A 56,811-nucleotide genomic window follows, 5' to 3' on the forward strand; every position below is an offset into this window, starting at 1 on the left:
CCTCGGGGTCGCGGCGGCAGCGGTGCAGGTGGTCGCGCAGTTCGGTCTCGTCGTCGAAGAGCAGCGCCTCGCGGCCCTCGGTGAGCAGCTCGCGGTGCTGGTCGGTGCGCTGCCCGACGAACAGCCCGCCCGCGGCCGGGACCTCGAAGGTGCGGCAGGTGTGGGTGTCGCGGTTGTCGGAGTTCAGCAGCACCAGATTCGCGGTCACCGCGGCGATCGCCCGGGACAGCTCGCCGCCGAACCGGCCGCCGGTGACGGTGGCCGCCGACCGCTGCAGCTCCGGCGCCCGCCGCCAGCCGGGTCCGGCGAGATAGAACTGCTCACCGAACTCGGTGGCGAGATCGTTGATGAGTCGCCGCCGGTCGGGGCGGCGGGCGCCGATGAACCCGGCGAGATAGCGCCGCCCACCGCGCGGGGCCCGCGGATGGTGCCAGGCCGGGTCGTAGGCGCTGTGCACGTAGAGCACATCGCGGGCACCGCGCTCGCGCAGTTCGGCGACGTTGTGCACCTTGGTGGTGACCACGCAGTCCCAGCGGTGCTCCTGGTCGAGGTAGGCCGGGGTGATGTTCTCGGGGTTGGCGACGTCGTCGGGGCTGTAGTGCACCTTGATCGGTACCGGCAGCCCCAGCAGCCGGTCCTGGTCCAGGTGGATGCTCTTGAACGCCAGCAGCAGCTCCGGGCGGAATGCAGTGACGGCCTGCTCCAGCTCGGTGTGCACCCGGTCCACCTGCCAGGGCGCACGGACCCCCCGGACCCGTTTGTAGAGCCACGGCACCGAGAGCCGCGCCGGCGCGCTGACCGGGGTGGAGTCGACCAGCGCGACCTCGTGCCCGGCGCGGGCGAAGCCGTCCGCGAGTGAGGTGACGTTGCTGCCGTACCAGTCGTCCCCGAGGACCAGGACCCTCATCCGCTCGCCTCCTCCTGGTGCCGGCGACGGACCCGCGGCAGGCGTACCAGGTGCCAGACCGCGACCGTCGTCTCGGCGATCAGCACACCCCAGACGATCGTCCAGACCGACCCGGTCCACCAGGTGGTGATCGCCAGGGTGATCAGGATGATCACGGTGCCGATGATCGAGCCCTTGAGGGCGGCGCGGCTGTCGGAGAGCACCGGCAGCACCGCGGTGGTGATGAAGCTGGCGATCGCGGTACCGGGCAGGATGAAGGCCTGCAGGCGCATCAGCGGGATCGACTCGGCGAACCGGTCGCCGAAGATCAGCGGCACCGTCCACTGCGCGGTCGCCGCCAGCACCACCGCTGCGCCGACCGAGAGCACGCTGACCCCGAGCAGCGAGGACTTCACCGCCGACCACATGTCCCGACTGCCCCGCCTGGCCAGCCGCGGCAGCAGGGCGTACCCGATCGCATCGAGGCTGGAGGAGACCGCCTGGATGACCCGGTCGGAGCTGGAGAAGATGCCCAGTGCGTGACTGGGGACCGAATGGGAGAAGACGGTGGCAACCCCCTGTTCGTAACTGTTCTCCAGCATCCGTGCCGAGAGCACCGGCCCGGCGAGCCGGCACAGGCCGCGCAGCTGACCGGGTTCGGCGCGCCGCGGTGGGCCGTAGGAGCCGATCGTGCGCCACCAGCTGAGCCCGACCGGGACCAGGGTGGATGCGATCAGGCAGAGCAGGGCGACGATCGGGTCCGGGAACCGGGGCAGCAGGGCGACCAGCAGGCCGAGGTAGGCGACCCGGCCGATGCCGTTGAACAGGAAGATCAGCCCGAACCGGCCGTGGCCGACCAGCACCCAGTCATCGCCGAGGGAGCTGAGCGCCCCGCCGAACAGGCCGAGGGTGATCATCAGCGTCTGCTGCGGCGCCTGCAGCGCCACGGTGATCAGCACCAGTGCCAGGGCGCCGAGCAGGATCAGCGCGCGGAGTTTCAGGTACGCCCCACGCAACCGGTCGAGACCCGGGTCGTGCACCCGGGCGGCGACGTAGGTGGTGATCCCCAGATCCCCGAGCAGCGAGCCGATGAAGAACGACGACATCCCGACCGCGAGCAGTCCGAGGCCGGAGGGGCCGAGGATCCGGGCGGTCAGCGGCAGGGTGATCAGCGTGACCAGATACTGGCCGTACTTGCCGAAGGCGACCAGGGCGATGTCGCGGATCGTCCGCCGGCGGGTCCCCGATCCGGTGGGGGTCGCGGTGCTCACCGGCGGCCCCCGATGACCTGCTGCAGCAGGGTGCGGGCGATCCGGGCGCTGGCGTCGACGGAGAAGTCCCCGGCCCGGCGGCGGGCCGCGTCGGCCAGCCGGGTCCGCAACGGCCGGTCCTCGATCAACCGGTCGAGGGTACGCCCCAGCTGCGGCGGATCCTCCGGGTCGAGCAGCACCCCGTCCCGCCAGCCGGTGATGATCTCCGAGGGCCCACCGGGCGCGGTCGCGACCGGTACTGCGCCGACCGACATCGCCTCGACGATGACCTGGCCGAAGGGTTCGGCCTGCCGGGAGCAGTGCACGGCGATGTCGCATCCGCTGAGGGCGGTCAGCGGGTCGTCGACGTGCCCGGTGAAGGTGACCCGATCGGCCAGGCCGAGGCGGTCGACCTGGGCCAGCAGCCGGTCGCGGTAGGCGTCCTCGCCGAACAGGGCGGCGCCGAAGAACCGCACCCGGGGCCGGTTCCGCATCCCGGCCAGGGCGTCGAGCAGCACGTCCTGGCCCTTCCATTCGGTGATCCGCCCGGCCATCCCGAGCACCACCGCGTCCGGTTCGGCCTGCTCCCGGTGCGCGGAGCCGGCCTCCACCCCCGGGCTGCAGACCGCGAGCGGTTTGCCGAGCGTCCACAGGGTCTGCGCGGTGCTGCGCGAGTTGGCCAGGAAGCCGTCGGCGACCAGTGCCCCGAACAGGCGTACCGCCACACTGACCGGGAGGCCGAAGTAGTCCGCGCTGACCCGGTCGTGGACCCGCCACACCAGCGGGATCCGGCAGCGGGCGGTGATCAGGGCGCCGAGCAGCAGCGCCTTGGTCGATTCGGCCATCAGCACCTGCGGCCGGGCGTCGGTCTGCTCACCGGCCAGTTCGCCACCGATCCGCCAGCCGGCGGTGATCAGTTGCCGGACCCCGCGGGCCAGCGCCCGCGGGCCGCCCCCGATCCTGGTCGCCCGGGTGTTCACCGGGCGTACCGTGACCGGGATCCCGCGCTGGGTGAGCAGCTCGACGACCGGGCCGTCGGCCAGGGTGAGCGCGCGGGCGTCCACACCGGTACGCCGCAGCGCCGCCAGCAGCCGGATGGCGCTCAGTTCGGCGCCGGAGGGCTGGGCGGTGTGCAGGATGCAGAGCAGGCGGATCGGATCGCTCACCCGATCAGCTCCCGGTAGAGCGCCTCGTGGGCGGCGGCGCTGGCCGCCCAGGTGAACGTCTCGGCGTGCGCGCGGCAGGCGCGGGCATCCGGGCGGCGGCCGCGCAGGGCGGCGACCAGCCGCTCGGCCAGCGCCTCGGGGTGCTCGCGCGGCACCACCAGGGAGGGGTCGAGCCCGATCACCGAATCGGCCAGTCCGCCGGCGTCGGTGACCACCGGCGCCCGGCCGCTGGCCAGCGACTCGAGACAGACCAACCCGAATCCCTCCAGGGACCGCGTCGGTACCACGCTGACGGTGGCCCGCCGGTAGAGCTCGGCGATCTCGTCATCGGTGACCCGCCCGGTGAAGGTGACCCCGCTCAGCCCGGTGGCCTGCGCACGCAGCGCCGCCTCCTCGGTGCCGGTGCCGACCACGATCAACCGCGCCTCGGGCAGGGCCGCGGCGACCGCCGGCCAGGCGGTCAGCAGGGTGTCGATGCCCATCCGGCGCTCCAGCCGGCGGACGCAGAGCACGGTCGGCGGGCCGGCCGGCTCCTGCGGGACGGCGAACCGGTCCAGGTCGACCCCCGGTGGGATCACCCGGATCCGGTCGGCCGGGATCCGGTAGTCGGTGGCCAGCAGCCGGGCGAAGTATCGGCTGAGCACCACGTACGCGTCGCTGCCGCGGTAGCGGACCAGCTCGATCCGCCGCTTGAGGGCGACGGCCGCGGCCCGTTCGCCGGCGGCGGCGCTCTCCCCCGCCCACGGCCCGTGGAAGTGGGTGACCACGGGCCCACGGGGCCGGCGGACGGCCGGTGCGGGCAGCGGGCCGTAGGGCGCGAAGTGCCGGTCCAGCACGGTGCCGCGCGGGACCCGGTGGGTCAGGGCGCTGCTCAGCACCCGCGCCGGGAAGGGTGCGTCCTGGCCGGGCCAGGAGTGCCCGCCCGCGGCGTCCGGTGCGCCGAAGGCCACCGCCTTGACGCTCACCCGGGGCCGCGCCCGCAGCGCCAGCCAGAGGTCGGTGAAATAGCGGTTCAGACCGCCGGCGCGGGTGTCGAACCAGTCCGCGCCGCTCATCTGCACACGGAGCACCGGATCACTCCCCGGCCCGCGCGCCGGCCTGCTGCAGCGCGCCGGTGGGCGTACCGGATCGGCGCAGCACCGCGAGCGCGATCCGTTCCAGGCCGAACCCCACGCAGGCGCTGCTGGCCGGGCTGCCGTCGGCGAGCCGCAGCCCGAAGGTGTCCCCGAAGTGGGTCTGGTGGTTGTTGGCCGAGGCGATCGCGGTGCCCTGGTCGAGGTCGCCGTAGAGCCGCACCACGAACTCGGTCTTGAGCTGCTCGGCGCGCTGGTTGGTGGCCAGCACCCTGCCCGCCCGGCCGAAGAAGGGGTCGTTGGCGGCGACCGCGTCGACCTCGAGCCCGAGGCCGGTGAGCACCTCGAGCATCGCCTCCTGCCACTGGCGCAGATGCTCGGCGGTCTGCTCGGGGCTGCCGACCCGGACGATCTCGTGCATCCGGAAGGTCTGCAGCCGGGCCGGGTCGACCGAGGGCTCGTGCCGGAAGCACCACCCGGTCAGCTCGGCGGTCACCCCGGCGGCCGGCAGTTCGGTGGGCAGGGTGCCGTAGAGCGGGTGGCAGACGGCGGGCACCAGCATCAGGTCGGTCGGGGTGAGGTGACCGTCCCAGTGCTGGCTGTGCTCCCGCTCGGCCAGCAGCGCCCGATGCTCGCGATCCCCACCGGTGAAGGAATTGACGGCACCGGTGAGATTCGGGAAGGAGGCGATGTAGTCGGTGCGCTCGTACGCCGCGCGCGGATAGAGCGGCGGGAAGGTGGGCCGCAGCGCATCCGCCGGGAGCAACCGGTCCAGTGCGTCGGCGATGGCGGACTGCACCTGCTGGACCACCTGCTCGAATCGCTCGCCGAGGCCGTGGACGCCCTCGCTCCCGGTCGGCAGCAGCAGGCCGGCCCGCACCAGCTCATCGCGGAAGGACGCCTGGGCCGAGGCCAGCGCATTCTCGCTCAACGGGTTCCCCTCGTCATCAGTGCGAGATCGGCGTTGTTCTGCCGGATCCGTTCGTTGGAGATCATCAGCTGCGGGCCGAAGGAGTCGCGCAGCAGGCGGTCCATGCTCGCGGCATGGTTGCGCCGGTAGCCGTTGATCCCGACGATCGCCAGGGCCGCCATGACGATGTCGGCGACGTGCACCGCCGCCTCCATCTTGATGTTGTTCATCGCCAGGCTGAACGAGGCGGTCGGTTCGGAGCGGGTCCGCAGCAGCTGCTCGAACTGGCCGAGCCCTTGCTCCAGGATCGCCTCGAAGCGCTGCTGGCGCTGCAGCAGATCGGCGAAGCGGAGCGCGGCCGGTGAGGGCTTGTCCGGGTCGTACGCCGACCGGGCCTTCGCCCGGGCCTTCCCGACGGCAGCGTCGGCGATCCCCAGCCAGACCGCCGACCACAGGGTGTGCGACCCGGGCAGCATGGTGGAGGCGGAGATGGTGGCGTAGTCCACCGGGAACACGTTGCCCGCGGCGGTGTCGATCGCCAGCAGGTAACCGGGGCTGGCGGTGCCCCGCAGCCCGATCGTGTCCCAGGTGCTGGTCCGGGTCATCTCGATGTCGCCGACCGGTGCGGCCACCAGGACCTGGTCACCGGCCGGGCTCTGCGGGCCACGCCGGGTGGTGGTGAAGATGTAATCGGCGATCTCGGCGTAGGAGACCACCGGGGCGTTCTTGGTGACCTGCACCCGATCGCCGTCGGCCTCGACCGCACACACCGACGAGCTGACGTCGCCACCGGTGCCGATCTCGGTGGTGGCGGAGGCGATCAGCGCCTCGGTGTCGGCGGCCCGGCGCCCGATCTCGGCGACCGCGTCCAGTTCGGCGTAGCGGACCAGCCCGAGCGCCTGGCTGTGGTGCATCGCGAAGATCATTCCGGTGGCACTGCAACTCGCCCCCAGCAGACGCGCGATCCGCGCGAGTTCGGTGACCCCGATCCCCTCACCGCCCAGCTCGGCGGGCAGGCAGCAGGAGAGGAGCCGTTCCTCCTTCAGCGCGGCCACCGCCTCGTGCGGCGGTCGGGCCGCGGCGTCCACCTCTGCGGCGTACTCCGCGGCGATCTTGGTGACGCGCTGAATGCGCGCGTCATCAACCAGTGTTGACATGATGATTCTCCCCGAGTCGATCAGGTGGCCGTCCCAAGCTCACCCACAGACCTCGACAGGCTACCCCACCGACCGCATTTCAGCAGACGCGGAAGTGCCCCAATTTTCTGGGGGGAACTCGTCGGAACTTTCCGGGCATGCCACCCGTGGTTACGGGGTAGATTGACCAACGGAATTCACACCGGGGAATGGTGGATTCATGCCCACACGGGGATCGGGCACGTTTTTTGGGGGGATCATGGAAACGACAATTCGAGAAGTACTAGCCGCGCACGGCCGGTTGGCGGCCGACGCGTCCAGCATCGGCACGGCGGCGGATCTCTATCAGGCGGGGTTGACCTCGCACGCCTCGGTCAACGTCATGTTGGCCCTCGAGGACGAGTTCGACGTCGAGTTCCGCGATGAGGACCTGACCAAGTCCACCTTCTCCAGCATCGACTCCATCTCGACGGTGCTGGGGAGCCTGGTCCGCGTCTGATGCCGGCCGCAGCGACCCTGACGGTCGCCGCGGATCCCGCCGATCATCGGCCCAGTCGGCTGCACGAGCCGGACCGGATCTGGACCGAGACCAACTGCTACACCGATCTGTGGATCGAGGTGCTGCACGCGCTCGGTCACGACCCGGTGCCGGCACTGGTGCCGAGTTGGTCGGCGGGTTTCGACGGCGATCAGTGGACCTTCCTCAAGCCCTCCGCCGAGGAGCTCCGCACCCTCTATGGCCTGGAAGTGGCGGAGCTGACCGTCTGGCGGAGTGTGCTCGAGCATGTGCAGATCGCGCTCGATTCCGGCGAGCTGCTCACCATCGAGGTGGACAGTTGGTGGCTGCCCGATACCGCGGCGACCGACTATCGCACCGCCCATGTGAAGACCACCATCGTCCCGGTCGATGTGGACGCCGAGCGGCGGGAGCTCTCCTACCTGCACAACGCGGGGCTGCACCGACTGGACGGGGAGGACTTCGAGGGGATCTTCGGCCCGGACGCATTCGCCCTGCCGCCCTACATGGAGTTCATCCGGCGCCGCGATCCGGTACCGGAGGCGGCGGATCGGCAGCGGGCGCTCGCGGAGCTGGCTGCCCGGCAACTCGCGGTCGCGCAACCCGATGCGGTGGCCGCACTGGGTGCGGGGATCCGCCGCGAGCTGCCCCGGCTGGCCGACCGTGGGATGGACCACTTCCACCGCTGGTCCTTCGTCACCCTGCGCCAGTGCGGCGCGGGGGCCGAGTTGGCGGCGGACGTGGCCGACACCCTGATCGCGAGTGGTCAGCTGGCCCCGGTGCCGGCACCGGAGCTGCTGCGCGAGCTGGCGCAGCAGGCGAAGAGCCTGCAGTTCTCGGTGGCGAGGGCGGCTCGTGGCCGCTCGGTCTCCATCGATGAACCGCTGCTGGCGATGGACCGGCTCTGGCGGACCGCGCTGGCCCAGTTGCGCGACGCCTGGGCCCTCGGGTGACCGCGGTCGGGGCAGGTGGTGAGGGGGCATCGGGTTGGCAGGCGGTGGTCACCGACGAACCGGTGGCCACCCCGGCCGAGGTCGACTGGTCATCGGCCACCGAGGTCGGCTGCCCCGGTTCGCTGCTGCCGCCGGAGGGTGATGCGACCGAGCAGGCGGAGTACTGGTGGCGCACCCGGACCTCGGCCGATTCGCTGACGATCGAGCAGATCTCCTTCCCTGCCGAGGTTTTCGTCGACGGCCGGTCGGTCGCCCGGTCGGTGTCGGATTTCCTCCCGCTGCAGGTGGAGCTCCCCGGAGCCGACTGTGAGGTGGCGATCGTCTGCCGCTCGCTGGCTGGATGGCTCGGCACCCGCCGGCCGCGGGGGCGGTGGCGGTCGGCACTGACCGGTACGCAGGGTCTGCGGTGGGCCCGGGTCAGCCTGGTCGGGCGGGTAGCAGCCTATCCCGCACCGGCACCGGCCGTGGGAGCCCGGGGGATGCGGTTCGGGACACCCGCGGCGCTGGGTGACGTGCGCGTCGGCACGCGGCTCCGTGGTTCGGTCGGGGTGGTGACCGTGCAGGCGACCACACTCCGGCCGGGCGAGCACACCATCACGGTCTCCGGACCCGACGGGACCTGGCAGCAGACGGTGACCGCGGGTGAGCGGCTGGAGGGTTGCATCGAGATCGATCGGCCGCATCTGTGGTGGCCGGCGGGATATGGCGAACCTGCCTGTTACACGCTGACGATCACCCGGGGCGAGGAGGAGCTGGTGCGCCGCAGCATCGGCTTCCGGAGCATCGAGGTCGACCGCTCGGCGGGCGGGTTCTCCCTTTCGGTGAACGGAATCCCGGTGTTCTGCCGCGGTGCGGTGCTCACCGGCCCGGCCCCGGGCGGTGCCGCGGTGATCGACACGCTGGCCGATGCCGGGGCCACCATGGTCCGTTTCGCCGGGGGCACCGTGCCCGCCTCCGCGGAGCTGATGCAGCGATGCGCCGAACGCGGCGTACTGGTCTGGCACGACTGCATGCTGGCGACCTTCGACCTGCCCACCGAACTCGACGCGGTGGTCGTCGAGGAGTTGCGGCACCTGCTCGGCGCGTACGCCGGAAATCCCGCCCTGGCAGTGATCTGCGGCGGCAGTGAGACCGAACAGCAACCCGAGTTGATGGGGTTGCCGCGGGAACGCCGGCAGCAACCGTTGCTCACCGACCGGCTACCGGCCGCACTCGACGAATGGTGCGCACCGGTGGGCGCCCAGTTCTGCCATGTCGCCGCCAGCCCCACCGGCGGGTCGAGCGGATCGGCGCTGCGTCCCGATGACGGGGTGGCGCACTGGTTCGGGGTCGGTGGCTATCGCCAACCGTTGACCGCGGTCGATGCGGCCGGCGTCCGTTTCGCCACCGAATGCCTGGCCTTCGCCAACCCGCCCGAGGAGATCAGCGCCGGGTTGGCGGCGGTCCGCGATCGGGACGAGCCTTGGCTGGCAGGGATTCCGGCCGATCGGGGGGCGGACTGGGACTTCGAGCAGGTGCGCGATCACTACCTGGCCGAGGTCTTCGGCACCGACCCGCAGGTCGAACGGCGCCGCGATCCGGCGCGCTATCTGGACTTGGGCCGGGCGGCGACCGTGGTGGCGATGGAACAGTGTTTCCGCCACTGGCGGCGGGTCGACGATCCGTGTGCCGGGGCCCTGGTGCTCTCGGCGTTCGACCTGCGCGACGGATCCGGTTGGGGGGTGCTGGATCATCACGGCCGGCCCAAGGCGGTGCTCTCCGCCCTGCGGCGGTGCTGGGCGCCGGTGACGATCCTGGCCGGCGATGCCGGCCTGGCCGGGATCCGGGTGGATGCCTACAACGACACCCCGGCCGAATTGACCGCGGTGATCGAACTGCGGGCGAGCGACGCCTTCGGCAATGTCACCGTCAGCGGCACCCTGCCGGTCCGGTTGCCGGCGCACGGTGCGGTGCGTGTCCATGACGACGAGATCAGCGGCCACTTCAGCGATCTGGGCTACGCCTATCGCTTCGGGTCCCCGGTCGCCGACGCGGTCGAGGTGCGGTTGCTCGACGACACCGGCCGCTGCCTGGCCCGGGATGCGCTGGTGATCGCACCGGCCGCCGCGCCGCAACCGGTCGACACCGTGCAGGCGGTGCTGGATCCCGAGGCGGAGACGTTGACCATCACCAGTGCGCGGGCGCTGCGGGCGGTCGCGGTGCGGCTGCCGGGTCACGAGGTCGCCGACGACTGGTTCGAGCTGCCCGGTGGTCTCGCATATCGGGTGCCGGTCCGCCGGGTCGGGTCGACTGACAGGGAGGGTTGGGTGCGCTCGGTGGATCTGGCCGGGCCGGTCCCGATCACCCTCGGTCCCGGAGGTGTCGATGAGTGAGCCAGCGGTGCCCGCGGGTGCGACCCGGGTCGGGATCGATGTGGTCGAGATCGCCGAGGTCACCGAGGCGCTGGCCGCGCACCCGGAGGCGTACCAGCGTCGGATCTACACCGAACGCGAACGCGCCGACAGCCACGGTGACCCGCGCCGGCTGGCCGCCCGGTTCGCCGCCAAGGAAGCCCTGGTGAAGGCGCTCGGCGAGCCCGGTGGCGCCACTCCCCCACGCGATGTCGAGGTGGTGCTGACCGACGGGGTGCCCGGGCTGGCGGTGCACGGCATCCTGGCGATGCGGCTGCACCGGGCCGGGCTGGTGGTGGTCGCGGTCAGCCTCACCCATACCGACTGTCACGCGGCCGCGGTGGTGATGCTCGGGCCCGCGCCCGCGGCGGGTCGGCTCGCGGCCGGGTGAGCCGAAACGAGTTCGCACTCATCCGCATTTGCGGGTAGCATTCTCTACCTCGCCCGGAGACGGGCACATGGTGGGTATAGCTCAGCTGGTAGAGCACCTGGTTGTGGTCCAGGGGGCCGCGGGTTCAAGTCCCGTTACTCACCCCAAGGGATACGAAGCCCCGGCAATGGCTGCCGGGGCTTCGCCGTTCCCGCTGGAGCGACCCGCGCGGACGGCGGGTGGAGCACCCGGAATCCGCCACATTCGGCGGTTGTCGCGGCCGCACGCACCGGGTGAGCATTGCTGCACGGCAACGACGCCCGCAACGATCGGAGATCCCCATGACCACGACGATTCCCCGCCCGCCGTTCGATCCGGAACTGGAGGCGGTGCTCGCGGTGCTCGCCGAACAGCTGCCCGTGCTCACCAGCGTCGAGCAGATCCCCCACCTGCGGACCACCGTCGCCGTCGACGAGAACGAGCAGTTCATCACCGACTCCGGGCTGGCTCGGCGCGATCTGACGATCCCGGGCTACCAGGGTGACGAGATCATGGTCACCGTGCTCTCCCGGCCCGACCATCAGGGCCAGGGGCCGGGGATCTATCACACCCATGGCGGCGGGATGATCGCCGGCAACCGGTTCGTCAGCGCCCCGCAACTGGCCCAGTGGATCTCCGCCCACGATGCCGTGGCGGTCAGCGTCGAATACCGGCTGGCTCCGGAGTTCCCCGATCCCTATCCGGTCGAGGACTGCTATGCCGGGCTGGTCTGGACCGCCGAGCACGCCGCCGAACTGGGCATCGATCCGGACCGGATCATGATCGCCGGGGCGAGCGCCGGCGGTGGTCTGGCCGCCGGGACGGCACTGCTGGCCCGGGACCGGCAGGGACCGAAGCTGATCGGCCAGGCGCTGCTCTGCCCGATGCTGGACGATCGCAATGAATCCCTGTCCACACAGCAGATCGACGGCATCGGCGTCTGGGACCGGAACGCCAACCTGGTCGGCTGGACCGCGCTGCTCGGTGAGCGCCGCGGCACCGACGACGTGTCGATCTATGCCGCCCCGGCCCGGGCCACCGAGCTGTCGAATCTGCCCCCGGCGTTCATCGACGTCGGCTCCGCCGAGGTCTTCCGCGACGAGGACGTGGCCTACGCCAGCGCGCTGTGGGCGGCCGGCAGCCAGGCCGAACTGCACGTCTGGCCCGGTGGCTTCCACGGCTTCGACATGCTCGCTCCCCACGTCGGCGTCTCGCAGGCGGCCATCGAAGCCCGCAACGCCTGGGTGGCCCGGTTGTTGGCCGGCTGAACCCGAGCACCGGGACTGCGGGACTAGACTGCCGGCGTACGCGACGGAGCGCAGATGAGAGATTTCGTTGGCAGGCTGACAGCCCTCGATCCCGGGGCGAGCGAGACCCTCAAGGTGATCACCTACTTCGACGCGCTGGTCGCCAGCGGCGTGGGGCTCGAGGGGTTGCTGCGCGGGGCCGCCGTGCTCGCGGGAGTCCCCGCCGGGGCGGAGCGTCGCGGACGCACCGTGCGCTTCGATCCCAACGGCCGACGGGCCGGCGATGACGGCACCCGGACCAGGCGTCCGGTACGCCCGGTGGGCGGCGGCAGCGTCTGGCTGGAACGCCCGGATTCCCTGCGCGCCAACGACGAGATGATCGTCGAACGGTTGGCCCTGGCCGTCTGAACTGCTCGAGGCCCGGCGGACACCCACCGGGGTCATCGAGCAGATCCTGGACACCGAACTGCCGCCGGCCGAACGGGCCAGCAGGCTGGCCGGCGCCGGGATCGAGCCGGGCACCCGGATCCGGTTGATCGCCACCGACGCGGGCACCCGGCAGCCCGGCCGGCTCACCGGTGAGGTGCCCAGCCGTTACGGGATGCGGCATGCCAGCCTGCAGCTCACCGACCGGCTCCCGGATGCCGGACCGGCCGGTATCGGGATCTGGGTCCGCGCGGATCATGCCCCGCAGTCGTGGGATGCGGCGGTGATCGCGCACCGACTGACGACCCCGGTCACCCCGGTGCTCGATGCGACCGACCTGGGCGCGATGCTGATCCTGGCGCGGGCGTACGCGCCGGAGGACCCGCATCCCGACGTCCAGACCCTGGACGCTCTGGATGACCGAACCGCGGAAATCCTGCGGACATTGGTGGAATCGGACAGCATCCGAGCGGCGGCGGCACAGCTTGCGATGCACCACTCGACCCTGCAGGCCAGGCACGACAGCCTGACCCGGGAGCTCGGTTACGACCCGCGCAGCACCAGCGGCCGGATGCGCTACATCGCGGCGGAGATGTTGTCCCGGTTGGGCACCGACGCCACACCCTGAACGACTCAGCCGCACCCTTCTTCAACCCTGCAACAGATCCATTCAGTCACGCCGTCACCAGACGGAGATCGGAGCACGCCATGAACTGGCCCGCAGAGCACACCGCATTCGTCACCGGAGCCGCCTCCGGCATCGGCCTGGGCATCAGCCGGGCCCTGGTCGAGGCAGGTGCCCGAGTGGCGCTGGCCGACATCGACGGGGACCGGCTCGCCGGCGTCGCCGCCGACCTCACCGAGGCCGGGGGCACCGTCACCACCGTCGAACTCGATGTCAGCGACCCCGACCGGTGGCGGAGCGCCGCGGCCGACGCCGAGCGAACCCTCGGCCCGGTCTCGATCCTGGTCAACAACGCCGGTGTCAGCGGCAGCGGACCCATCGACCAGACACCGCTGGAGCTGTGGCGTTGGGTGCAGCGGATCAACCTCGACGCCCAGTTCATCGGCGTGTCCACCTTCCTGCCCCGGTTCAAGGAGCGGGGCGGCCGGGCGTACATCCTGAACACCGCGTCGATGGCCGGCCTGGTACCGATGGCGAATGTCGGCGCCTACACCGCCTCGAAGTTCGGCAGCGTCGGCTTCTCGATGGTGCTGCGCGAGGAGCTGCGCAGCAGCGAGATCGGTGTCTCGGTGCTCTGCCCGGGTACCGTGGCCACCCGCTTGACGGCCACCGACCAGGAACTGCAGGCCAAGCTGCTCGGCCGCGAGGCCGACGCCGCGACCGCCGAGAACAATGCCGCGATGCTCGCCCACGGCGCGGATCCGGACCGGGTCGGGGAACAGGTCGTCGCGGCGATGCAGCGCGATCAGTTCCTGATCATCACCCACGGCGACTGGGCGCCGATGGTCCGTCGGGTGCAGCAGGAGATCGAGCAGACCTTCACCGACTTCGACGATCCGAACGGCCCGGACCCGGTGCCGCAGGCCCTGCTGAGCGGGAAGTTCTCGATCAGCTGAGCCACGGCCCGCGGGGCCGGTCCGCTCAGTGCGCGGTGTGGGTCACCTGCGTACCCCGCGGGGTCAGGAAGAACACCAGCACCGCCACCGCGATCATCAGCGAACCACCGGCGATCCCGGTCGCCTGCAGCGAATGGTTGAACGCCGTGGCCGCTCCCCGGGCCAGCTCAGGCAGGCCGAGTTCACCGGCCTTCGCGATCGCCCCACCGAGGGATTCCTCTGCCTGGGCGGCGATTGCGGGATCCAGGCCGGCGGCCGCGCCACTGCCGGAGAAGTAGGACCGGTAGACCAGCGCGGAGATCGAACCGAGGACCGCGACCCCGAGGGTGCCGCCCAACTCATAGGACGTCTCCTCCAGGGCCCCGGCATTGCCGGCGCGCTCCTCGGGTGAACCGGACATGATCATCGCCGAGCCGATGGCCAGCGCACCGGCACCCATCCCGACCAGGGTGAGCGCGACCAGCGCGACCGGCAGGGTCAGCTCGACCGCCCGGATCCCCATGAAGACCAGTCCCCCGCCGGCCAGGGCCAGCCCGCCGGCGAGCACCGCCCGGGCACCGATCAGTCGGGCCAGCGGCGGTGCGAGCAGGGAGGCGACGGCGCTCGCCAGCGCCGCGGGAATCAGGCGTACCCCCGCCTGCAACGGGGTCGCACCGTCGACCAGCTGCAGCCACTGGGCGAGCAGCAGGAAGCTGGCCATCATCGCGAACATGGTGCCGAAGGCGGCGATGATCCCCGCCGAGAACGGCCGGCTGCGGAACAGCCGCAGATCCAGCAGCGGGTACGGGCTGCGCAGGCACCGGACGGCGAACCAGCTGAGTGCGGCCGCCGCGACGAGCAGTGCCGCCCAGGCCTCCGGTACGCCGAAGGAGGCGTTCTTGCCGAACTGCTTGATCGCCCAGACCAGGGCGATCATGCCGACCAGCGAGAGCCCGGCCGCCACCGCGTCCCAGGGACCGGGCCTGGCGACGCGGGATTCGGGCAGGATGAAGATGCCGGCGACCACGCCGACCACCATCAGCGGCACGTTGACCAGGAATGCCGAATGCCAGGAGAAGTGCTGCAGCAGGAATCCGCCGATCAGCGGACCGACGGCGCCGCCGATCCCGGAGACGCCCGCCCAGATGCTGAGCGCGGTGGCCCGCTCCCGGGGATCGGTGAACATCACCCGGATCAGCGACAGGGTGGTCGGCATGATCATCGCACCGCCGATGCCGAGGAAGGCGCGGATCGCGATCACCTGCCCGGCGGTGTTCGCCCAGAGCACCAGCACCGAGGCGAGGCCGAAGATCGAATAGCCGAGCAGCAGCATCCGCTTGCGGCCCCAGCGGTCGCCGATGGCCGCCCAGGAGACCAGCAGACCGGCCAGCACGAGCGAATAGACATCGACCATCCAGAGCTGCTGGGTGGAGCTCGGCTGCAGCTGGGCGGCCATCTCCGGCAGCGCCAGGTTGAGGATGGTCATGTCCATCATCACCACCAGCAGGCTGGCACTGAGCACCGCCACGGCGGCCCAGCGCCGCCCGCGGGACAGCTGCGAGGCCGGGCTCGGCGCGGTGAGATCGGTGGGGGCGGACACGTCAGTTCTCCTTGCGGGTTTCGTTGTCGTCGTCGGCGACCGGCATGCTCATCAGGGCGCGGATCACCTGTGCCAGTTCGGTTTCGGAGATCGGGGTCGCGTTGACCGCGGCGTGCATGGTGACGCCGTCGAAGTAGTTGTCGATCGCCACCGCCCGGGTGCGGCCGACGACCGGGGTGAGCAGGGCGACCACCCGGTCGCTCCAGCTGACCGCCAGTTCGCGCAATCGGTCATCGGTGGCGCCGGCGGCGATCAGGGCGACGTTCGCATGCACCCAGCTCCGCTCGTTCAGGAACTCCGCGCCCAGTCTCGCCCATCGCTCGGGCATCGCGGACAGCGGTTCGAGGGTGGCCTGGAGTTCATCGATCGACTCGTCGATCCCGTCCGCCAGCGATCGCAGCGCGGCCGCGCGCAGCTCGTCGATCGACGGGAAGTAGCGGGTCGTCGACCCCAGCGACACCCCGGAGCGGGTGGCGACCGCACGGTGGGTGAGGTTGCCGCTCCCCTGCTCGAGGATCAGTTCGGTGGCGGCCGCCACGATCGCCCGGCGGCGCCCCTCGGGGTCGCGGCGGCCGAGGTTCGCGGTCTGCTGCTGGGCCATGCTCGATCCTTCCGGTACATATGTCTCGTACATTTGTACCGCATGACTCGATCCGACACAAACCGGAGTTCGGCCGCATTCCGTCCGGTAGGGAACAATGGGCCCCATGGCCGTTTCCGACCTGACCCGTCCCGCCGATCCGGCACCTCGTCGCACCCCGGTCCAGCAGGCCCGCCTGTTCGCCGGCATCCTCGCCGGGGAGGCCGCCGCCCTGGCGTCCCGGCTGGCCGGCCGCGGCTCCGGCGCCTCGATCCGCGGGCAGATCCTGACCCGGGTCGACCCGCTGGCGCTGGCCAAGCTCCTGCCCGGCCGGCGGATCGCAATGGTCTCGGGAACCAACGGCAAGACCACCACGACGCATCTGCTGGCGGCGGCGGTACGCCAGGGGCTCGGCCCGCGCGCCGATCGGCTGGTCACCAATGCCGACGGCGCCAACCTGCACTACGGCATCGCCTCCGCGCTGAGCCGCGCCCCGCGCGCCGACCTGGCGGTGCTGGAGACCGATGAGCGGGTGGTCGCCGACGTGATCCGGCTCGGCCACCCCGAGGTGCTGGTGCTGCTCAACTTCAGCCGCGACCAGCTCGACCGGCACCACGAGATCAAGTCACTCGGCACCGCCTGGCTGCGTTCCCTGGAGGCCGCCGGCGCCGACGGCCCGGTGGTGGTCGCCAATGCCACCGAGCCGCTGATCGTCTGGGCGGCCCGCGGCGCCAAGGAGGTCGTCTGGGTGGACACCCAGAACGTCTGGCACGCCGACTCGGTGCTCTGCCCGGTCTGCGGCAGCACGATCGTCACCGAGACCGACCAGAGCGGGGCCGAGCGGTGGCGGTGCACCGGGTGCGAACTGGCGCAGCCGGTGGCGAGCTGGCGGGTCGTCGACGGCCGGATCGTCGACCCCGACGGGGTCAGCCACGATCCCCGACTGCAGGTGCCGGGTGCCTTCAACGTCTCGAACGCCGCCTGCGCACTCGCCGCGGCCGCCGTCATGGGCGTACCGGTCGAGACCGCGCTCGCCGGCATGCGGCAGGTCACCTCCCCCGCCGGCCGGTTCGCGACCACCACCATCTCCGGTACCACCGCCCGACTGCTGCTGGCGAAGAACCCGGCCGGCTGGGCCGAGGCGCTGCCGATCATGGCCACCGACACCGTGGTGCTGGCGATCGACTCGGTGGCCGCCGACGGCAAGGACGTCTCCTGGCTGTGGGACGTCGACTTCGAGCAGCTCGCGGGGAAGACCGTGATCGCCTCCGGACCCCGGGCCTACGACCTCGCCATCCGGTTGAAGTACGCCGAGGTCGAGCACCGCGTCGAACCCGACCTGGGCAAGGCACTGGCCGGGCATCCCGCACCGGTCGATGTGATCGCGACCTATACCCCGTTCCAGAAGCTGCGCAAGATGGGAGGCCTGGCATGACCGAGGGCCCGCTGGAGATCGTCAACGTCTATCAGTCTCTGCTCGGCATCTATGGCGACCAGGGCAATGCGAAGGTGCTGCTGAAGCGCGCCCAGTGGCGCGGTATCGACGCGAAGCTGACCTCGGTCGAGCCCGGTGACCCGCTGCCGGAGACCGGTGACATCTTCCTGCTCGGCGGTGGTGAGGACGGTGCCCAGACCTCCGCGGTCCGGGCCCTGCAGGCCGACGGTGGGCTGCACCGCGCGGTGGATCGCGGCTCGGTGGTCTTCGCGGTCTGCGCCGGTTACCAGATCATGGGCCACAGCTTCGGGGTCGGCGCCGACGACGAGCCGCGCCAGGGCCTCGGGCTGCTCGATGTGACCACCACCCGCGGCGCCAAGCGGGCGGTCGGCGAGGTGCTGCACCGCTGGACCGCACCGGGTGCACCGACCGGTGACGACGCCTGGCTGACCGGTTTCGAGAACCATGGTGGCTACACCCGGCTGGGCCCGGACGCGACCCCGCTGGCCCGCCGCGAGATCGGCATCGGCAACGCCGACGACGGCACCGAGGGCGCGGTCCAGGGCACCGTGATCGGCACCTACCCGCACGGCCCGATCCTGCCGCGCAATCCGGCACTGGCCGACTGGCTGCTGGAACTCGCGGTCGGCCACGAACTCGATCCGCTCACCTCCGCCGAGCATCAGGAGCTGCGCCGGCACCGGCTGGCCGCCGTCCGCGGGTGATCGTCGAGGTCTGGGCGGCGCATCCCGACCCGGGTCTGGCGCGGTTGCTCTCCGCGGCGGAACTGGCGCGGGCGGAGCGGTTCCGGCAGGCCGCGGATCGGGCCCGCAGCATCACCGGCGCAGCACTGCTGCGGGCGTACGCCCGGTCGCTCGGCACGGCTGAGGTCCGGCGGCACTGCCCCGGGTGCGACGGGCAGGATCATGGGCGCCCCGAGATCGACGGCGCCCAGGTGTCGCTGAGCCATTCCGGGGATTGGGTGCTGCTGGCCGCGGCCGGGGTACCGGTCGGGGTCGATGTCGAGGCCGCGCCGGTGGACGCGGCCGTGGCATCGCAGCTGCTCGCCCCCGGTGAGGACACCCCCGACCTGGCCCGCAGCTGGGTCCGCAAGGAGGCGGTCGCCAAGCTCACCGGGACAGGACTGCTGCGGCCGCTGACCGGGATCCGGATCGATACCGGTGCCCGCGGCTGGACCGCCGAACTCGACGGACAGGCGTACGCCGGATGCGATCTGGACCTGCCGGTACCGGCCGCCGTCGCCGCGGCCGCCGCCGGGGTCGAGATCCGGTTGCACTCCCCCGCGCAGACCCGCGCCGAACTGTTCCCCAACGCTGGCTGAGCGAGCGAGGAAGGTGAGGCCCCTTCCCCACGCTCCTCGAGTAGGTCGCGCAGCGACCGTGTCGAGACGCGCGGTACGCCAGCGAGACGAAACCGGGCCGCGGCTCACTCCGACTCCGCGGCACAACTTCCACTTCGCGGCTTGCCTGCGGTCCGCGGAGTGAGAGTTGAACCGCAGAGTGGGGAACAACCGGCCATGAGCGGACGGCGGGGCGCCGGTTTGATTCGCCGATCCAGGACCGTTCATCTCGACACGGCCGCCATTGCTCCGCTTCGCTCCGCATGGCGGCCTACTCGATGAACGTGGAGCGCTTGTTCGACAAGCAGGGACCCGATCCCCCGCGGAATGCGAGAGGATGAGGCCGTGGTCGCAGATCCATTGCTCCGCGCCGACCGCGCGCCCGAACCTCGTACGTTGATCGACATCATCACCCGTACCGCCGACACCCATCCCGACGAGCCCGCCCTCGACAACGGCGCCGAGGTGCTCACCTACTCCGAATTCCTCGAGGCCGCCCGGACCGTGGCCGACGTGCTGCACGCCAACGGTGTCGGGTCCGGTGACCGGGTCGGCATCCGGCTGCCGTCGGGCACCACCGATCTCTACGTCGCGATCCTCGGCGCCATGCTCGCCGGGGCGGCATACGTGCCCGTCGACTTCGACGACCCCGACGAACGCGCCCAGTTGGTCTTCGGCGAGGCCGAGGTGACCGCGATCATCGGCCGCGACCTGACCGTCTCCCCCACCGGAGACTCCCCCGAGCCGGTCACCGGGCCGATCGAGATCGGCATCGAGCTGGATGCCTGGGTGATCTTCACCTCCGGGTCCACCGGCAAGCCCAAAGGCGTCGCGGTCCCGCATCGCTGCGCGGCGGCGTTCGTCGACGCCGAGCGCCGGCTCTTCCTGCAGGACAGGCCGATCGGCCCCGGGGACCGGGTGATGGCCGGGCTCTCGGTCGCCTTCGACGCGTCGTGCGAGGAGATGTGGCTGGCCTGGGCCTACGGTGCCTGCCTGGTCACCGCACCCCGCTCCCTGGTGAAGTCCGGGGTCGATCTGGGGCCGTGGCTGACCAAGAACCGGATCACCATCGTCTCCACCGTGCCCACCCTGGTGCAGATGTGGCCCACCGAAGCTCTGGACCGGGTCCGGCTGCTGATCCTCGGTGGTGAGGCCTGTCCGCCGGAGATCGGTGCCCGGTTGGCGACCGCCGATCGCGAGGTCTGGAACACCTACGGCCCCACCGAGGCGACCGTGGTGGCCTGTGCGGCCCGGCTCACCGGTGAACCGCCGGTCCGGATCGGGTTGCCATTGGACGGTTGGGATCTCGCCGTCGTCGACGGGGAGGGCAATCCGGTTCCCGACGGCGGCGACGGGGAGCTGATCATCGGCGGCGTCGGGTTGGCGCACTATCTGGACCCGGTGAAGGACCGGGAGAAGTACGCCCCGATGGCCAGCCTGGGTTGGGATCGCGCCTATCGCTCCGGTGACCTGGTACGCCGGGATCCGCGGGGTCTGCTGTTCCTGGGCCGCGCCGACGACCAGATCAAACTGAACGGTCGACGGATCGAACTCGGCGAGATCGACTCCGCCCTGTTGACCCTGCCCGGTGTCGAGGGTGCCGCCGCGGCGATCCGGAAGAGCGACACCGGCAACTCACTGCTGGTCGGCTATGTCACGGTCACCGACGGCTTCGACCTGAAGGCCTCCACCGCGGCCCTGCGAGAGGCGATGCCGGCCGCGATGGTGCCCCGACTCGCGGTCGTGGATTCCCTGCCCACCAGGACTTCCGGCAAGATCGATCGCGATGCACTGCCGTGGCCGCTGCCCAGCACCGGCTCCGGCCAGGGGGTCTTCACCGAGACCGAGGCGTGGATCGCCGAACTCTGGCAGTCGATCCTCGGCACCGGCCCGGACAGTGTCAGCGACGACTTCTTCGATCTCGGTGGTGGCTCGCTGACCGCCGCCCAGCTCGTCTCCCGGTTGCGCACCCGGCACCCGGAGGTGACCGTCGCCGACGTCTATGCCACCCCCACCCTCGGTGCCCTGGCGGCCCAGCTCGCCGACAGCGACACCGGGCCCGGGATCCGCAACGAGGACGTCACCCCGATCGGCCGCCGCACCCAGCTCGTGCAGGTGGCGGCGACCATCGCGGTCCGCGCCGTCGCGGGCCTCCGCCTGCTGATCTGGCTCGGCATCGCCGCCCTGGTCGTCGGCCTGGTCACCGGTGGATCCGTTGCCTGGTTGCCGAATCCGCCGTGGTGGGTGCTGCTGATCGGCTGGCTGCTGCTGATCAGCCCCTGGGGCCGGATGGGGCTGGCGGCCCTGGCCGCGCGCGCTCTCACCGCGGGCATCGGACCGGGATCCTATCCGCGCGGTGGGCGTACCCATCTGCGGATCTGGGCCGCCGAACTGGTCGCCGACGAACTCGGCGCCACCAACCTGGCCAATGCCGGCTGGATCCGCACCTACGCCCGCTGGCTGGGTTGCCGGATCGGCGCCCAGGTCGACCTGCACAGCCTGCCCCCGGTCACCGGGCATCTGCGTCTCGGACGCGGCGCCGCGGTGGAGTCCGAGGTCGATCTGCGCGGGCACTGGATCGACGGAAACACCGTGCACGTGGGAAAGATGCGGGTCGGACCGGGCGCCCGGATCGGGGCCCGCAGCACCCTGTTGCCCGGTGCGGATGTCGGACCGGGGGCCGAGGTGGCGCCCGGTTCGGCGATCTTCGGCGTGGTACCCGCCGACGAGGCCTGGTCCGGTGCGCCGGCCACCCGCAGCGGCGCCGCCCGCGGTCCCTGGTCGGAGCGACCGAAGCAGAACAACCTCTGGGCACCGGCCTACAACATCGCCTCGGTCGCCATCGCCCTGCTGCCCGGAATCGCCATCCTGGCAGGGATCGCGGTGGCCGCCCCCGGCCTGGTCCGCGCCGGGAGCATCGGTGCCGCGGCCGGCTGGGCGTACGCCTGGCTGATCCCGGCCAGCATCGTCGGCTATCTGGTGCTGATGCTGCTGATCCTCGGCGTGGTACGCCTGCTCAGCCTCCGCTTGCACCCCGGCCCGCACCCGGTGCTCGGCCGGCAGGCCTGGCAGGCCTGGGGAATCATCCGGTTGCTCGACGAGGCCCGCGGCTGGCTGTTCGGGTTGTACGCCTCCACCTGGACCCCGACCTGGCTGCGCGCCCTCGGCGCCCGGATCGGCAAGGATGTCGAGGCCTCCACCACCTTGATGATCCCCTCGCTGGTGCAGGTCGGCGACGGTTCCTTCCTGGCCGATGACACCCTGATCGGCGGTTACGAGCTCGGCGGTGGTTGGCTGCGGGTGGAGCGGGTGAAGATCGGAAAGCGTGCCTTCGTGGGAAATTCCGGGATGGCGGCTCCGGGCCGGAAGGTGCCCAAGCAGGGGTTGGTCGCGGTGCTGTCGGCGGCTCCCCGGCGGACCAAGGCCAAGAAGGGTTCCTCCTGGCTGGGCAGCCCGCCGCAGAAGCTGCGCCGCGAGACCGGTGCCGCCGACGAATCGCGGACCTATGCCCCGCCGGCCCGGTTGAAGCGGCTGCGGGCGCTGGTGGAACTGTGTCGGATCGTGCCGGCCTGGGTGAACATCGCGCTGCACCTGGCGGTGGTGTTCGCCCTGGCGGCGGCCTGGCAGGTCTCGCCGTGGCTGGCGGTGCTGCTGGGTGCGCCGGTGCTGGTGCTGGCGGGGTTGCTGGCCGGCACGGTGACGGTGTCCGCGAAGTGGCTGCTGGTCGGCCGGATCCGCCCGAGCGAATATCCGTTGTGGAGCTCGATGGTCTGGCGCAACGAGTTGGCCGACACCTTCACCGAGGTGCTGGCGCTGCCGTGGCTGATCCGCGGCACCTCCGGCACCCCGGTGCTGACCGCCTTCCTGCGGGCGATGGGGGCGCGGATCGGGCGTGGCGTGTGGTGCGAGACCTATTGGCTGCCCGAACCGGACCTGATCCGGATCGGTGCCGGCGCGACCATCGACCCCGGATGTGTGGTGCAGACCCATCTGTTCCACGATCGGGTGCTGAGCATGGACACCGTCACCCTCGGCGCCGGTGCGACCCTCGGCCCGAACAGCGTCATCCTGCCGGCCGCCGAGATCGGCGCCCACGCCACGGTCGGACCGGCCTCGCTGGTGATGCGCGGGGAATCGATCCCGGAGCAGACCCGCTGGATCGGCAACCCTGTGGGACCATGGCTGACCGCACAGCCCGGCGTACCGAAGGACCGATCGAGGAAGGAACCATCCCGCTGATGCCGTCCGCACAGCAGCAAGCCGCACCCACCGCGGACCCCTACCTGCCCGATCACGGGGACCCGAGCTACGGGGTCGACCACTACGACCTGGCGTTGACCTACAAACCGGCCTCGAACCACCTCTCCGGGCGGGCCCGGATCACCCTGCGCCCGCTGACCGAGATCCGCCAGCTGACCCTGGACCTGCATGCGCTCAAGGTCACCAAGCTGGCGCTGCGCGGGGCGAGGGTGGAGCGTTGGCGGCAGAGCGCATCGCGGCTGGTGGTACGCCTCGGCGCCCCGGTCGCCGCGGGGACGGTGCTGGAGCTGGACGTGCAGTACCGCGGCGAGCCGCGGACCATGCCCGGCCCCGATGGCCGGGCCGGTTGGGAGGAGCTCGCCGACGGGGTGATCGTCGCCTCCCAACCGCACGGTTCGCCGACCTGGTTCCCCTGCAACGACCGCGCCGATGACAAGGCGCGCTACGACATCGCGATCAGCGCCCCGACCGACTATCACGTGCTCGCCAACGGCACCCTGGTCGGCACCCGACGCGGGGCCGGTCTGGTCAGCTGGCACTACCGGATGAGCGAACCGATGGCGCCCTATCTGGCCACGGTCGCGATCGGGCGCTATGCGGCGTACCCGCTGCCGACCGCTCCCGGTGCCAGCGTGCCGGCGACCCTGGTCTGCCCGCCGCTGCTGCGGCCGCAGGCGGCCGAGGCGTTCGCCGACCAGAGTGCGATGATCGCCTTCTTCGAAAGGCTTTTCGGGCCCTACCCGTTCACCGCCGATTATGCGGTGGTGGTCACCCCCGACGCCCTGGAGATCCCGCTGGAGTCGCAGGGATTGTCCACCTTCGGGTCGAATCTGGCGACCCGGGACTGGCAGTCCCAGCGGCTGATCGCCCACGAGCTGAGCCATCAGTGGTTCGGCAATGCGGTCACCGCCCGCAGTCTGGCCGAGATCTGGCTGCACGAGGGGTTCGCCTGCTACTCGGAATGGCTTTGGTCGCAGGAGTCCGGCGGGCCGAGCGCCGACGAGTGGGCGCGCCGGTACCGGCGCTCGCTGGCCCGGCAACCGCAGGACCTGCTGCTCGGCGCCCCGGGCGCGGACCGGATGTTCGACGACCGCGTCTACAAGCGCGGTGCGCTCACCCTGCACGCGCTGCGTCGGCTGATCGGGGACGGGGCGTTCTTCACCCTGCTGCGCGACTGGTTGCAGCGGTACCGCTACGGGGTCGCCGGCACCGCGGAGTTCATCGCCCTGGCTGAGCAGGTCAGCGGCCGTTCCCTCGCGGGGTTCTTCCATGCCTGGTTGGATTCCGCACCGCTGCCCGCCCTCGACTGACCGTCTCCTCGACCCGTCTCGATCAGGCTCGAATAGGCTCGGCCCATGACAGCCGAGACCCCGACCATCCTGGCGACCTCCGGAGGCGTACGCCCCGGTGAGCACACCGCGCTGGAGTTCTCCCCGCTCACCGAACTGGCCGTGGAGCTCGCCGACGTCACCGGCCGGGCGCCGCGGATCTGCTTCCTGGCAACGGCTCTGGGCGATTCGGAGTCGGTGCTGCTGCGGCTCCACGCAGCAGCGCAGGCCGCCGGGTACCAGCCCTCGCACCTGCAGCTCTTCCCGATGCCGAATGTCGCCTCCCCCGCCGAGCAGCTGCTGGCCGCCGACGTGATCTGGGTGATGGGCGGCAGCGTCGCCGGGCTGCTGGCGATGTGGGAACTGCACGGACTCGCGGCTCCGCTGCGGCAGGCCTGGGAATCCGGGGTCGTGCTCACCGGGGTGTCGGCCGGCTCCATCTGCTGGCATGTCGGCGGTACCACCGATTCCTTCGGCCCCGAACTGCGCCCGGTCGACAACGGGTTGGCCTTCCTGCCGTTCGCCAACGGTGTGCACTACGACAGCGAGGAACGGCGCCGGCCGCTGTTCCAGCGGTTGATCGCCGAGGGCACCCTGCCGGCCGGATACGCGACCGACGACGGCGCCGGGCTGCTCTACCGCGGCACCGGGGGTGCAGCCCCCGAAGCGGTCAGCGAGAAGGACGGGGCGTACGGCTATTTCGTCGAGCGTGGCACCGATGGGGCCGTCGAGACGACCCTGGACACCCGCCGGCTCTGAGGCGTACCCCTCGACTCACCGTGGCTGGTCGGCACCGGTCTCGCGGCGGGCCAGCTTGGAATGCCGCCGGCTGTAGGCGAAGTAGACGATCAGGCCGAGCACGAACCAGCCCAGGAACCGCAGCCAGGTCACCGGTTCCAGGAACGAGACCAGCCAGAGGCTGAAGATCACACCGAGCGCCGGCACGAAGGGCATCAGCGGGGTCTTGAACGGGCGGGGGATGTCCGGGCGGCGGTAGCGCAGCACGATCACCGCGATGCAGACCACCACGAACGCGAGCAGGATGCCGATATTGGTCAGCTCCGCCGCCTCGCTGATCGGCAGCACCCCGGCGATGATCGCCGAGGCGATACCGGCGATCCAGGTCACCCGAGTGGGCACATTGCGCTTCGGGTCGGTCTTGGCGAACCAGCTCGGCAGCAGACCGTCGCGGGCCATCGAGAACCAGACCCGGGTGACACCGAGCATGAAGGTGAGCATCACGGTGATGATGCCGACGATGGCGCCGACCGCGATGATCGAGCCGAGGGAGGCCATTCCGGTGGCCGCGAAGGCCGAGGAGATGCCGGCCTTCGGGTCGATCTCCTTGTAGTTGACCATGCCGGTCAGCACCAGGCAGACGCCGACGTAGAGGACCATCGCGATCGCCAGTGACAGCAGGATCGCCTTGGGCATGTGCCGTTGGGCATCCTTGGATTCCTCGGCGGCGGTGCTGAGCGCGTCGTAGCCGAAGACGGCGAAGAAGACGGTGGCGGCACCGGTCATCGCGCCCCCGAAACCGAGCGGTGCGAACGGGGTGTAGTTGGCCGAGACCACCTAGGAGGCGCCGACGACGATCACCAGCACCACGATGGCGACCTTGATGCCGACGACGACCAGTTCGAACCGGGCAGCGTTGCGAATGCCGCGGGTGAGCACGAAGGCGACCAGCAGACAGAGGATCATCGCGAACAGGTCGACCCGGTGCCCCTCACCGGTACCGGGGGCGCCCATCATCCAGGCCGGCAGCTCGACCCCGAACTGGGTGAGCAGGAACTCGAAGTAGCCGGAGATGCCGATGCCGACCACGGCGACGATCGCGATGTATTCCAGCAGCAGGTCCCAGCCGATGCACCAGCCCACCACCTCACCGAGCACCGCATAGCCGTAGGTGTAGGCCGACCCGGCCCGCGGGATCATCCCGGCGAACTCGGCGTAGGAGAAGGCCGCCGCCGCGCTGGCGATACCGGCGATCAGGAAGGAGAAGACCACTGCCGGGCCGACGCCCTTGCCGCCCTCGGCGCCGCTGGCGACGCTCCCGGCCAGGGAGAAGATGCCGGCGCCGATGATGCCGCCCACGCCGATCGCGGTGAGCTGCCACAGGCCGAGGCTGCGGGTGAGCTGGGTGCCGGAGTCACCCGAGTCGTCATCGATCCGGTCGATCGGCAGCCGCCGAAAAATGGGGAGGGTCATGACAACACAGTGAACTCCTGCTGACCGGAGTTTGTCAGCACCCTGTGCGGTCAATCTTTCGGCGGGTTGAGCTGCACCCCCTGGCGGACCCGGCGCGGTGCGGTGATCCGTACGCCGAGGGGATCCACCCGGGCGATCAGCCCGCGGTCCGCGGTGGCCAGGGTGACCCGGTGCCGGTCCTCGGCCAGCTCGCGGCAGCGGCGGACGATCTCGTCGTCCCCGGAACCTGGGGCGTGCACCGTCTGCACCGCGCCCTGCACGGTTTCCGGTACGCCGCTGCGGGCGCGGCCCTCGAGGACCAGCAGCACCCGGTCGTGGTCGCCGGGGGCGGCGACCAGGGCGTCGTGCAACCGCGCCGCGGCACCGGGGCGGTCCCGCCACCAGCCGTCGGGCACCGAGCCGATGACATTGGCGGCGTCCACCACCAGCACGTCCTCGGTGTCCGGGCCGCCGTCCAGGTCCGCGACCGCTGCGGCGTACGCCTCGGCGAGGGCTGGCAGATCGGCGCGGTAGGTCGCGATCCGACAGCCGCGACCGGAGGGGGCGAGCAGGATGCCCTCCTCGGCCCAGTGCGGGAACGCCCTCTCCAGCAGCTCCGGCGGGTACGCCCCAGCGGCGTTGGTGACCCGCCACCAGGGCACCCCGGCACCATGGGTCGCCATGACCCGCCCGACCCGCCGCGCCGAGGTACCGACCAGCTCGGCCAGGTCCCCGTAGCTGACCACCCGGCCGGGCGGAATGAGCTCGACCGCGGTCAGTACCCGCTCGATCGTCAGCTCGGGATCCGGCGTCTTTCCCATGCCGGTCAGCCAACCACACCGGGGCGGACCCGACCGACCGTCGGGGCATCGGAGTCCGGTCGGGGCATGGTGTGCGATGCCCCAACCGAAGGTCCATGCCCGAACCGCGAGTCAGCGCCGGCCGCGGGCCAGGGCCCGGGTGAGCGGCTTGGCGAACTCGGCCGGCGCCTCGAGCGAACGCCAGACCCAGCGAACCACCCAGTGGCCCAGGTTCTGCAGGGCCCGTTCGCGCTCCCGCTCGGCCTGGATCACGTCCTCGATCCGTTGGTCCGGCCTGAGCAACCGGCCATACTTGACCTTGCCGTCGAATTCGCCGATGACACCATGCTCGGGCCACCAGAAGTCGGTACGCCCGATCCATTCCCCGTCGTCGTTGGTGAACTCCTGTTGCAACACCGGGGCCGGCAACCCCAGCTCATGCATCAACCACCGCGACCGGGACTCCCCGGCACTCTCGCTCAGTCGGTCCGCGAATTCGAGGGCCAGCCGCGCGCGGCGGCGACCCGGGCGGGTCTTCCAACGCGCGACCTCCGCGAGTGCGGTGTCGCGATCCAGTCCGGCCCGCAGTGCCGAGTCCGCGACAGCCACGGCGGCCGGGATCGCCAAGGTGGTCACCAGCGCCAGCGTCGTGGTGAGCAGGTCGGTGACCTCGACAGGTTCGCCATCGGGCTGCTGCAGCGTGGTCAGATCTCCGGCGTCGGGGAAGGCGTGGATCTGCACCCGACGGCCGACGGAACGGTGCGTTCCGGGTCTGGTCACATGCACGCGGGTCAGCTCGCTCGATGGGAGCCAGAGCCCGTGCAGCACGCCGGCGGTCGCGTGGCTGAACACCGACCCGTCGGCGAGTCCGGGGCGCAGGGCCGCCAGCAGTTGGAGGTGGCGTTCATCCTCGCTGAGCAGTGCCGGATTCGTGTCGGAGTAGCGGCCCCTGGCGAGCCGGTGGAGGGTGCCGGCGCGGACCTTGTCGCGGATCTCGCCATACGTCCAACCGCGTGCCAACAGGTCCTCGGTGGTCTCGATCATGGCCCAAGCCAAGCGGGTTCCGGCCGGTCGTGTGGCCCCGTAACCCTGGTTATCCACAGGCAATATCTCGTTTTGCGCCGGGGGTGTTGACCCAGTACAGTTAATCCTCGCGCGCACCGCTAGCTCAACTGGCAGAGCAGCTGACTCTTAATCAGCGGGTTCAGGGTTCGAGTCCCTGGCGGTGTACCAATCGACGAGGCCCCGGGAGCTCCCGGGGCCTCGGTCGTTTTCAATCCGTTCGGGCATGATCCTTCGGTTGGGGCATCGCACACCATGCCCCGACCGAAGGACGATGCCCCTACCAACGAGAACCGGCTGCCCGGGGCCCCAGCGGACCCCGGACAGCCGGATGGGCTGCTCGCTACTTCACGCCACCGGCGGTGAGGCCGGCGACGATGCGGCGCTGGAAGAGCAGCACCGCGATGATCAACGGCACGGTGACGATGACACCGGCGGCCATGATCGTGCCGTAGGGGGTGTCGAAGCCGGTCGCGCCGGTGAACTTGCTGATCGCCACGGTGGCGGTGTTCATGTCCTTGTCCTGGCCGAAGGTCAGGGCGATCATGAACTCGTTCCAGACCGCGATGAAGGTGATGATGGCGGTGGTGAAGACACCCGGCGCCGCGAGCGGCAGGATCACCCGGAAGAACGCCTGCATCGGACCACAACCGTCCACCATCGCCGCGTACTCGAGCTCCACCGGGAGCTGGCGGAAGAACGCGGTCAGGTTCCACACGCACAGCGGCAGCGCGAAGGACAGCGAGGGCAGGATCAGCGCCTGGTAGGTGTTCATCCAGTTGAGTGGCAGCCACTCGTAGGTGCCGGTGAACATCTTCAGCAACGGGATCAGCAGGGTGACCTGCGGGAACATCGAGCAGGCGATGATGATGCCGAGCACGATGCCCTTCAACGCGAATCGCAGCCGCGCCAGGGCGTACGCCCCCAGGATGCCGAGCACCAGGGTGAGCACGGTGGTCACCCCGGAGACGATCAGCGAGTTCAGCAGCGACCGGGCGAAGTTGTTGCCCGGCGCGAACACGGCGGCATAGTTCTCCACCGAGGCCGGGTTCGGGATCAGGTCGGTGCTGCGGCCCATCGTCGGCAGCCGCAGCGAGGAGACCACCATCCAGTAGAACGGCAGGATGCAGTAGAGGACGATCAGCGCCATTCCGATGTAGGCAAGGATTCGCCCGGCCCGTTGCTTGCCGGAGCCGCTGCTCCGCTGCAGATGCTGCAGCTCCTCTTCGGTGGTACCACCCTGTGCGGAGCTGGCCACGGTGACATCGGTACTCATGTCGCACTCTCCCCCGAAGTGATGGTCTTCATCTTGCGTCGGCGTTTCTTGGCCTCGCGGACGGCCTTCACATCGTCATCGCCGACCACGTCGGCGCCGAGGAACTTCACGAACAGGAAGGCGATCAGCATGATGTAGATGAACAGCACGATCGAGTACGCCGCCGCCGGGCCGTAGCGGGTCTGGTTGGCCTCGTCATAGGCGAACACCGACAGGGTCTCCACGAAGTACTTGCCGGGGCCGACCATGCCGTAGGGCAGATCGAACATCCGCATCGTGTCGAGGGTCCGGAACAGCACCGCGACCACCAGCGCCGGCTTCACCATCGGCAGGGTGATCCGCACGAACTGCTGCCAGGCATTGGCCCCATCGACCCGGGCCGCCTCGTAGACCTCGTCGGGGATCGTCTGAAGTCCCGCCAGGGTGAGCAATCCGATGAATGGCGCGGTCTTCCAGACATCGGCGATCACGATCGCCCAGAACGAGGAGGTGTTGTCGGCGAGCCAGAGGATCTGTCGACCCAGGATCCGGTTCGCGATGCCCGCCTCGTCGAAGATCAGCTTCCACATCAGCGCCGAGACGATCGTCGGAATCGCCCACGGCACAAGGATTCCGGCGCGCACGATGCCGCGGCCGCGGAAGGCCTTGGACATGATCAGCGCCATCGCGACACCGAGCACGGTCTCCAGGATGATGCAGACCAGGGTGAACGCGCTGGTGTTCCAGAACGCGTTCCAGAACCGATCCATCGGTCCCCACATGCCGCTCACGGTGGCGTTCTCGGCGAACACCGCGGTGTAGTTGCCGAGGCCGACGAACTGGTCCCCCTGCTGCACCAGACCCGTGTTCGGATCGACGCCGTCGTTGCGGCGGAAGAAGGATTCCCGGATGGACAGCAGGATGGGTACGCCGACGACGGCGAGGATGACCACCATGGTCGGCGACAGCAGGACGGCCGCGAAACTCGCCTGGCCGTCGGACAGCGCATTCTTCTTACCCTTGCCACCGCGGGCCGGGCTCGACTTCCCCGATCCCGGGGTGGGTCTCGAAGCCTCACTTCTGGTGGATTCGGTACTCGTGGACACAGCACACCTCCTTTGGTGCGTCGATCAGGGGTGGAGGGCCCGAGGGCGGGCCGTGCCGATCACGACGCGCACCCACCCCCGGGGCAACTCACTTGACCAGTGACTCCAGCTTGGTCTGCATCTCCGCGGTCGCGGCAGCGGGGTCCTTCTGGCCCTGCAGCACCGCGTACGAGGAATCCTGGATGGCCTTCGACACATCGCCGTACTTGACCACCTTCGGCCGCGGCTGGGCGCCCGCGATCGACTCCTTGAGCGGGGTCAGGTACGGGTACTTGCCGACCAGTTCCTGATCGGAGTAGAGCGACTCGATCGTCGGCGCCAGGGCCGAGGTGCTGGTGCGCATCTTCTGCTGCTCCTCCGCCGCGGCGAACGCGATGAAGTCCAGCGCGGTGCCCTTGTTCTTGGCGAACTTCGCGACCGCGTAGGAGTGGCCGCCGAGCGAGGAGACACCAGGTCCGTCGACACCGGGCAGCGGGGCGACGGCGAACTTGTCATTCACCTTCGATGAGCCGTCGGTGGCGGAGAACTTGGAGTAGACGTAGGGCCAGTTGCGCAGGAACATCAGCTTCCCGTCCTGGAAGGCCTGTCGGGACTCCTCCTCCTTCCAGGTGATCGCACCCTGGGGGATGGTGCCGTCCTTGAACGAGTCGCTGATCCACTGCAGGCCCTTCTGGGCCTCCGGGCTGTTCACCTCGACCTTGTTGTCCTTGACGATCGAGCCACCGGCGGAGTTGATCGCCTCGGACACGTTCACCGTGAGGCCCTCGTACTTCTGGAACTGACCGCCGTAGCAGTCGGCGTCCTTGGCCTCGGGCACCTTCTCCTTGATCTGCTTGCAGACGGTCTTGACCTCTTCGAGGGTCTTGGGCGCCGCGGTGATGCCGGCGGCATCCATCCAGTCCTTGCGATAGAAGAGCAGGCCACCGTCGGAGGTGACCGGGACGGCGTACAGCTTGTTGAAGTAGGTGGACGCGTCCACCGCCGGCTTCAGCATCTTCGAGGTGTCGAACTTGCCGTCGGGCAGCGCCTCGACGTACTGGTTGCCGGCGAACTCGGCGGTCCAGACGACGTCCATGTCGTAGACGGTCTGGTCGACGCCCTTGCTCTGATAGTTCCGGATCATCATGTTGCGCTGTTCGTCGGCGGAGTCGCTCAGCTCGATGAAGCTGACCTGCTGATCCGGGTTCTGCGCGTTCCACTTCTCGATGATCTGCGGGACCGCGTTCGAGGTGTCCTTGCCGGAGATGAACTGGATCGGACCGCGCTCGTCCCAGTTGGCCTGGGTCTGCTGACCGCCCGCACCACCGGAGGTGGAGCCCCCGCCACCACAGGCGGCGAGCAGGACCATCGTTCCGACGGCGGCGCCGGCGACGGAGATGCGTCCGATACGACGGGTGAATGACATGTCTGCCTCACTTCGTTGTGTCCGTGCTGCCCATGAGTTGCGATGCCCATGAGTTCTTTGAATGGGTGAGCGAGGCTCACACTAGACCGGCAAGTCCGGCTCTGAAACGTTCAGGAAAAGATTCTGCGCCCGATCGTTATCAAGTCCTGACCAAGCGGTATGTAATTCATCGCGGGCCGATGTCGACCGCACGGAACACGCCAGAGGTCCGGCCTCAGCGCTCACAGATACAGGCCGGTGTGCCCGTCCGACAGCCGCTCCGCCGCCACCGCATGCAGATCCCGTTCGCGCAGCAGCACGTAGTCCTTGCCGCGCACCTCGACCTCGGCACGGTCCTCGGGATCGAAGAGCACGCGGTCGCCGACCTTGACGGTGCGGACGCTGGTGCCGGCCGCCACCACCGCACCCCAGGTGAGCCGGCGACCGATCGCCACGGTCGCGGGGATGACGATCCCGCCGCCACTGCGCCGTTCGCCGTTCTCCCCCTCGGTGGAGACCAGCACCCGATCGTGCAGCATCCGGATCGGCAGGGCCTCGTGGTCCTGTCCCCCCGTATCACTCACCGGTACGCCTCAGCATCACTCGCCGGTACGCCTCAGCCACCGGTTCAGGAATCCCCGTCCCGCTGCGCCCGGCGTACCACCGCGCGGGTGATCGCCATCAGCGCCACGAAGCCTGCGACCGAACCGGCGATCATCGCGATCCGGTCGAGTCGCCATTTTCCCGAGGCGGTCTGCACCTGATCCTTGGCGTTGTCGAACTCACCCTGGACGAAGCTCTTGAAGCCCTCGACCTGGCGGCGCTTCACGTTGGTGGGGTGCACCTCGTCGATCAGGCGCTCCAGGTTGGCCGACAACCGGGTGCGCGCGGCCGCCAGATCGGCTTCGATCTGCGAGCGGCTGCGGGAATTCTGGTCTGCCACTTGGGGACTCCTCGTCGCGTGTCGTCACGTTCGGACGTACGCCCGGTCAGGGGCGCGGCGTCTCAGGGACAGTTACGCAGCCTAGTACAACCGGACGCGTCCGGATGCCGGGGGCGAGACACCGGGTGTCGGGGCCGATGGCGGCTGTCGGGGTGCATGGCTAGGGTTTGGCCATGACCACGCGACTCGCTCCCGGAGACACCGCCCCGCCGTTCACCCTGACCGACTCCACCGGCACCCAGGTGTCCCTCGCCGACCAGGCCGGCCGCCGCGTGGTGGTCTACTTCTATCCCGCGGCGATGACCCCCGGGTGCACCACCCAGGCGATCGATTTCACCGCGGCGATGAACGAGTTCGAGGCCGCCGGTGTCGACGTGCTCGGGATCTCCCCCGACAAGCCGGAGAAGCTCGCGAAGTTCGCCGAGAAGGAGTCGATCGCCTTCCCGCTGCTCGCCGACCCGGACAAGCAGGTGATGACGGCCTACTCCGCCTACGGCACCAAGACGATGTACGGCAAGCAGGTCGAGGGCGTGATCCGCTCCACCTTTGTCGTCGATGTGGACGACCAGGGGGCCGGCACGATCGCCCTGGCGCAATACAACGTGCGCGCCACCGGGCACGTCGAGCGGTTGCGCCGCGAGATCGGCATCTGAGAGCCGATTCCACCGGTGCCACAGCCCCGGTCCGCACCCCTACACTGGGCGCAGGCCGAAGTGGTGGAACTGGTAGACACGCAGGATTTAGGTTCCTGTGCGCACGCGCGTGAGGGTTCGAGTCCCTTCTTCGGCACGGCCGTGCGTGCGACATGATGGGGCGTCGAGCCAGATCAAGAAAGTATTACCCACCCGGAAGTGCCCCCACACGACCGGGATCGGGATTAAGGAGCAACACCGTGGAAACAGTCAAGACCCGAGACACTGCTGCCGCGGAAGAAGCCGCCCGGATCTGGGCGAAGGCCACCGCCAAACGCGACGAGAACCAGGCCAGCGACGCCAACAGCGATGAGGCCGTCGGCCTGATCGAGGAGACGCTGAACCACTCCGAGCGTTCCTTCCTGCTCTACCTCACCACCGAGGAGGGGATGATGGCCTTCGCCGCCATCGAGCCCTCCCGGGACGCCGACGAGACCGTCGGTGAGATCCGCTACCTCGGCGTGGCCCCGGGCCACTGGGGTGAGGGCTGGGCCCGGCGGCTGCTGGTCGCCGTCCCCGGTGCGCTGCGGGAGAACGAGTTCGGCTCCGGTGAGTTGTGGGTGTACGCCGACAACATCCGCGCGATCTTCGTCTACGAGGCGATGGGCTGGATCGGCACCACCGAGACCCGCCGGCACCCGGTCACCAACCGGGTCGAGCAGAAGTTCGTGCTCAAGCTCGGCTGAGCGGCAGGCGCTCAGGTCCGGCGGCGGTAACTCACCCAGCTGAATCCGTCGCGATCCTCCCGGGCGGTCTCGGTCCACTCGGCCGGGTCGACCGGGGGGAAGTGGGTGTCGCCGGCCAGGTCGGCGTGCACCTCGGTGATCTCCAATGCGTCGGTGCGCGGCCAGGCCTGGGCGTACACCTCGCCGCCGCCGAAGATCCAGACCCGCTTCCCGGTCGCGAGCGCGGCGTCGATGGCCTCGTCGAGGTCACCGAAGACGCGTACGCCGTCAGCGGTCCAGTCGGGATTGCGGGTCACCACATAGGAGTCGCGGCCGGGCAGCGGCCGCCCGATGGATTCGTAGTTCTTGCGGCCCATCACCAGCACCCCGCCCATGGTCAGTGCCTTGAGGTGGGCGAAGTCCTCGCGATGCCGCCAGGCCAGGTCGTTGTCGGCGCCGATCACGCCGTTGGCCGCGACCGCCGCGATGGCGGTGACACTCACACCGCCACCGGTGCCTTGATGCCCGGATGCGGGTCGTAGTCGCGCACCTCGATGTCGTCGAAGCCGAAGCCGTCGATGTCGCGTACCACCGGGTTGAGCCGCAGCGTCGGCAGCGGCCGGGGCTCGCGGGCGAGCTGGGTGCGGCACTGTTCGAGGTGGTTGCTGTAGATGTGCGCGTCACCGAGGGTGTGCACGAACTCCCCGACCCGCAGATCGGTGACCTGGGCGATCATCTGGGTGAGCAGGGCGTAGGAGGCGATGTTGAACGGGACGCCGAGGAAGATGTCGGCCGAGCGCTGGTAGAGCTGGCAGCTCAGCCGGCCGCGCTGGTCCGGATCGTCGGCGGCCGCCGGGGCGACATAGAACTGGAAGAAGGTGTGGCAGGGCGGCAGCGCCATCTCCTCCAGCTGGCCGACATTCCACGCCGAGACCAGATGCCGGCGGGAGTCGGGGTTGCTGCGCAGGCCCTCGATCAGCCGGGCGATCTGGTCGACGTGCCCGCCGTCGGGTGTCGGCCAGGAGCGCCACTGCACCCCATAGACCGGACCGAGCTCGCCGTCGTCGTCGGCCCACTCGTCCCAGATGGTGACCTTGTTCTCGTGCAGCCAGCCGATGTTGGAGTCGCCGCGGAGGAACCAGAGCAGCTCACCCACGACCGAGCGCAGATGCACCTTTTTCGTGGTGAGCAAGGGGAAACCGGCCGCCAGGTCGAACCGCAGCTGCGGTCCGAAGATGCTCAGCGTCCCGGTGCCGGTGCGGTCGGTCTTCTCGACGCCCTCATCCAGCACCCGCTGCACCAGATCCAGATACTGCCTCATCGGGTCTCCTCCCCCACCAGCCGCACCAGGTGCGGCACCATCGCCCGGATCGCCTGGCCACGATGGCTGATCGCGTCCTTCTCGGCGGCACTCAGCTCGGCGGTGGTCCGGGTCTCACCGTCGGGCACGAAGATCGGGTCGTAGCCGAAGCCATTCTCCCCCGCCGGGCTGACAGCCAGCCGCCCCGGCATCAGTCCGTGGGTGACCTGGCTGCGGCCGTCGGGCAGCACCAGCGCCAACGCGCTGACGAACTGGGCGCCGCGGCGTTCGGCCGGTACGTCGGCGAGCTGGCGCAGCAGCAGGTCCAGATTGTCGGTGTCGGTCGCACCCGGGCCGGCCCAGCGCGCGGAGCGTACCCCCGGCATGCCGTTCAGCACGTCGACCGCGATGCCGGAGTCGTCGGCGAGTGCGGGCAGCCCGGTGGCGGCCACGCAGGCCCGGGCCTTGAGCAGCGCATTGCCCTCGAAGCTCAGCTCGGTCTCGGCCGGTTCCGGATAGCGCTCGAAGTCCGCCAGGCCGAGCACCTGGATGCCCTCGCGTTCGCTGACCCGGCGCAGTTCGGTCAGCTTCTTGGCGTTGTTGGTGGCCAGCACGACGCGCGCGCCGGCCGGTACCGCGGGGGTCACGAGCTCGCGCCCGCCTTCAGCGCCTGCTGCTGCAATTCGGTCAGCTCGGCGCAGCCGTGGGCGCCCAGATCGAGCAGCTTGTTCATCAGCTCCCGGTCGAAGGGGGCGCCCTCGGCGGTGCCCTGCACCTCGATGAAGCGGCCGTCGCCACCCATCACGATGTTCATGTCCACCTCGGCGGTGGAATCCTCGGCATAGTTGAGATCCAGCACCGGGGTGTCCCCGACGACGCCGACGCTGACCGCGGCGACCGAACCGGTCAGCGGCTCACCGGCGAGCAGGTTGCGTTCCCGCAGCCAGGACACCGCATCGGCGAGCGCGACGTAGGCGCCGGTGATCGAGGCGGTCCGGGTGCCGCCGTCGGCCTGCAGCACGTCGCAATCCAGCACGATGGTGTTCTCCCCGAGCGCCTGGTAGTCGATCACCGCGCGCAGGCTGCGGCCGATCAGCCGGGAGATCTCATGGGTACGCCCGCCGATCCGGCCCTTGACGGCCTCCCGGTCGGAGCGGTCGTGGGTGGCCCGCGGCAGCATCGCGTACTCGGCGGTCACCCAGCCCAGCCCGGAGCCGCGGCGCCAACGGGGCACGCCCTCGGTGACGGAGGCGGCGACCAGCACCCGGGTCATCCCGTATTCGACGAGCACCGAACCCTCGGCGTGATCGAGCCAGTTCCGGGTGAACCTCACCTCCCGGAGCTGGTCTTGGGCACGGCCATCTCCACGGGTGTCGCTCATGGGCGTCAGTCTAGCGAGATCACCATGCCCGGCTCGGCCAGCAACACGTCGCCGTCGACGTGCGGCCGGGCCTCGGCGAAGACCTGCTGGGGGTCGTGCCAGGGCGGGATGTGGCTGAGCAGCAGCCGGGGTACGCCGGCCGCGGCGGCGTGTTCGGCGGCCCAGCGGCCGGTCAGGTGCACATCCAGCGGCAGGTCGTCGGCCGCCAGGAAGGCGGCCTCGGCCAGCAGCAGGTCGGTGCCGCGGGCCAGCTCGATGAGTGCGGGATTCGGGCCGGTGTCGCCGGTGTAGACCAGTGCGCTGCCGTCGGCCTCGACGCGGATCGAGTAGGCCTCGCATCCGTGCCGGGCCGCGATGGTGGTCACCGTGAAGGGGCCGATCCGCTGGCTGGGCTGCCAGGTCTCGAAGGTGCACCACCAGTCGGTGACCTCGTCGGGAAACGGTTCGTACGCCCGGGTCATCCGCTCCGGCGCGTTCGCCGGGGCGTACACCGGGATCGCCGGCCAGGGCGCGGTCGGCGAGAAGGTGGCCGCGACATTGAACGCGCACAGGTCGAGGCAGTGGTCGGGATGCAGGTGGGACAGCGCGATCGCGTCCACCCGGCGCGGATCGATGGCCCCCCACAGGCCGCCGAAGCCACCCGGGCCGAGGTCCAGCAGCAGCCGGAAATCGTTGTGGGTGACGAGATAACAGCTGGCCGGGTTGCCCGGACCCGAGGTCGATCCGGAGCAACCGATGACGGTGAGTTCCACGCCCCGAGGCTAGCGGCCACCGCACGCTCATCGAGTAGGCCGCCATGCGCAGCGGCCCTCCCACGCTCATCGAGTAGGCCGCCATGGGCAGCGGCCCTCCCACGCTCATCGAGTAGGCCGCCATGCGCAGCGAAGCGGAGCAATGGCGGCCGTGTCGAGATGAGCGACCCTCCGCCGGTTGAGCGAGCGAGGTACGAGCGAGTCGAAGCCAAGTACCCCAAGAGGCGAACTCTTCGCCGCCATCCGCGCCGAAACCGAGCAGATCGCCGCCGCCGAAGCACGCCGGTTTGGTCGCCATCGCGGCCGCCTGCGGCAACCACTCCGGACTCGACATCCACACCGACGAGTTGTCCTGCGCGAACAAGCCAACAGGGCAACGCAGGGCAGGCCGAAGCAGAAGAAGGCGAAGCAGCCGGTCTCGCCGGGAGCGCAGCCTGCCCAGATTCCCCACCAGAGCGACGAATCGTCCCGTACCGGCGGGGTTCATCTCGACACGGTCGCTGCGCGACCTACTCGATGAACGTAAGGGCGACCTGCTCGAACGAACGCCCTCAGGCGTACTGGCGCACGTCGGCGACCAGGCCGCCGATCAACCGCCGGCCGATGCCCTCGAAGCGTTCCGGGTTGCCGGTGGTGAGGAACTCGCGCCGCCCCTCCCGCGGGCCGGAGCGCAGCAACCCCAGTTCGGTCAACCGGGCGTAACAGGCCTGGGCGCACTCGTCGGCGCTGGAGACCAGGGTGACGCCGTCGCCGAGCAGATAGGACAGCGGGCCGGTGAGCAACGGATAGTGGGTGCAGCCGAGGATCAGCGTGTCGATCCCGTCGGCCTGCAGGGGCGCCAGATAGCCCCGCGCGGCATCGAGCAGCTCGTGACCACCGGTGATGCCGGCCTCCACCAGCGGAACGAATCGGGGGCAGGCCTGCGTACTGAGGCGGACCTGCGGGGCCGCGAAGAAGGCGTCGTCATAGGAACCGGAGGCCGCGGTGGCCTCGGTGCAGATCACCCCGATCCGGCCGTTGCGGGTGGTCTGCACCGCGCGCCGGGCGGCCGGCAGGATCACATCGACGACCGGCACCGAATACCGTTCGCGGGCGTCGCGGAGCACCGCGGAGGAGGCGGAGTTGCAGGCGATCACCAACGCCTTCACCCCGAGTGAGACCAGGTGGTCCAGGCATTCCAGGGCGTACTCGCGGACCTCGCCGAGGGTCTTCTCGCCATAGGGGGCCCGGGCGGTGTCACCGAGATAGATGATGTCCTCACCGGGCAGCTGGTCGACGATGGCACGGAGCACGGTGAGCCCGCCGAAGCCGGAGTCGAAGATGCCGATGGGCGCGTCGGGGTCGATCGAGGTCACGGTCCCCCATTGTGCCCCGGCCGCGGCACCGGGTCCGCCAACCGGGCCGCTCACCCGGGCCGATTGGCGGCGATCACCTCGTCCAGACCGAGCGCGCCGGCCAGGCCCCGTTCCTTCGCGGCGGCCACCCAGCCGGCCTCGGCCCGCGCCACCTCGCGCGCCGCGGCCAGCACCTCGGCTGCGGCGGCGGCCGGGACCACCACGATCCCCGTCGCGTCGGCGCGGACGATGTCACCGGGTTCGATGCGGATCCCCGAGCAGTCGATCGGCACGTTGATCGCACCGGGCCCGGCGAGGGTCTGCTTGCCCGGTACCGAGGCGCGGGCGTACGCCGACAACCCGGTCTCGGCAATCCCCTCCAGGTCACGGATCGCGCCGTCCACGACGATGCCGACCCCGCCCCGTTCGGCGACGACGCCGGCGAAGATCTCACCGATCAGGGCGGCCTCGGTCCAACCACCGCCGTCGATCACCACCACATCACCGGGCTGCACCTCGTCGGCGGCACGCAGCGGATAGAGCAGGTCCCCGGGGTTGGTCCACACGGTCAGCGCCGGGCCGCAGAAGTCCTGCTGCCCGACCAGCCGCCGGATCGCACTCGGGAACACCTGGACCAACGGGGAGGCGTCCGCCAGATTCCCGGTCTCGATCTCCCAGAGCGCGGCGACCAGGTCACGATCCGGACGGTCGATGTCGATGTTCAGGGTCCAGGGCTGCTGGTTGCGGTTCACGGCGGCTCCTTCTCGCGGTTGCGTGCCACCAGTCTGGCCGACCGCGGAATCGGGCAGCATGCCTTCCATGGACGAGCTCGGTTTCTATTTCGGCATGCACCCCTTCGGCGCGGTGGCGATCGTGGTGTCGACCGTGCTGCTCTATCTGGTGTTCAGCCTGATCCTGTCCCGATTCGGGCAGCGGTTGTACGCCTCCCCGTCGAGTCTGGAACTGGCGATCGTCACGGTGCTCGGGGCGATCGTGGGCCGCTCGATCCTCGGCCAGGTGCCGACCCTGGGCGGCGGCCTGCTGGCGCTGGCCACCCTGCTCTGCCTGGAGGCGATCGCCGGCCGGGTACGCCGCGGCATGCAGCAGGGTCGCCGCCAGCAGCACCGCGCCACCGCGATCGTGGTCGACGGCCACCTCGAGACCCGCGAGCTCACCCGGTTGCGGCTCGATGAGTCCTCACTGTGGGCGGCGCTGCGCGGGGCCGGGGTCTGCGACCTGGGTGAGGTGGCGCTGGCCGTGTTGGAGGCCAACGGCCGGATCAGCGTGCTGCGCACCGGTCAGCAGATCCACCCGGCCACCCTGACCGGCGTACGCCATTCCGATGAGTTGCTGCGCCGGCTCAATCCTGGTCGTCGGTGAGTTCGATGAGGACGCCCTGCAGATAGGCCAGCCAGTCCATCACCGCGGCCAGCACCGACCGGGGATCGTCATCGGGAAGATGCTGGAGCTCCTCCATCGATTCCTCGTCGTCGACACCGAGTCGGCTCGCCAGCACCAGCCGCAGCGCGTTCAGGCTCTTCAACCAGGCGGGCACCTGGGCCGCCGGGATCAGCACCGGCCGCTGCCGGAGCGCCTCCCGCAGCACCTCCAGATCACCCAGCTTGCGGCGCCGCAGTTCCCCCTCCGAATAGCGGCGGTGCTCGGAGGCGGCCTGCGGATCATGCGGATAGGGGTTCGGGAAGAGCCGTTGCAGGGCCGGATCCTCCAGCGGCTCCGGCTCATCGGGGCTCTCGGCCAGGTCGGCCTCCCACAGGGCGAACGGATCCTCGTCGTCGCTGGTGGCGGGGGGTTCGGGCTGGTCGGCGCTGAGCAGTTCGGTGAGCTGCTCGGTGAGCGAATCCAGCAGGCCGATGTCGTCATCGGTCAGATAGAGAGAGACGGTCTCACCGTCATAGTCGAAGCGGGCCACGCTACTCCGACCGATCCAGGGTCGCCCACAGGCCGAAGTCGTGCATGGCGTTGCAGTCGCGTTCCATCTCTTCGCGCGAACCGGTCGCCACGATCGCCTTGCCCTCGTTGTGCACCTGCAGCATCAATCGTTGCGCCTTCGCCTTCGGATAGTGGAAGTAGGTCACGAAGACATGGGTGACATAGATCTGGGTGTTCACCGGGTCGTCCCAGACGATCGTCACCCACGGGGTCTGCCGCAGCGCCTGATCGCTCGGGCGCTCGGCGATCGCGGTCCCGCCCTGCTGGTCGGGGTTCCCGGGTGTGACGGACATGGATCCCATGATGGCAAACCGCCGCCGACGCCACCAAAGCGTGGGCGCTAGCCTGTCCCGGTGACCACCGCGGAACCGCGCCCCAGCAGCGCCCTGCTCACCGATCATTACGAGTTGACCATGGTCCGGGCCGCCCTCGGCTCCGGCACCGCCGATCGGCACTCGGTCTTCGAACTCTTCCCCCGCCGACTGCCCGAGGGCCGTCGCTATGGGGTGGTCGCCGGGGTCGGGCGGGCACTCGATGCGATCGAGGATTTCCGCTTCGACGAGGCGGAGCTGGAGTTCCTGCGCAGCCACGGCATCGTCGATGACGCCACCGCCGACTGGTGCGCGAACTACCGCTTCACCGGCAACGTCTGGGGGTACGCCGAGGGCGAGGTCTACTTCCCCGGTTCCCCGCTGCTGGTCGTCGAGGGCACCTTCGCCGAGGCGTGCGTGCTGGAGACCGTGCTGCTGTCGATCTACAACTACGACTCCGCGGTCGCCTCGGCGGCCTCCCGGATGGTCGCGATGGCGCAGGACCGGCCGTGCATCGAGATGGGGTCGCGGCGCACCAACGAGGGGGCCGCGGTCGCGGCCGCGCGGGCGGCGTACGTCGCCGGATTCGGCGCCAGCTCGAATCTGGAGGCCGGCCGGCGCTACGGCGTACCGACCACCGGGACCGCGGCGCACTCGTTCACGCTGCTGCACGATTCCGAGTCCGACGCCTTCGCTGCCCAACTGGCGGCGCTGGGCAGCGACACCACTCTGCTGGTCGACACCTACGACGTCGAGGAGGCGGTACGGACCGGGGTCCGGCTGACCGAGGGCCGCCTCGGTGCGGTCCGGCTCGATTCCGGGGATCTACCGGAGACCTCGAAACAGGTCCGCCAGCTGCTCGACTCGCTGGGCGCCACCGACACCCGGATCATCGTCACCTCCGACCTGGACGAGTGGCAGATCGCCGCGCTGGCCTCGGCGCCGGTGGACGGTTACGGCGTCGGTACGAACCTGGTCACCGGATCGGGGCATCCGACCTGCGGTTTCGTCTACAAGCTGGTCGCCCGCGCGACCGGTACCGGCCCGGACGCGGAGCTGCTGCCGGTGGCGAAGAAGTCGGTCAACAAGACCTCCGTCGGCGGCCGCAAGTTCGCGCTGCGCCGGCTGGATGAGGACGACCAGGCCACCGAGGAGGTGATCGGCATCGGCACCCCGCCCGACGGTGATCACAACGACCGCCCGCTGCTCACCGAGCTGGTCCGCGGCGGTGAGATCGTCGGCCGGACCTCGCTCGATCAGGCCCGCGAACGGCACCGTTCCTCGCTCGCCGAGCTGCCGCTGGCCGCCCGCAAGATGTCCCGCGGCGAGGCCGTGATCCCGACCACCTACCTCTGAAGATGTCAGGGGTTATGCACAGTCCGCGAGACTGGGGCCGTGAGATCGACCCCAAGGGATTGGAGATGCGATGCGCGCCTTGATCGTGGTGGATGTGCAGAACGATTTCTGCGAGGGCGGTTCGCTGGCGGTGACCGGCGGTGCGGCCACCGCGCGGGCGATCACCGAGCTGCTCGCCGGTGCGCACGGTTACGACCTGGTGGTCGCGACCAAGGACCACCACATCGATCCCGGTGCGCACTTCTCCACCGACCCCGACTTCGTGGACAGCTGGCCGCCACACTGCGTGGTCGGTACGCCGGGCGAGGATTTCCATCCCGAGTTGGGTTTCCGGGACTTCGCGGAGATCTTCCGCAAGGGTGAGTACGCCGCCGCGTACTCCGGTTTCGAGGGCGCCGGCGGTGACGGCAGCACGCTCGCGGACTGGCTGCGGGAACGCGGGGTGGACAGTGTCGACGTGTGCGGGCTGGCGACCGACTACTGCGTTCGCGCCACCGCCGTCGATGCCGCCGGTGCGGGTTTCCGGACCACGGTGCTGCTGCCGCTCACCGCGGCGGTCGCGCCCGACCGGATCACCGACACCTACGCCGCCTGGCGGGCCGCCGGGGTGGCCACCGAGGGCGAACTGACCTCGTGACTTCGACTCGCTCGTTCCTCGCTCGATGAGCGTGCGCTTCAGCGCACGCCGATAGCGCGGAACTGGACACTGACCCGGGGGCCGACCCGCTGGGTGGTCTTGGCGATGCCGTGCTCCCAGGTGCGCTGGCAGGAGCCGCCCATCACCAGCAGATCGCCGTGGCCGAGCGCGAAGCGGTGCCGCGTGCCCCCGCCGCCGCGCGGCCGCAACCCGAGCGTCCGGGCCGACCCGAGGGAGAGGATCGCCACGATCGTGTCGACATCCCGGCCGCGGCCCAGGGTGTCACCGTGCCAGGCGACCGAGTCGGCGCCGCTGCGATAGAGGCAGAGGCCGGCCGAGACCAACTCCTCCCCCAGCTCCGGCAGATAGTGCGCGCTGAGCCGACGGCGGGCCTCGGCCAGCCCGGGATCGGGCAGCATCGCGCCCTGGTCATAGAAGCAGGTGAGCCGTGGCACATCGACCTCACGGTCATACATCCAGCGCCGCTCGGCCTGCCAGGGGACATGTTCCAGCAGCCGCTGGAACAGCGGATCGGACCCGGTCAGCCAGCCGGGCAGGTGATCCACCCAGGCGGTGCCGGAGAGCCGGGTCCGCGCGGCACCGGTCAGCGGCGCGAACCCGTCCAGCGGATCGGGCAGCGCGACATCCAACAACGAGGACTGCGATTCGATCACCTGTACGAGTGTACCCGCTTCCGTCGCCACCGCAACGGGTCGCTAGGTTCGAGGTCATGACCGATCGCAGCACCACCCTGCCCACCGCCTCCGCCGCCGCGCTCGGCGTACGCCAGGACGCACTCGAGGCCTTCGTGACCGCACTCGAGCAGAACGGGGTGGAGCTGCACGGACTGGCGGTGGTCCGCCGCGGCCACCTGGTGCAGCTCGGCGCCTGGACGCCCTGGCAGCAGCAGCGGCCCACCCTGGCGTACTCGGTCAGCAAGACCGTCACCGCGAGCTGTGTCGGCATCGCGATCGGCGACGGTCTGCTGAGCCTCGACGACCGGGTGGTCGAGGTGCTGGGTCCGGAGGTGACCGGCCCGGTCGCCCCCGGGGTGGAACAGATCACCGTGCACCAGTTGCTGTCGATGGCGACCGGGCACACCGTCGACACGCTCCCGGCGATGCTGTGGAAGAGCGATCCGATCCGCGCCTTCTGCGGGCAGGCGCCGCAGGCGGAACCGGGCAGCGTGTTCTGCTACAACAACGGCGCCACCTGGCTGCTCGGCGAGCTGGTACGCCGCGTCACCGGTGAGCGGCTGGTCGACTTCGCCACCCGCCGTTTCCTTGCCCCATTGGGAATCACCGATCTGCACTGGCAGGAGTCATTCGGCGCGGAGTTCGGCTTCTCCGGTTGTTTCCTCACCGTGGAACAGAGCGCGGCGATCGCCGAACTCTACCGCTGCGACGGGGTCTGGCAGGGCGAGCGGCTGCTGCCCGAGGGCTGGGTGGAACGGGCCAGCAGGGAGCAGATCTCGACCGCCGGTGAGGAGAACGCGCACAGCGCGATGGGCTACGGCTATCAGCTGTGGCGGCACCCCGACGGTTTCCGGCTCGACGGGGCCTTCGCCCAGTACGGCATCGTGCTGCCCGAGCAGGAGGCCGTGATCGCGGTGACCAGCGGCAACTTCCCCTCGCTCGGGGTGATGTCGGCGGTGCTGGAGCACCTGCAACCCGGCCTGGCACCGTTGACCGACAATCCTGTGCAGGCAGGAGATCCGGAGCAGATCAGCGGCCTCGAGGTGCCCTGGCCGGCCGGTGACGGTGATCCGGTGGGTCCGGTGCGGACCGCGGGCCCGGTGCGCAACGAGCAACCGGCCGAAGCCCTGGACCAGTGGTGGTTCCCGGCGCTGGCCGATGCCGCCGTCGGTGCTCAACAGGGTGGCTGGCAGCTGCAGCTCACCCTCGCCGGGCAGCCCACCGCGGTCGATCTGGGCACCAGTGCCTGGCTGACCACCGAACTCGTCGCCGAGCAGGGCCACCGCGTCCCGGTCGCGACCCGCTGCCGGCGGGACGGTGCGACGACCACGGTCTCCCTGGCCTTCATCGACACCCCGCACCGGCTGACGCTCACCCTGACCGAGGACGGTGCCGTGCAGCGCTGGAACTGCCCGCCGCTGAACGGCGCCCCGCTGGCCGGGCTCAGCGTCGACTACGAGACGGTGACCCCGAACCGGGCCTGAGCCGGGCTCACTCGCCCGGATAGGAGCCGATGCTCCACTCGTTGCCCTCCGGGTCACGCACCGTCGAACCACGGCCGCCGTAGTCCATGTCCTCGGGTTCGCGGATGCTGGTCCCACCGGCGGCGAGGGCGCGGGCGTGCACCCGGTCCACCTCGGCGTCGGTGTCGACCACCAGATAGACCCCGCCGGTGCCGACCCGCGAGTCCTTCGCATGCTCGGAATCGGGGCGTACCGAACCGGCCATCAGGCCGCCGTTGTCGCGCCAGCGGAACTGCGAGTGTTCGACCCGGGTGGGATCGGACTCGTCGCGGACCACGAGCACCTCGACGAAGCCGAGCTCGGTGAGGAAGGCGGCACCGGTGTCGAAGTCGCGATAGATCACCGAGGGGAACAATTGTGGCTTTGGCATGTCATCAGCGTGCTTCCTGGGTGCGCGGATCGTCTTGAAGGATTGGGAAGTCATCGGCCAGCGAGCGCCGCGGTGACAGGCCGCAGAGTTCGGACCATTCCCGGCTCAGGTGCGCCTGGTCGCTGAAACCGAAGCGGTACGCGGCTTCCGCCAGGGCGAGTCCGGCCCGGACCGCGCCGCGGGCACGATCGAAACGGGCCACCCGGGCGAGTTGCTTCGGGGGGAGGCCGAACTCCTGGCGGCAGCGGTTCTGCAGTTGCCGTCGGGACCAGCCCACCTCGGCGGCGACGGCCTCGATCCGCGCCCCGGGGCGTCCCAGCAGGTGCCAGGCATGGTCGAGTTCGGCCGGGACGGTGCTGACCCGGTCACCGGCGCGGGAGAGCAGCTGCGCCTCGAGCAGGTCGAATCGGGTCTCCCAATCGGTCGCGCCGGCGATCCGGTCGTGCACCGCGGTCGGTACGCCGAGCTCGGCAGCACCCGTGAGATCGTTCGCCAGCGCACCGATCGGCGTCCCGAAGAAGCTCCGGAACCCCTGTGGCGTAAGCGAAAGCTGGATGCCGCACTGGCGGCCGTGGGTATGCACCAGGGACGGTCTGGTGTGCAGCCCGGCGACCATGAACCAGTTCTGCTCGGAGCGGCCGGGATCGTGGGCCCAGCCGACATCGATGGGTTCGGCGAAGGCGAGGATCACCGTCGCCCCGGGCGAGGGCACCCCGAAGTGCACCGCCCGTGGGTCGGTGATCAGGTCGTAGCCGACCATCGGCCCGGCGAGCAGGCCCCGCAGACCCGGATGCACCGGGCGTACGCCCCCAGCCATGCCTGCAGTCTAGAACCTGGCGCTCCTCGAGGTGCGTCAGGATTCGCCGTTGATGCCCTCGTCCATCAGCCTGCAGGCGGCCGCGGCCCGGTCGCTGGTGAACACGTCCTCGAGCAGCATCGGCTCACCGTCGGGGCCGGTGAGCGGGACCCGCCAGTTCGGGTACTCGTTGGTGGTGCCCGGCTGGTTCTGGGTGCGGCGGTCGCCGACGGCGTCGGTGAGGGACAGGTTCAGCATCCGGGAGCGGGTGAGCAGCAGGAAGCGGTGCAGCGCCAGCACCACCGCGGCGGGGTCCTTCGTGCCGTCCTCGTCGGCGTCGATCAGACCGTGGCGGTGCAGCACCTTCATCCATTGCTCCCGCTCACCACGGTCGTGCTCCAGCTCCTGATCCAGCGAGTCGGTGAGCAGCCCGAGCCGGTGTCGCAACCGGACATGATCGCCGGCCAGGTAGCCGAGTGTCGGCGGCAGATCGTGGGTGGTCACCGAGGCCAGACAGTATTCGCGCCATTCGTCCGGTTCGTAGGGGCGCCCGCCGGGGACCTCCCAGTCCTGTTCGAACCAGAGGATCGAGGTGCCCAGGATCCCGCGCGCCGAGAGGTAGTCACGGACCCACGGTTCGACTGTGCCGAGATCCTCCCCGACGACCAGAGCACCGGCCCGATGTGCTTCCAGGGCGAGGATTCCGATCATCGCCTCGTGGTCGTAACGCACGTAGGTGCCCATCGTCGCGGGCAGCCCGAGCGGCACCCACCAGAGCCGGAACAGGCCGATGATGTGGTCCACCCGGATGCCGCCGGCGTGCCGCAGGATTCCGGCGACCATGTCGCGGAACGGCCGGTACGCCAACTCCACCAGGCGATCGGGACGCAGCGGCGGCTGCCCCCAGTCCTGCCCGCGCTGGGTGAACTGGTCCGGCGGTGCGCCGACCGAGACCGATCCCGCGAAAGCGGAACCGAGCGCCCAGGCGTCCGCCCCGGCGGGGTTCACCCCGACCGCGAGGTCGTGCACGATGCCGAGCTCCATGCCCGCCTCGACAGCAGCGGCCTGCGCGGTGCGGAACTGTTCGTCCAGGCACCACTGCAGCCACTGATGGAACTCGATCTCCTCGTCATTCTCGTCCCGGAATCGTTGCACCGCAGAGGTTTCCGGGCTCTGGTACTCCTCCGGCCACTGCCGCCAGTCGGGGCCGAGGGCGAGGCTCAGCGCGCTCCAGGTGGCGAAGTCGAGCAGCCCCTGACCCTCCCGGTCACGATAGGCCGCGAAGGCGTACTCCCGACCGGGTCGTCGACCGGCGGCGTGCACCAGCCGCAGGGCGGGCTCCTTGGCCAACCAGACCTGGTTGCGGTCGATCGCGTCCAGCTCAACGACGCGGCGCTGCACCTGGTCGAACAGGCCGCGGATCCGGGCCCGCTCACCGGGCTGCAGGTCGGCGTACTCGGCGATCGCCTCCACCCGCAGATAGATCGGGTTGAAGAACCGCCGGCTGGTCGGCAGATACGGGGAGGGCTCCATCGGCACCTGCGGTTCGGCCGCGTGCATCGGGTTCACCAGCACGTATCCGGCCCGGTATTGGCTCGCCGACCAGACGGCCAGATCGGTGAGATCGGTCAGGTCGCCGATCCCCCACGATCCGTTCGACCGCACGCTGTAGAGCTGGGTCGCCAACCCCCAGGTGCGCCGTTTTCCCAGACTGGCGGGAAATCCGAGGAACTTCGGGGTGACGATCAGCGTGCCGGTGGCATCCAGCTCACCGGAATCGGCGCGCAGCGTGTGATAACCCAGCGGCAGATCCGCGGGCAGTGCGAAGCTCGCCTCGCCGAGCAGCTGGCCGTCGATCTCGCGGTCGGGTTCCCAGTTCTCGAGCTGGACCAGCTCGCGCGTCGTGCCGTCCTCCAGCTCGAGGCGCACCGTGACCGGATCGCCGGCCGGTACGTGCACGACGACCTCACGCAGATCGCCCTCGGTGAGGACCAGACAGGACGGCAGCATCCGTCGCCAGCCGGCGTTCCGATGCTCGGCGAGCGCGGCCTCCGGATCGCTCACCTCGACACCGAGTGCGGTGAGCACCGCGGTCAGGGTCTCGGCGGCGACGGTGGTGGGCCGATCCTTCCAGTCCAGGAATTCGGTGGCGACGCCGTGGGCGGCCGCCAGCGCGGCGAGGGCGGGAGCTGGGCTGGCCGCACCCTCGGGGGTGTCCGATCCGCTCACGGCCTCAGCGCTCCCGGACGACCTGGGTGCGGGCCGGCTTGTCGTGCAGCGCCTGCCGGTTCCGGTCCCAGAGCGGGAAGAGATAGTCGAGCAGGCCGAGCAGCGGGACCAGACCCATCAGCTGGGTGACCAGCGGGCGGATCACCGCGGTCCCCCAGCGCAGACCGCGGGGGCTGCGGCCCTGCCCGAGGGGCACCACCCGCAACCCGGTGGCGAGCTTGCCCAGGGTCGCGCCGCGGGAGCGCAGCATCAGCGCCTGGTAGACGATGAAGGCGACCAGGGTCAGGGCCTGCACGGCGACCATCTGCGGGGTGACGATCAGCTGGACCACCTGGCCCAGGTCGAGCTGGGTGCCGGTGGTCATCACCTCGGTGAGGTAGGCCTCGTAGGCACTCATCGACCGGGAGATGGCCGCATTCAACCCGGTCACCTGGGCGATCCCGTTGGTGACCAGGGAGAGCAGCATCCAGTCGATCACGAAGGCCAGCAGGCGCCAGCCCCAACTGGCCAACGGCACTCCGTCGGCCGTGGTGGCCATCGGTCCCGGGCGGCCGTATGCGGGCTGCATGCCTTGACCGGGTTGGCCGTAGGGGGCCTGACCGTAGCCACCCGGCTGCTGCCCATACCCCTGCTGGCCATAACCCTGCTGGCCATGACCCTGCTGACCGTACCCGGGTTGCTGGCCGTACGCGCCCGGCTGGGCGGCAGGCGCCGACTGCTCCATCGGGCGGGTGTTCCGGGTCCACTGCCAGCCGTCCCAGTAGCGCTCCTGACCATCGCGCGCGGGGTCGGGATACCAGCCACCGGGGGCCGCGTGCCGACCGGGGGGCGCGGGCGGGCTGCCTACCGGGATCTCGTCGCTCACGGGGCCAGTGTAGGGGCCGGGTGGCTGGTCACAGCCAGCTCAGGTACTGCCCGTGCGGGCCGGTCCGGGCCAGCGGTACGCCGTCGCGGGACAGCACGAACGAGGGCGGCCCGTCCCAGGCGGGCGCCCGCTCGCCGACCCCCGGGACCACCCGCTCCCCCTCGTTGGCGATCCACTGCACGCCCAGCCCTTCGACCAGGTCGAGATAGCGCTGCCGGTCCTCGCGCTGCAGATAGGCCAGCACCGCCGACCCGAAGACGACCACGGTGGCACCGGCGGGAGCTCGCTCGACCAACCCGGGGAGTTCGGCGAGCAGGTCCCCGCGGACGCGGGTGACGGGTACGCCGGCAGCGGTGTCGAGGGCGGTCGCGAGTCGCTGCTCGCGCTCGGGCTGATCCGGCCAGACCAGCGCACGCAGCCAGCGGGCGTCCTCGGCGTCGGCGGGGTCGAGCGGGTTGAGGTCGATCCCGGCCCGCCAGACGATCTCCGGCATCGTCTCGGGCAGCGGCGGCTTCGACTCGCACTGCTGCCCGGTGTCGATGCGGCAGGTCAGCTCGGGGGCACCGTCACCGAGGGTGTGCACCCCGCCATCGGGCAGCAGCCAGCGATAGGCGTACCGATCGGGGACCAGACAGAGCCCCGCCGACATGCCGATCTCGATCAGGGCGAGCGGCCCGGGCAGATCGGCCAACGCGGGCAGCAGGGGGGCGCAGCGGCCGGGCTCGTTGGTCTGCGTGCCGCGGGTCAGGATCACCTGTTCGAGCGCGGGCCAGTGGTCACCGACCCAGTCGAGCAGCGCGCCACCCGGTTCGGTCGGCGCGTCGAGGAATCGCAATCCCCCAAGGAAAAGATTGGGCTGCCGCTTGGTCCCGGGCAACTTGTCGAGACGCTCCCGCAGCGGTTCGGCGGCCGGGTCGGTGGCGATCCATTCGCAGAGCCGCTGCCAGGTCGGTGACGAACCCACCGCCTCCTCGGCGAACCAGGCGTACAGCTCCGCGATGGCCGCGTCGGCGTAGAAATGCGATCCCTTCATGGCCGCACCCTAGCCCGCGGACCCGCCCGAGGACCGGTGCAAGTACCACCGCTGAGCGACATCGGTGAAACCACCCACAGTGGCGTGAAACCCCCACTGCAGTGGGGGTTTCACGCACCGGAGGGTGGTTTCACGCAGGGCTTCGACTCGCTCGTACCCCGCTCGCCCAACCGCCGCGCAACTCAACTCGACTCGCGCGGCATTGCTCCGCTTCGCTGCGCATGCCGCACTACGCGATGAGCGTCAGGCGTCGTAGTCGGAGAGGTTGCCGCGCTTCTCCTGGTCACGCTCGATGGCCTCGAAGAGGGCCTTGAAGTTGCCCTTGCCGAAGCCCAGCGAACCGTGCCGCTCGATCAGCTCGAAGAAGACCGTCGGGCGGTCGCCGGAGTTGGTGGTGAAGATCTGCAGCAGGTAGCCGTCCTCGTCGCGGTCGACCAGGATGCCGCGCTTCTGCAACTCCTCGATCGGCACCCGGACCTCACCGATCCGCTCCCGCAGCTCCGGGTCTTCGTAGTAGGAATCCGGGGTCTGCAGGAACTCGACGCCCTGGGCGCGCATGTAGTCGACGGTGGCCAGGATGTCGTTGGTGGCCAGCGCCAGGTGCTGCGGGCCGGCACCGTCATAGAACTCCAGGTACTCATCGATCTGCGACTTCTTCTTCGCCACCGCCGGCTCGTTGAGCGGGAACTTGACCCGGTGGTTGCCGTTGGCGACGACCTTGCTCATCAGCGCGGAGTAGTCGGTGGCGATGTCGTCGCCGATGAACTCGGCCATGTTGGTGAAGCCCATCACCTTGTTGTAGAACTCCACCCACTCGTCCATCTTGCCGAGTTCGACGTTGCCGACGATGTGGTCCAGCGCCTGGAAGATCCGCTTCGGCGCACCCTCGGGCTTGCGGTAGGTCGAGGTCTTCTCGACATAACCCGGCAGGTAGACGCCGTTGTAGTCCTTGCGGTCCACCAGGGTGTGCACGGTGTCGCCGTACGCCTGGATGGTCGCCATCCGGACGGTGCCGTGCTCATCGCTCAGATCGTGCGGCTCGACCAGGATGGTGGCACCGACCTTGCGGGCGTGCTCGATGCACTTGTCCACATCGGGCACGGTCAGCGAGATGTCCTGGACACCGTCGCCGTGCTTGCGGTGGTGCTCGGCCAGCGGCGAGTCGGGAGCGACGACGCCCTTGAGCACGAACTTGATCGCGCCGGACTTCAGCACGTACGCCTTGTGGTCGCGTACGCCCTGCTCCGGGCCCTGGTAGCCGATCAGCTCCATGCCGTAGGCGGTCTGGAAGTAGTGGGCGGCCTGGGTGGCATTGCCCACCACCCACACCATGGCGTCCCAGCCGGTCACCGGGAACGGGTCGGAGTCGGCGTCGTACTCGACCAGACCGACGAGCTGTCGGAGCTGGGACAGGTCAAGCTCGGCGAGGCGTTCTTCATTGGTCAGCAGGTCAGTCATGAAGTAGATGCTGCGAATCGGCAACAATCTGCGCAAGCGATGCTCATCCAGGTGTACATTCTGACCAATTAGCGGGAGTCAGTGTGGACCCTAGGAGACAACGTGACCAGCGTCACTCACCCGATAGACGAACTGGACCGTCGCATTCTCGCGCTGTTCGCGGCCGAGCCGCGGCTCGGCGTCCTGGAGGCCAGCCGGCGGCTCCGGGTGGCCCGCGGCACGGTGCAGGCCCGGTTGGAACGGATGCAGTCCAACGGAGTGATCACCGACTGGGCACCCACGGTGTCCCCGCAGGCCCTCGGCTACCGGGTGACCGCCTTCGTCACCTGCGAGATCGACCAGGGCGCCGGCCGGCGCCGGGTCGCCGAGCATCTGGAGTCGATCCCCGAGGTGCTGGAGTGCTGGACGATCACCGGTGACGGTGACCTGTGGGTGCGGGTGGTGGCCCGCTCGAACGCCGACGTGCAGCGGGTGATCGACCAGATGCACACCGATGCCGGGGTGCTGCGCACCTCGACCCTGATCGGGCTGGAACGCGAGTTCGGGCACCGCACCGGACCACTCGTGCAGCACACCGGTAAGGATTGACCCGTGCAACGACCCAACATCATCTACTTCCACACCCACGACACCGGCCGCTACATCGCCCCCTATGGTCACGCGGTGCCGACCCCGAACCTGCAGCGCCTGGCCGGCGACGGCGTCGTCTTCCGGCAGGCGTACGCCGCAGCGCCCACCTGCTCCCCCAGCCGCGCCGCCCTGCTCACCGGCCAGGCACCGCACACCGCGGGGATGCTCGGGCTGGCGCACCGCGGATTCGGACTGCACGACAACGGCCAGCACCTGCTGCACACGCTGCGGGCCGCCGGCTACCACACCGCGATGGTCGGCCAGCAGCACGTGTCCGCCGATCCGCACACCCTCGGTTACGACGAGGTCTTCGACACCGAGGACGTGCGCGCCGACTGGGTGCTGCCGCCCGCCGAGGCGTACCTGGCCCGCGAGCACGACCGGCCGTTCTTCCTGTCGATCGGCCTGGTGGAGACCCACACCCATCCGATCGACGGGCAGTTGTTCGGCTACCCGCCGGATGACGAGCGCTGGGTGGCGCCCGCCCCCACGGTCGCCGACGGGCCCGCCACCCGCGCCGACATGGCCGGCTTCCACGCCTCCGCCCGGGTCGCCGATGCCGCACTCGGCCGGGTGCTGGCCGCGCTCGACGCCGCCGGCCTGACCGAGAACACGCTGATCATCGTCACCACCGACCACGGCATCCCACTGCCCGGGATGAAGGGCACACTGAGCGACCGGGGCACCGGGGTGATGCTGCTGCTGCGCGGCCCGGGCTTCCGCGGAGGCCGGGTCTGCGACGCGCTGGTCTCCCAGATCGACATCTTCCCCACCCTCTGCGAGCTGCTCGGGATCGAGGTGCCCGACTGGGTGCAGGGCCGCTCCTTCCTCGGCGTGCTCGACGGCGGTGAGATCAACGAGGAGGTGTATTCCGAGCTGACCTGGCACGTCGCCTACGACCCGCAGCGCGCGATCCGCACCCGGCGCTGGAAATACGTGCAGCGGTTCAGCACCCGCGGGCTGCCGACCCCGGCCAACACCGACGACTCACCGAGCAAGGAGAGCTGGCTGGCGGCGGATTGGCCGGATCGGGAGCGGCCGTTCGCCGAGCTCTACGATCTGGCCCTCGACCCCGGTGAGGGCACCAACCTGGCCGGCCTGCCGGCGTACGCCGAGATCGAGACCGAGCTGCGGCAGCGGCTCGCGGCCTGGATGCGGCGTACCGACGACCCGTTGCTCGCCGGTCCCGTCCCGGCACCCGAGGGTTTCTGGGTCGATCCGGACCAGGTCAGCGCCCAGGTCGTCTGAGCGCGGATAGGTCGGGCCGGCCGCGGGTACCGGTGGGATGAGGGGACCACCCGCTGGACACGGTCGCGCACCGTCCGCGCGGCACTACCATCTGGTCACCTGATCGACGACGTATCTGGAGGTCCAATGTCGAACCCGTACGTGCGCATCGGCTCCGCCGCTGCCGCGGCCCTGCTGCTGCTGACCGCCGCCGCCTGTTCCAACAACAGTTCGCCGAGTTCCTCCGGCCCCGCGCCGGCCGACTTCTCCGAGCGCGGGCCGATCAGCTTCGTGGTCGGCAAGGACACCACCGGCAACATGCAGAAGGAGTTGGACACCTGGAACGCCAGGAATCCCAACGAGAAGGTGACGCTGGTCGAGTTGCCCGATTCGGCCGATCAGCAGCGCAACGTGATGCTGCAGGCCTTCCAGACCAAGAACCCCGACTACGCCGTGCTCGGCACCGACATCATCTGGACCGCCGAGTTCGCCGCGAACCAGTGGATCACCGAACTCGATCCGGCCCAGTTCGAGTTGGACGCGATGCTGGCGCCCGCGGTCGAGACCGGCAAGTACCGCAACAAGCTGTACGCCGTGCCGCAGGTCACCAACGGCGCGCTTCTCTATTACCGCAAGGATCTGCTGGACGCGGTGGGCGCCAAGCCGCCGACCACGATGGATGAGCTGAAGCAGATCTGCGCCCAGGTGAAGGCGACTCCGCAGGGGGCCGGGCTGGACTGCTACGGCGGCCAGTTCAACAAGTACGAGGGCCTCACGGTGAACTTCCAGGAGGCCGTCGGCGGCTCCGGCGGCCAGCTCGTGGACAGCGCCGGCACCAAGGCGATGGTGAACACCCCGCAGGCCACCCAGGGTCTGCAGTGGATGGTCGACTCCTTCAACGACGGCACGATTCCCCGGGCCGCGATGACCTGGAAGGAGGAGGAGAGCCGGCAGGCGTTCCAGAGCGGCAAGCTGGTCTTCATGCGCAACTGGCCGCACGTCTACTCGCTCGCCTCCAAGACCGACGGGTCCTCCCAGGTCGCCGGCAAGTTCGATGTCACCAAGATCCCGGCCCTGCCCGGTGGTTCCACCGGGGTGTCCAGCCTCGGCGGTCAGAATCTGGCGGTGAGCCAGTTCGGCCGGAACAAGGGCACCGCGGTCGACTTCATCAAGTACATGACCTCGAACGAGACGATGCAGCAGCGCACCCTGGCCACCTCCCGGGCCGCGGCGCGGGCATCGATCTACACCGATCCGGTGATCACCGAGAAGCTGAACTACATGCCGACGCTGCTCGATTCGTTGAAGACCGCGCAGCCGCGGCCGGTGGTGGTCAAGTACGGCGATGTCACCGTGGCCATCCAGGATTCCGTCTATGGCGCCCTGCAGGGGCAGAAGAAGCCGGATCAGGCGCTGACCGAGCTGCAGACGAGGTTGGACACGCTGATCAAGTGATCGCTGCCCCTCACCGAGGGGTGCCGGACCGGCGATACGTCACAATGTCTTCACCATGGAGACAGTAGGCCGCTATCGCTTGGTCCGGCGCATCGGCGCCGGGTCCTTCGCGACGGTCTGGCTGGGCCGCGACGACGATCTCGACGTCGATGTCGCGGTGAAGATCCTGGCCGACAACTGGGCGGGCAACGACAATGTGCGCAACCGCTTCTTGGCCGAGGCCCGGTTGATGCGCCGGATCCGCGATCCCCGGGTGGTGCGGGTCTATGACATCGGGTCGCTGCCCGACGGCCGCCCCTACTTCGTGATGGACCACTGCGATGCCGGGTCGCTGCAGGATCTGCGCCGGGAACCGACCGATCCGGCGACCGCACTGCATCTGTGCGCGGAGGCCTGCCGCGCGCTGGCGGTGGTGCACCGGGCCCAGGTGGTGCATCGCGACGTCACCCCGGGCAATCTGCTGCTGGATCGCTCCTCCGGGTCGCTGCGGGTGATGCTCGCCGATCTCGGGGTGGCCAAGGAGATGGTCGAGCAGGCCGGGGCGACGATGACCGCCGGCACCCCGGCGTACATGGCCCCCGAGCAGGCGACCGGTGATCCGCTCGGGCCGCGCAGCGATCTGTACGCGATGGCGTGCGTCACCTATGCGGTGCTGACCGGGCAGCCGCCGTTCCCGGTCCGCTCGGTGCAGGATCTGTTGCGGCGCCCGCCGGGTACGATGCCGCCGCTGCTGTCCCCGGTGCTCGGTACGCCGCCGCGGCTCGACGAGGTGCTGATCGCCGCCCTCTCCTTCGACCCGGCACTGCGTCCGCCGAGCGCGGAGATCATGGCCGAGGAACTCGACCGGGCCGCCGCCCAGCTGCCGATGCCGGAGCGGATCCAGAGCACCCAGGTGCGCCCCCGGCTGGCCGGCCCGCTGCCGGATG

The 56,811-nt window shown here is 70.0% G+C and carries 55 protein-coding genes, 3 tRNA genes and 1 pseudogene (2 of these 59 cut by a window edge); 27 read left to right on the plus strand and 32 right to left on the minus strand.

What is annotated here, in order from left to right:
* The 6 genes in view from BI335_RS16250 to BI335_RS16275 are tightly spaced (at most 4 nt apart) and all read right to left on the minus strand, a layout consistent with a single transcriptional unit that may run on beyond the window.
* Positions 1-907, minus strand: the 5' portion of a protein-coding gene (locus BI335_RS16250; protein ID WP_094432182.1) for a CgeB family protein. It extends 98 nt beyond the left edge of the window; 907 of the gene's 1,005 nt are visible here — the first part of the coding sequence; it begins with the start codon at positions 905-907; its stop codon lies beyond the left edge, outside the window.
* On the minus strand, positions 904-2,157 hold the full coding sequence (locus BI335_RS16255) for a lipopolysaccharide biosynthesis protein (protein WP_208109326.1): 1,254 nt from the start codon (positions 2,155-2,157) through the stop codon (positions 904-906). Before BI335_RS16255 ends, BI335_RS16250 begins: the two co-directional genes overlap by 4 nt.
* A complete protein-coding gene (locus BI335_RS16260; protein WP_094432184.1) occupies positions 2,154-3,302 on the minus strand; it encodes a glycosyltransferase in 1,149 nt (382 codons plus the stop codon). Before BI335_RS16260 ends, BI335_RS16255 begins: the two co-directional genes overlap by 4 nt.
* The gene (locus tag BI335_RS16265) at positions 3,299-4,372 is read right to left on the minus strand and encodes a glycosyltransferase family 4 protein (RefSeq protein WP_208109327.1); all 1,074 of its coding nucleotides are present in this window, start codon (positions 4,370-4,372) and stop codon (positions 3,299-3,301) included. Before BI335_RS16265 ends, BI335_RS16260 begins: the two co-directional genes overlap by 4 nt.
* A 4-nt stretch (positions 4,373-4,376) precedes the next feature.
* Positions 4,377-5,306 carry a class-II aminoacyl-tRNA synthetase family protein gene (locus tag BI335_RS16270; RefSeq protein WP_094432186.1) on the minus strand — a complete coding sequence of 310 codons (930 nt, stop codon included), beginning with the start codon at positions 5,304-5,306 and terminating at the stop codon, positions 4,377-4,379.
* Complete coding sequence (locus BI335_RS16275) at positions 5,303-6,442, minus strand: acyl-CoA dehydrogenase family protein (RefSeq protein ID WP_094432188.1); 1,140 nt, start codon at positions 6,440-6,442, stop codon at positions 5,303-5,305. Before BI335_RS16275 ends, BI335_RS16270 begins: the two co-directional genes overlap by 4 nt.
* 238 nt (positions 6,443-6,680) lie before the next feature.
* Here BI335_RS16275 and BI335_RS16280 point away from each other — a divergent pair, with 238 nt between their 5' ends.
* The 9 genes from BI335_RS16280 to BI335_RS16320 all read left to right on the plus strand — a co-directional run bounded on the left by BI335_RS16280 (position 6,681) and on the right by BI335_RS16320 (position 13,944).
* On the plus strand, positions 6,681-6,920 hold the full coding sequence (locus BI335_RS16280; protein WP_208109328.1) for an acyl carrier protein: 240 nt from the start codon (positions 6,681-6,683) through the stop codon (positions 6,918-6,920).
* Positions 6,920-7,891 carry a DUF1839 family protein gene (locus tag BI335_RS16285; protein WP_094432190.1) on the plus strand — a complete coding sequence of 324 codons (972 nt, stop codon included), beginning with the start codon at positions 6,920-6,922 and terminating at the stop codon, positions 7,889-7,891. The genes BI335_RS16280 and BI335_RS16285 overlap by 1 nt, the downstream gene beginning before the upstream one ends.
* Positions 7,888-10,263, plus strand: a complete 2,376-nt coding sequence (locus BI335_RS16290) for a glycoside hydrolase family 2 protein (RefSeq protein WP_144009135.1) — start codon at positions 7,888-7,890, stop codon at positions 10,261-10,263. The genes BI335_RS16285 and BI335_RS16290 overlap by 4 nt, the downstream gene beginning before the upstream one ends.
* Positions 10,256-10,672, plus strand: coding sequence for a holo-ACP synthase (locus BI335_RS16295; protein ID WP_094432195.1), 417 nt, complete (start codon positions 10,256-10,258; stop codon positions 10,670-10,672). The genes BI335_RS16290 and BI335_RS16295 overlap by 8 nt, the downstream gene beginning before the upstream one ends.
* A 70-nt stretch (positions 10,673-10,742) precedes the next feature.
* Positions 10,743-10,818 (plus strand) — tRNA-His (locus tag BI335_RS16300).
* Between the two features lie 174 nt (positions 10,819-10,992).
* Positions 10,993-11,958, plus strand: coding sequence for an alpha/beta hydrolase (locus tag BI335_RS16305; RefSeq protein ID WP_094432198.1), 966 nt, complete (start codon positions 10,993-10,995; stop codon positions 11,956-11,958).
* Positions 11,959-12,012: 54 nt separating this feature from the next.
* Complete coding sequence (locus BI335_RS16310) at positions 12,013-12,345, plus strand: hypothetical protein (protein ID WP_094432201.1); 333 nt, start codon at positions 12,013-12,015, stop codon at positions 12,343-12,345.
* Positions 12,346-12,469: 124 nt separating this feature from the next.
* Positions 12,470-12,991 carry a helix-turn-helix domain-containing protein gene (locus BI335_RS16315; protein ID WP_094432203.1) on the plus strand — a complete coding sequence of 174 codons (522 nt, stop codon included), beginning with the start codon at positions 12,470-12,472 and terminating at the stop codon, positions 12,989-12,991.
* Positions 12,992-13,071: 80 nt separating this feature from the next.
* On the plus strand, positions 13,072-13,944 hold the full coding sequence (locus BI335_RS16320; protein WP_094432205.1) for an SDR family NAD(P)-dependent oxidoreductase: 873 nt from the start codon (positions 13,072-13,074) through the stop codon (positions 13,942-13,944).
* 25 nt (positions 13,945-13,969) lie between these two features.
* On the opposite strand, the gene BI335_RS16325 is transcribed toward BI335_RS16320, so the two are convergent.
* Complete coding sequence (locus tag BI335_RS16325; protein WP_229119648.1) at positions 13,970-15,523, minus strand: MFS transporter; 1,554 nt, start codon at positions 15,521-15,523, stop codon at positions 13,970-13,972.
* 1 nt (position 15,524) lies between these two features.
* A complete protein-coding gene (locus BI335_RS16330; RefSeq protein WP_094432207.1) occupies positions 15,525-16,124 on the minus strand; it encodes a TetR/AcrR family transcriptional regulator in 600 nt (199 codons plus the stop codon).
* Between the two features lie 322 nt (positions 16,125-16,446).
* Here BI335_RS16330 and BI335_RS16335 point away from each other — a divergent pair, with 322 nt between their 5' ends.
* The 6 genes from BI335_RS16335 (at position 16,447) to BI335_RS16360 (ending at position 25,245) form a co-directional block, all read left to right on the plus strand.
* Positions 16,447-17,538, plus strand: coding sequence for a Mur ligase family protein (locus BI335_RS16335; protein WP_229119663.1), 1,092 nt, complete (start codon positions 16,447-16,449; stop codon positions 17,536-17,538).
* Complete coding sequence (locus tag BI335_RS16340; protein ID WP_094355824.1) at positions 17,535-18,263, plus strand: type 1 glutamine amidotransferase; 729 nt, start codon at positions 17,535-17,537, stop codon at positions 18,261-18,263. The genes BI335_RS16335 and BI335_RS16340 overlap by 4 nt, the downstream gene beginning before the upstream one ends.
* Complete coding sequence (locus tag BI335_RS21590) at positions 18,260-18,880, plus strand: 4'-phosphopantetheinyl transferase family protein (RefSeq protein ID WP_094432211.1); 621 nt, start codon at positions 18,260-18,262, stop codon at positions 18,878-18,880. Before BI335_RS16340 ends, BI335_RS21590 begins: the two co-directional genes overlap by 4 nt.
* A gap of 363 nt (positions 18,881-19,243) precedes the next feature.
* A complete protein-coding gene (locus BI335_RS16350) occupies positions 19,244-23,137 on the plus strand; it encodes a Pls/PosA family non-ribosomal peptide synthetase (protein ID WP_229119649.1) in 3,894 nt (1,297 codons plus the stop codon).
* The gene (locus BI335_RS16355; protein ID WP_229119650.1) at positions 23,077-24,468 is read left to right on the plus strand and encodes a M1 family metallopeptidase; all 1,392 of its coding nucleotides are present in this window, start codon (positions 23,077-23,079) and stop codon (positions 24,466-24,468) included. Before BI335_RS16350 ends, BI335_RS16355 begins: the two co-directional genes overlap by 61 nt.
* Before the next feature lie 45 nt (positions 24,469-24,513).
* Positions 24,514-25,245 (plus strand): Type 1 glutamine amidotransferase-like domain-containing protein, encoded by a 732-nt coding sequence (locus BI335_RS16360; RefSeq protein WP_094432218.1) that lies wholly within the window; start codon positions 24,514-24,516, stop codon positions 25,243-25,245.
* Positions 25,246-25,260: 15 nt separating this feature from the next.
* On the opposite strand, the pseudogene BI335_RS16365 reads toward BI335_RS16360, so the two are convergent.
* From BI335_RS16365 to BI335_RS16380, 3 genes and pseudogenes are all read right to left on the minus strand, one after another.
* Positions 25,261-26,697, minus strand: a pseudogene (locus BI335_RS16365) (amino acid permease).
* 50 nt (positions 26,698-26,747) lie between these two features.
* Positions 26,748-27,497 carry an MGMT family protein gene (locus tag BI335_RS22150; RefSeq protein ID WP_229118132.1) on the minus strand — a complete coding sequence of 250 codons (750 nt, stop codon included), beginning with the start codon at positions 27,495-27,497 and terminating at the stop codon, positions 26,748-26,750.
* 111 nt (positions 27,498-27,608) lie between these two features.
* Positions 27,609-28,520, minus strand: coding sequence for a hypothetical protein (locus BI335_RS16380; protein WP_094406871.1), 912 nt, complete (start codon positions 28,518-28,520; stop codon positions 27,609-27,611).
* Positions 28,521-28,633: 113 nt separating this feature from the next.
* On the opposite strand from BI335_RS16380, the gene BI335_RS16385 reads away from it, so the two are divergent.
* Positions 28,634-28,709, plus strand: a tRNA-Lys gene (locus BI335_RS16385).
* A gap of 172 nt (positions 28,710-28,881) precedes the next feature.
* Here BI335_RS16385 and BI335_RS16390 read toward each other — a convergent pair.
* From BI335_RS16390 to BI335_RS16410, 5 genes are all read right to left on the minus strand, one after another.
* A complete protein-coding gene (locus BI335_RS16390; RefSeq protein ID WP_094432220.1) occupies positions 28,882-29,814 on the minus strand; it encodes a carbohydrate ABC transporter permease in 933 nt (310 codons plus the stop codon).
* Complete coding sequence (locus BI335_RS16395; protein WP_229118131.1) at positions 29,811-30,899, minus strand: carbohydrate ABC transporter permease; 1,089 nt, start codon at positions 30,897-30,899, stop codon at positions 29,811-29,813. The genes BI335_RS16390 and BI335_RS16395 overlap by 4 nt, the downstream gene beginning before the upstream one ends.
* Positions 30,900-30,987: 88 nt before the next feature.
* Entirely contained in the window at positions 30,988-32,304 is a 1,317-nt protein-coding gene (locus BI335_RS16400; RefSeq protein ID WP_094406869.1) for an ABC transporter substrate-binding protein, read from the minus strand.
* Positions 32,305-32,525: 221 nt separating this feature from the next.
* The gene (locus tag BI335_RS16405) at positions 32,526-32,822 is read right to left on the minus strand and encodes a GroES family chaperonin (protein ID WP_094355941.1); all 297 of its coding nucleotides are present in this window, start codon (positions 32,820-32,822) and stop codon (positions 32,526-32,528) included.
* Positions 32,823-32,911: 89 nt separating this feature from the next.
* The gene (locus BI335_RS16410; protein WP_094355814.1) at positions 32,912-33,226 is read right to left on the minus strand and encodes a DUF3618 domain-containing protein; all 315 of its coding nucleotides are present in this window, start codon (positions 33,224-33,226) and stop codon (positions 32,912-32,914) included.
* Between the two features lie 173 nt (positions 33,227-33,399).
* On the opposite strand from BI335_RS16410, the gene bcp reads away from it, so the two are divergent.
* The 3 genes from bcp to BI335_RS16425 all read left to right on the plus strand — a co-directional run bounded on the left by bcp (position 33,400) and on the right by BI335_RS16425 (position 34,604).
* Entirely contained in the window at positions 33,400-33,879 is a 480-nt protein-coding gene (bcp, locus tag BI335_RS16415) for a thioredoxin-dependent thiol peroxidase (protein WP_229118130.1), read from the plus strand.
* Positions 33,880-33,933: 54 nt separating this feature from the next.
* Positions 33,934-34,015: transfer RNA gene (locus BI335_RS16420), tRNA-Leu, on the plus strand.
* A gap of 103 nt (positions 34,016-34,118) precedes the next feature.
* Positions 34,119-34,604, plus strand: a complete 486-nt coding sequence (locus tag BI335_RS16425) for a GNAT family N-acetyltransferase (RefSeq protein ID WP_172421929.1) — start codon at positions 34,119-34,121, stop codon at positions 34,602-34,604.
* An 11-nt stretch (positions 34,605-34,615) separates the two neighbouring features.
* Here BI335_RS16425 and BI335_RS16430 read toward each other — a convergent pair whose 3' ends face one another.
* The 7 genes from BI335_RS16430 to BI335_RS16460 all read right to left on the minus strand — a co-directional run bounded on the left by BI335_RS16430 (position 34,616) and on the right by BI335_RS16460 (position 40,102).
* On the minus strand, positions 34,616-35,086 hold the full coding sequence (locus BI335_RS16430) for a dihydrofolate reductase (RefSeq protein WP_094355811.1): 471 nt from the start codon (positions 35,084-35,086) through the stop codon (positions 34,616-34,618).
* Positions 35,083-35,904: a thymidylate synthase gene (locus BI335_RS16435; RefSeq protein ID WP_094406865.1), complete on the minus strand. Its 822-nt coding sequence runs from the start codon at positions 35,902-35,904 to the stop codon at positions 35,083-35,085. Before BI335_RS16435 ends, BI335_RS16430 begins: the two co-directional genes overlap by 4 nt.
* Positions 35,901-36,530, minus strand: coding sequence for an RdgB/HAM1 family non-canonical purine NTP pyrophosphatase (rdgB, locus tag BI335_RS16440; RefSeq protein ID WP_094355809.1), 630 nt, complete (start codon positions 36,528-36,530; stop codon positions 35,901-35,903). The genes BI335_RS16435 and rdgB overlap by 4 nt, the downstream gene beginning before the upstream one ends.
* Positions 36,527-37,264, minus strand: a complete 738-nt coding sequence (gene rph / locus BI335_RS16445) for a ribonuclease PH (RefSeq protein WP_094406863.1) — start codon at positions 37,262-37,264, stop codon at positions 36,527-36,529. The genes rdgB and rph overlap by 4 nt, the downstream gene beginning before the upstream one ends.
* 5 nt (positions 37,265-37,269) lie before the next feature.
* The gene (locus BI335_RS16450; protein ID WP_094406861.1) at positions 37,270-38,016 is read right to left on the minus strand and encodes an MBL fold metallo-hydrolase; all 747 of its coding nucleotides are present in this window, start codon (positions 38,014-38,016) and stop codon (positions 37,270-37,272) included.
* Positions 38,017-38,567: 551 nt separating this feature from the next.
* Positions 38,568-39,371, minus strand: a complete 804-nt coding sequence (gene murI, locus BI335_RS16455; protein ID WP_094406859.1) for a glutamate racemase — start codon at positions 39,369-39,371, stop codon at positions 38,568-38,570.
* Between the two features lie 50 nt (positions 39,372-39,421).
* Positions 39,422-40,102 (minus strand): RraA family protein, encoded by a 681-nt coding sequence (locus BI335_RS16460; RefSeq protein WP_166646841.1) that lies wholly within the window; start codon positions 40,100-40,102, stop codon positions 39,422-39,424.
* Between the two features lie 67 nt (positions 40,103-40,169).
* Here BI335_RS16460 and BI335_RS16465 point away from each other — a divergent pair, with 67 nt between their 5' ends.
* Positions 40,170-40,730: a YetF domain-containing protein gene (locus tag BI335_RS16465; protein ID WP_166646842.1), complete on the plus strand. Its 561-nt coding sequence runs from the start codon at positions 40,170-40,172 to the stop codon at positions 40,728-40,730.
* Here the strand turns inward: BI335_RS16465 and BI335_RS16470 are convergent.
* Positions 40,711-41,280, minus strand: a complete 570-nt coding sequence (locus tag BI335_RS16470) for a DUF2017 domain-containing protein (protein WP_166646843.1) — start codon at positions 41,278-41,280, stop codon at positions 40,711-40,713. The two genes, BI335_RS16465 and BI335_RS16470, sit on opposite strands and share 20 nt — an antisense overlap.
* A gap of 1 nt (position 41,281) precedes the next feature.
* Positions 41,282-41,593, minus strand: a complete 312-nt coding sequence (clpS, locus tag BI335_RS16475) for an ATP-dependent Clp protease adapter ClpS (RefSeq protein WP_208109329.1) — start codon at positions 41,591-41,593, stop codon at positions 41,282-41,284.
* Between the two features lie 60 nt (positions 41,594-41,653).
* Between clpS and BI335_RS16480 the strand changes: the two genes are divergently transcribed.
* Both BI335_RS16480 and BI335_RS16485 read left to right on the plus strand, forming a co-directional pair.
* Positions 41,654-42,967 (plus strand): nicotinate phosphoribosyltransferase, encoded by a 1,314-nt coding sequence (locus BI335_RS16480; RefSeq protein ID WP_267489631.1) that lies wholly within the window; start codon positions 41,654-41,656, stop codon positions 42,965-42,967.
* A gap of 70 nt (positions 42,968-43,037) precedes the next feature.
* Complete coding sequence (locus BI335_RS16485; RefSeq protein ID WP_094355802.1) at positions 43,038-43,604, plus strand: nicotinamidase; 567 nt, start codon at positions 43,038-43,040, stop codon at positions 43,602-43,604.
* A gap of 38 nt (positions 43,605-43,642) precedes the next feature.
* On the opposite strand, the gene BI335_RS16490 is transcribed toward BI335_RS16485, so the two are convergent.
* Positions 43,643-44,278, minus strand: a complete 636-nt coding sequence (locus BI335_RS16490) for an alpha-ketoglutarate-dependent dioxygenase AlkB (RefSeq protein ID WP_166646844.1) — start codon at positions 44,276-44,278, stop codon at positions 43,643-43,645.
* Between the two features lie 56 nt (positions 44,279-44,334).
* Between BI335_RS16490 and BI335_RS16495 the strand changes: the two genes are divergently transcribed.
* Positions 44,335-45,783 carry a serine hydrolase domain-containing protein gene (locus BI335_RS16495; RefSeq protein ID WP_094432224.1) on the plus strand — a complete coding sequence of 483 codons (1,449 nt, stop codon included), beginning with the start codon at positions 44,335-44,337 and terminating at the stop codon, positions 45,781-45,783.
* A 7-nt stretch (positions 45,784-45,790) separates the two neighbouring features.
* On the opposite strand, the gene BI335_RS16500 is transcribed toward BI335_RS16495, so the two are convergent.
* The 6 genes from BI335_RS16500 to hppD form a co-directional block, all read right to left on the minus strand.
* Positions 45,791-46,192: a VOC family protein gene (locus tag BI335_RS16500; protein WP_094432226.1), complete on the minus strand. Its 402-nt coding sequence runs from the start codon at positions 46,190-46,192 to the stop codon at positions 45,791-45,793.
* Positions 46,193-46,196: 4 nt separating this feature from the next.
* Positions 46,197-47,009 carry a helix-turn-helix domain-containing protein gene (locus BI335_RS16505; protein ID WP_094432228.1) on the minus strand — a complete coding sequence of 271 codons (813 nt, stop codon included), beginning with the start codon at positions 47,007-47,009 and terminating at the stop codon, positions 46,197-46,199.
* A 36-nt stretch (positions 47,010-47,045) separates the two neighbouring features.
* Positions 47,046-49,217 carry a 4-alpha-glucanotransferase gene (gene malQ / locus BI335_RS16510; protein ID WP_094432230.1) on the minus strand — a complete coding sequence of 724 codons (2,172 nt, stop codon included), beginning with the start codon at positions 49,215-49,217 and terminating at the stop codon, positions 47,046-47,048.
* A 4-nt stretch (positions 49,218-49,221) separates the two neighbouring features.
* The gene (locus BI335_RS16515; RefSeq protein ID WP_094432232.1) at positions 49,222-50,082 is read right to left on the minus strand and encodes an RDD family protein; all 861 of its coding nucleotides are present in this window, start codon (positions 50,080-50,082) and stop codon (positions 49,222-49,224) included.
* Positions 50,083-50,110: 28 nt separating this feature from the next.
* A complete protein-coding gene (locus BI335_RS16520; RefSeq protein WP_094432234.1) occupies positions 50,111-51,115 on the minus strand; it encodes a DUF2332 domain-containing protein in 1,005 nt (334 codons plus the stop codon).
* Positions 51,116-51,358: 243 nt separating this feature from the next.
* On the minus strand, positions 51,359-52,573 hold the full coding sequence (gene hppD, locus BI335_RS16525; RefSeq protein WP_094432384.1) for a 4-hydroxyphenylpyruvate dioxygenase: 1,215 nt from the start codon (positions 52,571-52,573) through the stop codon (positions 51,359-51,361).
* 102 nt (positions 52,574-52,675) lie between these two features.
* Here hppD and BI335_RS16530 point away from each other — a divergent pair, with 102 nt between their 5' ends.
* From BI335_RS16530 to BI335_RS16545, 4 genes are all read left to right on the plus strand, one after another.
* A complete protein-coding gene (locus BI335_RS16530) occupies positions 52,676-53,161 on the plus strand; it encodes an Lrp/AsnC family transcriptional regulator (RefSeq protein WP_229118129.1) in 486 nt (161 codons plus the stop codon).
* A 3-nt stretch (positions 53,162-53,164) separates the two neighbouring features.
* Positions 53,165-54,451 (plus strand): sulfatase family protein, encoded by a 1,287-nt coding sequence (locus tag BI335_RS16535; protein ID WP_094432236.1) that lies wholly within the window; start codon positions 53,165-53,167, stop codon positions 54,449-54,451.
* Positions 54,452-54,577: 126 nt separating this feature from the next.
* On the plus strand, positions 54,578-55,885 hold the full coding sequence (locus BI335_RS16540) for an ABC transporter substrate-binding protein (protein ID WP_094355794.1): 1,308 nt from the start codon (positions 54,578-54,580) through the stop codon (positions 55,883-55,885).
* A 55-nt stretch (positions 55,886-55,940) separates the two neighbouring features.
* Positions 55,941-56,811, plus strand: the 5' portion of a protein-coding gene (locus tag BI335_RS16545; RefSeq protein WP_094432238.1) for a serine/threonine-protein kinase. 233 nt of this gene lie beyond the right edge of the window; the window shows 871 of its 1,104 coding nt (coding positions 1-871); the start codon lies at positions 55,941-55,943; the stop codon falls past the right edge of the window.

The sequence above is a fragment of the Enemella evansiae genome (assembly GCF_002250705.1).
Classification (GTDB): Bacteria; Actinomycetota; Actinomycetes; order Propionibacteriales; family Propionibacteriaceae; genus Enemella; species Enemella evansiae.

Bases quoted from the DNA above. Each gene is read 5' to 3' on its own strand.
- hppD (WP_094432384.1), bottom strand. From the start codon at position 52,573: ATGACTGACCTGCTGACCAATGAAGAACGCCTCGCCGAGCTTGACCTG.
- bcp (WP_229118130.1), top strand. From the start codon at position 33,400: ATGACCACGCGACTCGCTCCCGGAGACACCGCCCCGCCGTTCACCCTG.
- BI335_RS16500 (WP_094432226.1), bottom strand. From the start codon at position 46,192: ATGCCAAAGCCACAATTGTTCCCCTCGGTGATCTATCGCGACTTCGAC.
- BI335_RS16330 (WP_094432207.1), bottom strand. From the start codon at position 16,124: ATGGCCCAGCAGCAGACCGCGAACCTCGGCCGCCGCGACCCCGAGGGG.
- BI335_RS16320 (WP_094432205.1), top strand. From the start codon at position 13,072: ATGAACTGGCCCGCAGAGCACACCGCATTCGTCACCGGAGCCGCCTCC.
- BI335_RS16340 (WP_094355824.1), top strand. From the start codon at position 17,535: ATGACCGAGGGCCCGCTGGAGATCGTCAACGTCTATCAGTCTCTGCTC.
- BI335_RS16485 (WP_094355802.1), top strand. From the start codon at position 43,038: ATGCGCGCCTTGATCGTGGTGGATGTGCAGAACGATTTCTGCGAGGGC.
- BI335_RS16405 (WP_094355941.1), bottom strand. From the start codon at position 32,822: ATGCTGCACGATCGGGTGCTGGTCTCCACCGAGGGGGAGAACGGCGAA.
- BI335_RS16465 (WP_166646842.1), top strand. From the start codon at position 40,170: ATGGACGAGCTCGGTTTCTATTTCGGCATGCACCCCTTCGGCGCGGTG.
- BI335_RS16310 (WP_094432201.1), top strand. From the start codon at position 12,013: ATGAGAGATTTCGTTGGCAGGCTGACAGCCCTCGATCCCGGGGCGAGC.
- BI335_RS16275 (WP_094432188.1), bottom strand. From the start codon at position 6,442: ATGTCAACACTGGTTGATGACGCGCGCATTCAGCGCGTCACCAAGATC.
- BI335_RS16360 (WP_094432218.1), top strand. From the start codon at position 24,514: ATGACAGCCGAGACCCCGACCATCCTGGCGACCTCCGGAGGCGTACGC.
- BI335_RS16520 (WP_094432234.1), bottom strand. From the start codon at position 51,115: ATGAAGGGATCGCATTTCTACGCCGACGCGGCCATCGCGGAGCTGTAC.
- BI335_RS16285 (WP_094432190.1), top strand. From the start codon at position 6,920: ATGCCGGCCGCAGCGACCCTGACGGTCGCCGCGGATCCCGCCGATCAT.
- BI335_RS16505 (WP_094432228.1), bottom strand. From the start codon at position 47,009: ATGGCTGGGGGCGTACGCCCGGTGCATCCGGGTCTGCGGGGCCTGCTC.
- BI335_RS16280 (WP_208109328.1), top strand. From the start codon at position 6,681: ATGGAAACGACAATTCGAGAAGTACTAGCCGCGCACGGCCGGTTGGCG.
- BI335_RS16540 (WP_094355794.1), top strand. From the start codon at position 54,578: ATGTCGAACCCGTACGTGCGCATCGGCTCCGCCGCTGCCGCGGCCCTG.
- BI335_RS16495 (WP_094432224.1), top strand. From the start codon at position 44,335: ATGACCGATCGCAGCACCACCCTGCCCACCGCCTCCGCCGCCGCGCTC.
- BI335_RS16355 (WP_229119650.1), top strand. From the start codon at position 23,077: ATGGCTGACCGCACAGCCCGGCGTACCGAAGGACCGATCGAGGAAGGA.
- rph (WP_094406863.1), bottom strand. From the start codon at position 37,264: ATGAGCGACACCCGTGGAGATGGCCGTGCCCAAGACCAGCTCCGGGAG.
- BI335_RS16335 (WP_229119663.1), top strand. From the start codon at position 16,447: ATGGTCTCGGGAACCAACGGCAAGACCACCACGACGCATCTGCTGGCG.
- BI335_RS16380 (WP_094406871.1), bottom strand. From the start codon at position 28,520: ATGATCGAGACCACCGAGGACCTGTTGGCACGCGGTTGGACGTATGGC.
- BI335_RS22150 (WP_229118132.1), bottom strand. From the start codon at position 27,497: ATGGGAAAGACGCCGGATCCCGAGCTGACGATCGAGCGGGTACTGACC.
- BI335_RS16435 (WP_094406865.1), bottom strand. From the start codon at position 35,904: ATGAGGCAGTATCTGGATCTGGTGCAGCGGGTGCTGGATGAGGGCGTC.
- BI335_RS16400 (WP_094406869.1), bottom strand. From the start codon at position 32,304: ATGTCATTCACCCGTCGTATCGGACGCATCTCCGTCGCCGGCGCCGCC.
- BI335_RS16305 (WP_094432198.1), top strand. From the start codon at position 10,993: ATGACCACGACGATTCCCCGCCCGCCGTTCGATCCGGAACTGGAGGCG.
- BI335_RS16295 (WP_094432195.1), top strand. From the start codon at position 10,256: ATGAGTGAGCCAGCGGTGCCCGCGGGTGCGACCCGGGTCGGGATCGAT.
- BI335_RS16390 (WP_094432220.1), bottom strand. From the start codon at position 29,814: ATGAGTACCGATGTCACCGTGGCCAGCTCCGCACAGGGTGGTACCACC.
- clpS (WP_208109329.1), bottom strand. From the start codon at position 41,593: ATGTCCGTCACACCCGGGAACCCCGACCAGCAGGGCGGGACCGCGATC.